Genomic DNA, 54,261 nt, shown 5'->3' on the forward strand with positions numbered 1-54,261 from the left:
ATCCACATGGGCATCACCGCCGAGAACGTGGCCGCGCGCTACGGCATCACGCGCGAGCAGATGGACGAACTGGCCGTGACCAGCCAGCAGCGCGCCGCGGCCGCCATTGCCGCCGGCCGCTTCAAGGATCAGATCGTTGCGGTCGAGGTGAAGACGCGCAAGGGCGTCGTGCTGTTCGACACCGACGAACATGTGCGCGCCGACACCACCGCCGACACGCTGGCGAAGATGAAGCCAGCGTTCAAGAAAGACGGCCTCGTGACCGCCGGCAACGCCTCGGGCATCAACGACGGTGCTGCCGCCGTGGTGCTGGCCAGCGGCGAGAGCGTGAAGGCCCGCGGCCTGAAGCCGCTGGCGCGCCTGGTGGGCTATGCGCACGCCGGTGTGGAGCCCGCGTACATGGGCATCGGCCCGGTGCCGGCCACGCGCAAGGTGCTGGAGCGCACCGGGCTGAATGTGAGCGACTTCGACGTGATCGAGTCGAACGAAGCCTTCGCGGCGCAGGCCTGCGCGGTCATCAAGGAGCTGGGCTTCGACCCGGCCAAGGTGAACCCGAACGGCTCGGGTATTTCTCTGGGCCATCCGGTGGGTGCGACGGGCGCGATCATCACCACCAAGGCAATTGCCGAGCTGCACCGCACCGGCGGCCGCTATGCGCTGGTGACGATGTGCATCGGCGGCGGCCAGGGCATTGCCGCCGTGTTCGAGCGCGTCTGAACGCGCTTGCGCCTGTTCAGGGCACACTTGCGGGCATGCTGCGCCCACCTCTGCTGATCGATCCCGACGAAGTCGAGATCAGTGCCATCCGGGCGCAGGGGGCGGGCGGCCAGAACGTCAACAAGGTGTCGAGCGCGGTGCACCTGCGCTACGACATCCCCGCAAGCTCGTTGCCCGCCGACGTGAAGGAACGGCTGCTCGCCTTGCGCGACAGCCGCATCACGCAGGAAGGCGTGCTGGTGCTCAAGGCGCAGCAGCACCGCACGCAGGAAATGAACCGCGCCGACGCGCTCGCGCGGCTGCAGGCGGTGGTCGACAGCGTGGCGACGCCGCCGCGCGTGCGCCGCGCCACCAAGCCGACCTACGGGTCGAAGCAGCGCCGGCTCGAGGGCAAGAGCCAGCGTTCGCAGACCAAGAGCCTGCGCGGGCGGGTTCAGGACTGAGCCGCGGCCGTCGCGGTGGCGGCGGCGCTGTCTCGCTGCTGCAATGCCGCGTCGAAGCGTTCGAGCCGCGCCTGCGCGAAGGCCGGGCGCTGCTGGATGCGCGCCCACCAGCCGACCACGCGGGCGCAGCGAGTGGTCGACAGCGCATCGGGTGCCAGCTCGGCAATGCGCGCCACGAAGGGCACGGCGGCAATGTCGGCCAGCGAGTAGCCCGCGCCGACCAGCCAGTCGCCGCCTTCCAGCATCGCTTCCATCTTGTCGAGCAGCGCCAGCAGCTTGTCTAGCGCCGCGGCCTTTTCCTCGGCGGTGTAGGGCTGCCGCGCAATGCGCAGCCAGGCCTCGCGGCGCTCGGCCGTGGGAATGCGCGACAGCTTGTCCTGCAGCTGTGCGTCGCTCCACTGGCTCGCGCCGGGCTGCAGCGCGATGCTCCAGTTCAGCACCAGCAGGTGGGGCAGCGATTTTTCGTCGGTCCAGCGCACGAAGTTGCGCATCACGGCGCGCTCGTACGCATCGGCGGGCCGCAGCGAGGGCAGCGGATGCAGGTCGTCGAGGTACTCGCAGATGGTCGAGCTTTCGTACAGCGAGTGGCCGTCGTCCAGCCGCAGCGCGGGCACCACGCCGTTCGGGTTCATCGCCAGGTAGGCGGGCGAATGGTGTTCCTGGCGGCCCATGTCGATCGGAATGCTCTCGTAGGGCAGGCCTTTTTCGGCCAGGCACAGGCGCACGCGGCGCGACGCGCTGGACAGCCAGCCGTGATAGAGCTTCATGGGCGGTTCCTTCTGAAGAACGGGAAAGAGTGCGGGGGTCAGGGCACGAGCACGACGGCGCCCGTGGTGGCGCGGTTCTCGAGGTCCTCGTGGGCGCGGCGCACGTCGGCCAGCGCATAGCGGTGGCCCACCGCCAGCTTCACCTGGCCGCCGAGCACCACGTCGAACAGCGCCGCCGCGCCGCGCCGCAGGTCGGCCGGGTCGGCGATGAAGGTGCGCAGCGTGGGCCGAGACACGCTCAGCGACTTCGCATGCAGCCGCTGCAGGTCGAAGGCCTCGACGTCGCCCGAGGCGGTGCCGTAGTTGATGGCCATGCCCAGCGGGCGCAGGCAGTCGAGCGAGGGCAGGAACACGTCCTTGCCGACCGCGTCGTACACCACCGACACACCCTTGCCGCCGGTGAATTCCAGCGTGCGCGCGACGAAGTCTTCGGTTCGGTAGTTCACCACGTGATGGCAGCCGTGCGCGCGTGCCACGTCCATCTTGGCCTCGGAGCCGACGGTGCCGATGACGGTGGCGCCGAGCGCGCGCGCCCATTGCGACAGGATCACGCCCATGCCGCCGGCCGCCGCATGCACCAGCACCGCCTCGCCGGGCTTCACCGCATGGAGCCGGCGCAGCAGGTACTCGGCGGTGAGGCCGCGCAGCAGCGTGGCACCCGCCACCTCTTCGGAGATGCCAGGGGGCAGGGGCACGACGCGCTGGGCCGGCACGTTGCGCACCGCCTGGTAGGCGCCGGGATGGAAGTACGCCACCGACTGCCCCGCGTGAAGGGGCGCCTGGACACCCGGCCCCACGGCATCGATGACGCCCGCGCCCTGCGCGCCCAGCACCACCGGAAAGACTGTTGCCGCATGCGGCCCGTGCGAGCCGCGGCGCTGGTAGATGTCGGCAAAGTTCAGGCCGATGGCCGATTGCCGTATGCGCACCTCGCCCGGCCCCGGCTCGCCGACCTCGACCTCGGTGCGTTCGAGCACTTCGGGGCCGCCGTGGGCCCGGATGCGGATGGCTTGGGTGCGCATGGTCAGGCCTTGCTGGTGGATTTCTTCTTGCCCGCCGCGCGCTGCGTCACGGCCAGCGCGTCGGCCGCCACCTCCGGCGTGGCGACGGGCGCGGCCACCGGCACGCCGTGCGGCATGCTGGCAATGGCGTCCGCGTACACGTTGCCGCCGCTGGAGATGTGGCCGGTCATGGCGCGGCAGGCCGCGTCCTCGTCGCCGTTGAGGATGGCCTCGAGCACCTGCTTGTGCTCCACCAGCGAGTTGCGGATGCGCCCGGGCCGGTCGAACAGCGTGCGCTGCGGATGCCGCATGCGCAGCCGCATGGCGCGCAGCTGCCGGGCCAGCACCTCGTTGAGGCTGCCGTCGTAAATGATCTCGTGGAAGCTGCGGTTGGCAATGCCGTAGAGCTCGGCGTCGCCCTTGGCGGCGGCGTCGCGGCAGTCCTGGTCGGCCTGCTCCAGCAGGCGGCGCTGCACCGCGGGCATGCGCCGCGCCGAGAGGCGCGCGGCCAGGCCTTCGAGCTCCATGAGTATCTCGAGCATGGCCACGTACTCGGGCAGCGACAGGCTCGCCACCACCGCGCCCTGGCGCGGCACGGTGGTCACCAGGCCGGCCGACATGAGCTGCAGCAGGGCCTCGCGCGCCGGGGTGCGCGACACCTCGAAACGGTCCATGAGCTCCTGCTCGTCGATGCGGGAGCCGGCGGTCAGGTGGCCGGAAGTGATTTCCGCCTCGAGGGCGGCGCGGATCTTTTCGCTGAGATTGATGCGTTGCGATGGGGGCATTGAGACGTCTCCGATGCGCTGGATTCTAGACATCATCGTGCACGCACACGGTTTATAAAAATACGTACAAACGAGATATGTATTTTTATAGGCGACGTGAATACACTGAAAAAGAGCCGGCGCATTCCTCCTCAGATCCGGCCATGGAGACACTCATGCCACTGAACAGACGCCATTTCCACGCCCTGGCCGGCGCGGCCGCCGCTGCCGCCTCCGCACCCTGGCTGGGTGCCCAGGCCCAGGCTCAGGCCCCGTCCCAACCTTCGCTCGACGCGCTGCACGAGGCCGCGAAGAAGGAGGGCGAGCTCACCTGGTACATCGTGTACCTGCCCTCCGAAGACGCCGAGCTGATGTCGCGCACCTTCACCGCGCGCTACCCCGGCGTGAAGGTGAACGTGGTGCGCACCACCGCGCAGGTCGCGTTCCAGCGCCTCAACCAGGACCTGAAGGCGAAGACGGCCAACTGCGACGTGTTCTCCTCGACCGACATCGCGCACTACCTCGACCTGAAGCAGCGCAAGCTGCTCATGAAGTACCTGCCCGCGGCCTCCGCCGGCATGGACAAGCGGCTGCAGAACCTCGACCCCGACGGCTACTACCACGTGGCCAGCGTCGCGATGGTCGGCCTGATCTACAACACCGCCAAGGTGAAGCCGGCCGACGCGCCGAAGAGCTGGAACGACCTGGTCGACCCGAAGTGGCGCGGCCTGGCCTCGGTCGGCCACCCGGGCTTCAGCGGCTTCGTGGGCGTGTGGGCGATCGAGATGCGCAAGCTCTACGGCGACGGCTGGTTCAAGAAGCTCGCGGCCAACAAGCCGCAGGTGGGCCGCTCGATCATCGACACCGTGACCACCGTCACCTCGGGCGAGCGCTCGATCGGCGCGGGGCCGATCAACCTCGCGGCCATGGTTGCCGACAAGGGCAACCCGATCGCCATCGTCGCGCCCAAGGAAGGGCCGGTGCTCATGCTGTCGCCCTCGGCCATCATGGCCAACGCGCCGCACCCCAACGCCTCGAAACTCTTCATGGAATGGCTGCTCGGCAGCGAAGACGTCGACAAGCTTTCCGTCGAGCGCTTCGGCGTGCCCAAGCGCGCGGGCGCCAGGCCGCGGCCCGGCGTGCTGGGCCTGGACGACAGCAAGACCGCGTTGCGCCCCGACCCCAAGGAGTCGGTGGACGGCGTGCCCGAAGTCATCGACCTGTGGCGCGATGCTTTCGGCGTCTGAAGCGGCCATGCCGCAACCCGCGCGCGCGGCCGTGCCTTCGCGCCTGGCCGACCCGGCGCTGTGGCTGTTCGGCGTGCTCATCGTGGTGCTGGTGCTGCTGGTGGCCAACCCGATCCTGCGGCTGGTGTGGGACAGCTTCACCGCCTCCGACGGCAGCGCCACGCTGCGCAACTACGCGAGCGCGCTCGGGCGCGCCCGCAACATCCAGGCGCTGCTGAATTCGCTCTACCTCGGCGGCGCGGTGACGGTGCTGGCGCTGGCGCTCGGCGTGCCGCTGGCGCTTGCCGTGTCGCGCACCAACATGCCGTGCCGCAACCTCACGCACATGGGCGTGCTGGCCGCTTTCGTCATGCCCAACTTCCTGGGCGCCATCGCGTGGATCCTGCTGGCCGGGCCGAACGCCGGCTGGCTCAACCGGCTGTGGCTGGCGGTCTTCGGCGGCTTGGGTGGGGAACGCGGGCCGTTCAACATCTTCAGCTTCTGGGGGCTGGCCTTCGTCATTGCGCTGTACACCTTCCCGCTGATCTACGTGTTCACCAAGTCGGCGCTCGACCTGATCTCCACCGAGCTGGAAGACGCGGCCTCGATCCACGGCGCGGGCAAGCTGCGCACGCTCACGCGGGTGACGCTGCCGCTGGTGATGCCGTCGATCGTGGGCGCGGCGATCCTGATCTTCCTGGAGTCGGTGGCGCTGTACGGCACGCCGGCGCTCATTGCCATTCCGGCGGGCATCAACCTCGCGACCACGCAGATCGTGTCGTTCTTCGAATACCCGCTGCGGGTGGAGCAGGCGGCGGCGTTCTCCATGCCGATCCTGGTGCTCACGGTGGCGATGCTCTGGGTGCAGCGCAGGCTGCTGTCGCGCAAGGGCTTCGTCTCGGTGTCGGGCAAGGGCGGCGAGCGCAGGCCCTTCGACATCGGCATGTGGAAGTGGCCGCTGCTGGCGTACGCCGCGCTGGTGTCGCTGCTCACGGTGGTGATGCCGCTGGCCATCCTGGTGCTGGCGTCGCTGTCCAAGGCCTGGGGCAAGGGCGTTGCGAGCGGCAACCTCACGCTGGCGAACTACCACGACATTTTCTTCCAGCAGCTGACGGTGCGCGAGGCCCTCGTGAACACAGTACTGTATTCGGGCGCCACCGCGCTGGTCTGCGTGCTCATGGGGCTGTGCGTGGCCTATGCGGTGCAGCGGCGCATCACGCCGTGGCCGGGCGTGGTGCAGTTCCTGTCGCTCGCGCCGGTGGCGGTGCCGGGGCTGATCCTGGCCATCGGCCTGTATGCGGCGTATGCGGGGCCGCCGTTCTCGCTGTACGGCACGGGCGCGCTGATCGTGGTGGCCTTCACCACGCGCTTCCTGCCGATTGCCGTGACGGCCTGCGCGGCGGCGGTGCGCTCGCTCAACCCCGAGCTCGAGGAGGCGGTGCGCGTGCTGGGCGGCGGGCGCATCACCGTGCTGGCGCGCGTGGTGTTCCCGCTGCTGAAGACCACGCTGGTGGGCGTGTTCATCCTGGTGTTCGTGATCTGCACCAAGGAGCTGTCGACGGCGGTGTTTCTCACCGGCCCGGCCTCGCGCGTGGTGTCGGTCCTCACGCTCGACCTGAGCGAGCAGGGCAACTACGAGACCCTGGCCGCGATGGGCGTGGTGCTGGTGGTGATCACCACGCTCGTGGTGGCGGCGGGCATGCGCGTCGCCGGGCGCGACTTCATGCTGCGGCGGCCCTGACGCAAGACGCACGGAACAAGAAGGAACCCCCATGTCCAAGCTTCAACTCAAGAACATCCACAAGAACTACGGCACCACGGCGGTGGTGAACGACCTGAGCCTCGAGCTGCGCCAGGGCGAGCTGGTCACGCTGCTCGGCCCCTCGGGCTGCGGCAAGACCACCACGCTGCGCATGATCGCGGGCTTCATCGAGCTCACGGCCGGTGCCATTGCCATGAACGGCCAGGAGATATCGGGCGCGGGGCGCACGGTGCCGCCCGAGCACCGCGGCATGTCGATGATCTTCCAGAGCTACGCGATCTGGCCGAACATGACCGTGGCCCAGAACGTGGGCTTCGGCCTCGATGTGCGGCGCACGCCGGCCGCGCAGGCGAAGCGCCGCGTGCACGAGATGCTGGAGGTGGTGCACCTGCAGCACCTGGCGCACCGCTACCCGGCGGAGCTCTCCGGCGGGCAGCAGCAGCGCGTGGCGCTGGCACGCGCCATGGTCGTGCGGCCCGAGGTGCTGCTGCTCGACGAGCCGCTGTCCAACCTCGACGCCAACCTGCGCGAGGAAATGGCCAACGAGATCCGCCGCCTGCACGACGAGTTCCGCTTCACCACCGTGTACGTCACGCACGACCAGTCGGAGGCCATGACCATCTCCGACCGCATCGCGGTGCTCAACCTCGGCCGGCTCGAGCAGATCGACACGCCCTGGAACCTCTACAACCGCCCGCACACGCCGTTCGTGGCGGGCTTCATCGGCCGCACCAACCTCGTGAGCGCGAGCCTGCGCGCGGGCCGCATCACGCTGGACGGGTTGCAGGGCGAAGTGCCGGTGGAGCAGGCCGCCGATGCCGCCGCCACCGGTGATGCGCGCGACCGCGCCGACGCGCGCGTGTCGATCCGGCCGCAGTCGCTGTACCTCGGCGAAGGTGCGCCGGTGGCGCCGGGCGCGCTGCCGATGGGGCCGGTGTCGGTGGTGTCGCGCACCTACCTCGGCGAGTACTGGGACTACGTGGTGCAGCCGCTGGGCGGCGGCGAAACGCTCAAGGTGCACGCGCCGCCGTCGAGCGTGCTGGAGATCGGCCACCAGTCGCAGCTGTCGGTGGACCCGCGCGGCGTGGCCGTGGTGAGCTGATGCGAACAAGAGAAACGGAGACGACGACATGCAACAACACCAGAATTTTCTACACCGTCGCAGCCTGCTCGGCGCCGCGGCGGCAACGGGCGCACTGTGGTGCGCCAGGGGAGCAAGTGCCATGACCGAGAGCGAGATTTTTCCCGTCGTCGAGACCGCCAACGGCCGCCTGCGCGGCCTCATGTCGGGCGGCATCGCGGTGTTCAAGGGCGTGCACTACGGTGCCGATACCGCGGGCGCCAACCGCTTCATGCCGCCCGCGCCGGTGGCGCGCTGGGCCGGCGTGCGCGACGCCACGGCCTACGGCAACTACGCGCCGCAGATGCCGGCCGACCGCCGGCGCGCCTATGCCGACCTGATCATGTACGACCTGCAGCCCGGCGGCATGGGCGAAGACTGCCTGGTGATGAACATCTGGACGCCCTCGGCTTCGGCCAGCAGCGGCCATGCCGCCAGGCGGCCGGTGATGGTGCACCTGCACGGCGGTGGCTACTACGCGGGCTCGGGCAACTCCGCGCAGTTCGACGGCGAGATGCTGGCGCGCTTCGGCGACGCGGTGGTGGTCACGCTCAACCACCGGCTCGGTTCGTTCGGCTTCCTCGACCTGTCGGAGCTCGGCGGCGCGCGCCATGCGCAGTCGGGCGCGGTGGGCATGCTCGACATCGTGGCCGCGCTCGGCTGGATCAAGGAGAACATCGCGGCCTTCGGCGGCGATGCGTCGCGCGTGCTGGTGTTCGGCCAGTCGGGCGGCGGCCTGAAGACCAGCACGCTGATGGCGATGCCTTCGGCGCGCGGCCTGTTCCACCGCGCCGGCGTGATGAGCGGCTCGGCCCTGCGCGTGACGCCGCAGGACGCCTCGCGCAGGGCGGCCAGCGAATTCGTGGCCGCGCTCGGCATCGGCAAGGACCCGCTGCGCCAGCTGCAGTCGCTTCCGATGCACACGCTGCTGGCCGCGCAGGTGACGATGGAGGAGGCCGACCGCGCCAAGGGCGAGGCGCCGCGCTCGTTCTCGCCCGTGCTCGACGGCACGGCCATTGCACGCCATCCCTTCGACCCCGACGCGCCGGCGCTCTCGGCCGAGGTGCCGATGATCGTGGGCACCGTGCTGGACGAGCGCGCCTACCGCATGGTCAATTTCAACCTCGACGAAGCGGGGCTGCTCAGGTTCGTGGAGGCCCGCGCGGGCGGCGATGCGCGCAAGGTGCTCGCGATGTACCGCGACGAAGACCCGGCCGCGTCGCCCTACGTGCTGCAGGCGCGCATCGACACCGACATGAGCTTTCGCCGCGCCGCGCAGGTGCAGGCAGGGCGCAAGGCGGCCGCCGGTGCGGCGCCGGCCTACGCCTACCTGTGGAAGATCGCCAGCCCGGCCTATGGCGGGCGCTACGGCGCGCCGCACGGCACCGACATCGGGCCGAGCCTGCACGACATCCGCAACGGGCTGAACGGCCCGAGCGCGGAAAACGTGCGGCTGGCCGACCAGCTGGCCGGCGCCTGGGTGGCGTTTGCCGCCACCGGCGACCCGAACAACGCGCGAACACCGCGCTGGCCCGCGTACTCGGTGGCGCAGCGCGGCACGCTCGTCTTCGAGGGCAACAGCAGCCGCACGGGCGCGCAGGACGATCCGCGCAAGGCGTTTCGCGAGTACTGGGGGGCGCACTGATGAATGCCTTCACCGACCACACGAACCACGTGGACCACGCCAACCGTGGAGTGCCCGCCGCGATGCCCGATGCCCCCCGCGCCGAACTGCCGCTGTCCCGCTACAAGGTGCTCGACCTGAGCATCGCGCGCGCCGGCCCCACCGCCGTGCGGCTGCTGGCCGACTGGGGCGCCGACGTCACGCGCGTCGACCCGCCGTCGGACCGCGGCTCCGTCACCGGCCGCCGGCGCGGCTCCGACGAGCAGAACCTGCACCGCAACAAGCGCAGCGTGTGCCTGGACCTCAAGAAGCCGCAGGGCGCCGAGGTGCTGCGCCGGCTCATCGCGCGCAGCGACGTGGTGGTCGAGAACTTCCGCGCCGACGTGAAAGAGCGCCTGGGCCTGACCTACGAGCAGCTGCGGCGCCTGAACCCGCGCATCATCCTGGCGAGCATCTCGGGCTTCGGGCAGGACGGCCCGTACAGCGACCGGCCCGGCGTCGACCAGATCGTGCAGGGCATGTGCGGGCTGAGCTCGGTCACCGGCGAGCCGGGGCGCGGGCCGGTGCGCGTGGGCATCGCCATCTCGGACACCACGGCGGGCATGTTCCTGGGGCAGGGCATCCTGCTGGCGCTGCTGCACCGCGAGCACACGGGCGAGGGCCAATGGGTGCACACCTCGCTGCTGGAGAGCATGCTCAACAAGCTCGACTTCCAGGCCGCGCGCTACACGGTCGACGGCGAGGTGGCCGCGCAGCAGGGCAACTCGCACCCCACGCTCGCGCCCATGGGCACCTACCGCGCGCGCGACGGCATGATCAACATCGCGGCCAGCACCGACCGCATGTGGGCCGGCTTCTGCGAGGCGCTGGACGGAGGCTCGCTGCTCGCCCACCCCGACTACCGCGAGCCTGCCTCGCGCTTCGCGCACCGCGTGCAGCTCGACGCCGACATCAACGCGCTGACCTCGCGCTTCGACACCGCCGAGCTGGTGGCGCGGCTCAACCCGGCGGGCGTGCCCTGCGGGCCGATCTACGACATCGGGCAGGCCTTCGAGGACCCGCAGGTCAGGCACCTGCGCATGACGCGCCCGGCCACGCACCCCGCGCTGGGCGAGCTGGCGCTGCTGCGTTCGCCGATCAACCTGTCGGCCTTCGCGCATCCCGAGCACTTTCACCACGCGGGCCCCGACCCGGGCGAGCAGTGCGACGCCTTGCTGGGCGAACTGGGCTACGACGCGGGCGCCATCGAGGCGATGCATGCCGCGGGGGCCGTGGCATGAGCGCGCGCATTGCACGCCGCCTGGCGCTGGCCACGCCGAAGATCGTGGCCGAGGTGGAAGACGGCGTGGGCTGGCTCACCTTCAACAACCCCGAGCGCCGCAACGCGGTGTCGCTGGAGATGTGGAAGGGCCTGGGCGATGCGGCGCAGGCCTTCGAGGCCGACCCCGAGGTGCGCGTCGTGGTGATGCGCGGGGCGGGCGGCAAGTCGTTCGCGGCGGGTGCCGACATCTCCGAGTTCGAGCAGTTCCGCGCCAATGCCGAGCAGAAGGAAGCCTACGGCAGGATCGCCGCGCGCGGCCAGCAGGGGCTCGCGCAGCTGAGCAAGCCGCTGGTCGCGATGATCGAAGGCTTCTGCATCGGCGGCGGGCTCGCGTTGGCGCTGACGGCGGACATCCGCTTTGCCACCGCCGGCTCGCGCTTCGGCATTCCGGCGGCCAGGCTGGGACTGGGCTACGAGTACGCGGGCATCGCGGCGCTGGCGCGGCTGGTGGGGCCGTCGGCCGCGAAGGACATTCTTTTCAGCGCGCGCTTCCTCGCGACGGACGAGGCGCTGCGCATCGGCCTGGTGAACACCGTGGTGGACGAGGGGCGGCTGGCCGAGACGGTGCGCATGTACGCGCTCGGCATCGCCGCCAACGCGCCGCTCACGGTGCACGCCGCCAAGGCGGCGGTGCGCGTGTTCGAAAGCTACTCGGCCACGCCCGAGGCCGACGCCATCGCGCCGCTGGTCGACCGCTGCTTCGACAGCGACGACTACCGCGAGGGCCGCCGCGCCTTCATGGACAAGCGCACCCCGGTTTTCAAAGGACGTTGAGCATGGACATTCCCGAACTGACGATCGACGGCGCGGTGGCGCGCATCACGCTGCGGCGCCCCGGGCAGGCCAACCGCCTGGAGCCCGACGACCTCGCGGCCATTGCGGCGCACATCGAGACGGTGAATGCACGGCCCGAGGTGCTGGTGCTCGTGCTGCAGGCGCAGGGCAAGTACTTCAGCAGCGGCTACGACATCGGGCGCATCGGCGCGTCGCGCCACGTGGCCTTCGACGAGGTGGTGAACGCGATGGAAGACGCGCGGCCCGTGACGCTGGCCCTGCTGCAGGGCAGCGTCTACGGCGGCGCGACCGACTTCGCGCTGGCCTGCGACTTCCGCCTTGGCGCGCAGGGCATCGACATGTTCATGCCGGCCGCGCGGCTGGGCCTGCACTTCTACCAGCGCGGGCTGGAGCGCTACGTGAGCCGGCTCGGGCTGGACAACGCCAAGCGGCTGTTCCTGACGGCCGAGCGCATCGACGCACAGGAGATGAAGGCCATCGGCTTCCTCACCCACCTGGTGCCCGCGACGGAACTGGCCGCGGCGGCGCAAGGGCTGGCCGGCACGCTCGCGGCCATGGCGCCCATTGCATTGATCGGCATGAAGAAGCACCTGAACCGCATCGCGCGCGGCACGCTCGACGAAGGCGAGTTGCGCGGCGACATGGTGCGCGCCGCCGAATCGGCCGACCTGCGCGAAGGACAGCGCGCGTGGGCCGAGAAGCGGCCGCCGCGCTTCACGGGCACCTGAGCCGCTCAGGGTGCCGAGCGCACCCCGTGTTCAGTGGCTTCCGGTGGCTTTCAGGGGCTGGCCGGCGTGGCGAGCGGGGCGATGCCCGCACCGCCGCGCAAGCGCCGAACCTGCAGCCCCACGCCCACCAGGTACAGCACGAACAGCACGCCCGTGATCGCCTTGAGCGCGGGCGCGTCCGGGCTCGACAACACCGGCGCGCCCAGCGGCAGGCGCGTCAGCGTCTCGGTGAAAGCCGGGATCCAGTGGAAGAGGAAGCTGGCCGAGAACGCGATGGCCTCGACGTAGCGCGCGGACTTGCCGAAGAGCGCGCCGCGGCCCGCCAACGCACCCACCGCGAGCGCCACCAGCGTGATGATGCCCAGCGCATGCGGCTTGCCGAAGCCGCCGTGCTGGAAGATGCCGAAGCCGGTGAGGCAGGTGAGCACGGTGGTCCAGACGAACACCCGGCCGAGGCCGGAGCGCATCGTGATCTCTTTGTAGCGGAGCAGGGCCCAGAGCCCCGCTGCGACTGCGACCAGGCTGATCGCCGTGTGAACCGTGCCGAGGGACGTGAGTCCCAGCCATCCAGTGGGTGCCATGCGGAGCTCCTCGTGTCGTGGTGCGGCATTCTGGCGCGTTGCAATGAATTTGTGTGATCTGGGAGGAAATGAGTGCCAAAGACCCTGCTTTACAGGCTTGACACATGCGCCAAGCACAATCGGGGTCATGAGAAGGTTCTTTTCGCGTGTCCTGCTGTCCGCGCTTTTCCTGGCACCGGCCGCGGCACTCCTGGGCGGCTGCGGGCCCGAATCGGCGCACGGCGCGAGCGCATCGGCAACCGGCGCGGCGGCCGAGCTCAAGTGGGAAGAGCTGATTCCCAAGAGCTGGGACCCGACCAGGCGCTACCGCAACATCAGCCTGGAGGCGCTGCGCGACAACGATCCGCGCGCGATCCAGATGCTCGACGAGATGCGCGCCGTCTGGGACAACGCGCCGGTGAACGTGGCGCTCGACGGCAAGCCTGGCAAGCTCGCGGGCTTCGTGGTGCCGCTGGACGCCACGCAGGACGGCATTCGCGAGTTCCTGCTGGTGCCGTACTTCGGCGCCTGCATCCACACCCCGCCGCCGCCCGCCAACCAGATCGTGCACGTGATCGCGCCCGCGCCCGTCAAGGGCCTGCATGCGATGGACACGGTGTACGTGAGCGGCACGCTGAAGGCGGCGCGCTACGCGTCGGCGGACATGGGCGTGAGCGGCTACGAGATCGCCTCGGCCGCGGTCGAGCGCTTCACGCCGAAGCAGCCGCAGTAGATCCAGATCGAAGCAGGCGCTGAGCGGGCCGCCGCTCAGGTCATGCGCTGCGAGAGAAAGTCCAGGAACGAAGTGATGCGCGCCGACAGCTGCGTGTTGCGGTAGTACACCGCGTTGACGGGCTGGCGCACGTCCGCCGTCTCCTTGGCCAGCACCTGCACCAGCGCGCCGCTTGCGCGGTCGGCGATCGTCATGAAGTCCGACAGGCACACGATGCCCACGCCGGCCAGCGCCAGCTGGCGCAGCGTCTCGCCGCTGGAGGCCATCACCGCGGGCGCGATGGTCCATTCGTCGCCGTGCACGCCGCGCAGCGGCCAGCGGTTGAGCGACTCGGGCTGGGTGAAGCCCAGCAGCGCATGCCCGGCCAGGTCTTCCACCTTGCGCGGCTTGCCGTGCGCCTCGAGGTAGGCGGGGCTGGCCAGCACGCGCAAGCGGTGCGTGCCGAGCGGGCGCGCATGCAGCGTGGAGTCGCGCAGCGGGCCGATGCGAATGGCGATGTCGGTGCGCCGCTCCAGCAGGTCGATGGGCAGGTCGTCGGTGTCCAGTTCGAGGTCGATCTGCGGACAGAGCCGCCGGAACTCCGGCACCAGCGGCACGATGGCGTGCAGCATGAAAGGCGAGGCCGCGTTCACGCGCAGCCGGCCGGCCGGCTGCTGGCGGCGCGCGGCCATCTGCTCCTCGGCGTCGTCGATGGCGTCGAGGATGGCGCGCGTGCGCTGCAGGAAGGCGGCGCCTTCCTCGGTGAGCTCGAGCCGGCGCGTGGTGCGGCGCAGCAGCGTGGTGTCCAGCTTCTGCTCGAGCCGGCTGAGCGCGCGGCTGATGCCCGAGACGGTCTGCGCGAGCTGCGCCGATGCGGCCGTGATCGAGCCCGTGTCCACCACCGTGCGAAAGGCGACCAGTTCTTCGATGGTGGTTTTCATCGGGCGGCGGGGGCTCGGGCGGGGATCAGACGGCGGTGGGCTCGTTCACCGGCACGTCGATGCGCGGCATCAGCGCGGCCAGCGCCTCGCCGTCGGTGCGGTAGCTGAAGAGCATCGGCCCCGGCGCCAGCAGGCCCGCGCGTTCCAGCACCTGCAGGGCGGGCAGCTTGAGGCCGCTCAGGTGCAGGCGCACGCCCTTGGCTTCCATCATCCGGCGGATCGAGCCGAACACCTCGGCGCCGGTGATGTCGATGCGGTTGATGGGCTGCGCGAACAGGCACACGTCGGTGAGCTCGGGCCGCTCGGCCAGCGCCACGGTGAGCGCGCGCTCGAGCGTGGAGGCCGAGGCGAAGTCGAGCTCGGCGTCCATGCGCAGCGCATAGAGCTGCGGCGCCAGCGGCGGCAGCTTCCACAGGTTGCGGTCGCGCAGGCTGCCGTCGGGGTGCAGGCCCACTTCGATGATGCGCGGGTGCAGGTGGCGGTACATGTAGTGCGCCATGCTGGCCAGCAGGCCGCCCAGCACGCCCCAGTAGATGCTGGGCGCCGTTGCGATGGTCAGCACGAAGGTGCCGAAGGCGATGCCGGCCTCGATGCGCGACACGCGCCACAGCGCCTTGAAGCTCGCCGGCTTCACCAGCCCCAGGATGGCCGTGACCACCACCGCCGCCAGCACCGCCTGCGGCACGTGGTACAGCAGCGGCATGAGCCACAGCAGCGCGCCGGCCACCACCACCACGCTGAAGAGCGTGGCCCAGCCGGTCTGCGCGCCCGCATACAGCGTGATGGCCGAGCGCGAGAACGACGAGCTGGTGGGAAAGGCGCCCGTGAAGCCCGAGGCCAGCTTGGCCAGGCCCTGGCCGATCAGGTCCTGGTTTTCGTTCCACAGCGTGCCGGCGCGCGCGTTGTCGACCTTGGCGCTCGACGCGGTTTCCAGGAAGCTCACCAGCGTGATCATCAGCGCCGGCAGCACCAGCGCGCTGAAGGTGCCCAGCGGCAGCAGGCCGGGCCAGTAGAACGAGGGCAGGCCCGAAGGCAGGCTGCCCACCACCGCGCCGCCGCGCAGCGCGTAGTCGACCCCCCAGCTGATGGCGGCCGCGCCGGCCACCAGCGCCATGGTGGTCGGAAAGCGCGGCAGCATGCGCTTGCCGAGCCACAGCACCGCGATGCTGCCCAGCCCGAAGGCGATGGCCACGAGGTCGGGCAGCGGCCCGCCCTGCAGCACCTGAGGAATGGTGCGGCCCGTGAAGCCCAGCAGCGCGGGCAGCTGCGAAATGGCGATCAGCACCGCCGCGCCCTGCGTGAAGCCGATGAGCACCGGCGAGTTGACCAGCCGCAGCAGCCAGCCGAAGCGCCCCGCGCCCAGCACGATCTGGATGGTGCCGGACATCAGCGTGAGCCACACCGCCATGGCCACCCACTCGTCGCTGCCGGCCACCGCCAGCGGCGCGAGCGAGGCGCCGACCAGCAGGCTGGTGAGCGCCGTGGGCCCGACCGACAGCCGCTGCGACGAGCTGAACATCACCGCGATGAGCGCCGGGAACAGCGCCGCGTACACGCCCGTCACCAGCGGCATGCCGGCCAGCGCGGCATACGCCACGCCTTGCGGGATGACCATCAGCGCCACGGTGATGCCGGCCATCGCCTCGTTGCGCAGCAGCGCGGCGGAAGGGCGCGGCCAGGCGAGGCAGGGAACCCAGCGCGCGAGGCGCTGGCGAAGGGAGGGAGAGGGGACAGCCGGGGTCATGGACGTTTGCGGGCGCACGAAAGTGCACGAAGGGGCGTACGAAGGCGCGCGAAAAAATGGCGGCAGGCCCGTGCGCTGTGCGCCGCGCGGGGAACGGGCGAGCCGCCTGCAGGGATCAGATCAGCGAAGTGGCGTTCTTCAGCACGTAGTCGCAGGCCTTGGTCTTGACCTTGGAGGACAGCAGCTTGAAGTTCAGCGTCTGGCCGTCGCCGCCCTTGAGCAGGCCCTTGGCGCCGCTGTTGAAGCCGGTTTCCTGCGGCTTCTGGCCGGTGATCTTGGCGAGCAGCTTGTCTTTCACCGAGGCCGCGTCGCCGCCCAGGTAGTTGTTCTTCACGCAGTACTGCAGCACGCCGGCCGCGTTGCCCATGGTGCTGGAGCCGATGGCGGGCATCTTGAAGCCGAGGTTGCCGAGCGCGGAGGCGGCACCGCCGCCTTGCGCGCCCTGCGTGGATTGCGCGTTGGCGCCGGCGGCTTCGCCGGCCTTTTCCTTCAGCTGGTCGAGCAGGTTGTTGGCCTGCGCCGAGGCGCCCGCGGCGAGCAGGGCGAGGGCAATGAGGGTGGAGCGAGCATGCATGGTGGTCTCCTGTGGGAAGCGGCCACCAGCATAACGGACGCGGCAGGGGGCGAAGACCGCCCGGACTGCCTGTTTGTCCGCCTTGCCCTCCTGTTTCTTACCTGGTGCGCGCGGGGCGCTTCTCCAGCAGCGGCGTGCTCGTGCCCTGCACGCCCACCAGGCCCAGCACCGTCACCAGCGAGTTCTGCGCGCCCTTCCAGCCGTCGGTCACGTCGATCCATTCGCTCAGTGCATGGAAGCCGCCGGTCTTGCCGCCGCCGCCGATGATGATGGCCGGGATGCCCAGCGACATGGGCACGTTGGCGTCGGTGCTGGCGCCGGTCAGCAGCGTCTTGTGGCCGAAGGCCGTGTTCGAGCGCGTGGCGGCCTCGACGATCACCGTGTCCGACTGCGTGCGGCCACCCGGGCGGTCGCCGATGAGCTTGGTGCTCACGCTCAGCGTGGTCACGCCCCAGCGCTTGTTCTCCTCGACCACGGCTTCGTCGATGGCGGCCAGGATCTTCTTTTCGGTTTCGAGCAGCGGCGCCATTTCGTCGGAGCGGATGTCCACCGCCATGCGCGCGTCGGGCGCGATGGTGTTCACCGAGGTGCCGCCGCCCACGGTGCCGACCGTGAAGGTGGTCTTGGGGAAGGTCGGCGTGCGCACGTCGGCGATCTTGGCGATGGCGCGGCCCATGCCGTGGATGGCGCTGGGCACCTGGCCGAAGGCGCCGAAGCTGTGGCCGCCGGGGCCCTTGAAGGTCACTTCGTAGCGGTGCGAGCCGGTGCCCAGCATCAGCACCGTGCCTTCGGGCGCGGGCTCCAGGCCGACCATGCCGTCGATGTCGAGGTTGTCGCGGAAGATGGCCTTGATGCCGCGCAGGTTGCCGAGTTCTTCCTCGCCCACGTTGCCCACGAACAGCAGGTCGCCCACGGTCTGCACCTTGTTGTCGTTCAGTACCTTGAGCCACGACAGCAGCACCGACAGGCCGCGCGTGTCGTCGGAGATGCCCGGCGCATGGAGCTTGCCGTCGCGCTCCTTCACCTTCACGTCGGTGCCGGCGGGGAACACGGTGTCCAGGTGGGCGGAGATGAGCAGCTTCGGCCCGTTGCCCGTGCCCTTGCGCAGGCCCACCACGTTGCCTTCGGCATCGATCTTCGCGTCGGTCAGGCCCAGCGCCTTCATGCGCGCGAGGAAGGCTTCGGCGCGTTTCTGTTCCTTGAAGGGAGGGGCCTCGATCTCGGTGAGCATCTTCAGGTCTTCGACCGAGCGGTCGTGGTCGGCCTTGACTGCGTCCAGCAGTTTCTGGATGGCGGGCGAGGCCATCAGCTGGGTGTAGGCCTTGTCGACGTCGGGGCGCACCTGCGCGGGCGTGGCCGCGACGGCGCCGGTCTGGGCATGGGCGAGGCCGGCCGCGGCGGATGCGATGGCCAGCACGAGCGGGGCGAGGCGAAGGGACCGCAGAGGGCGAAGGGGCGCTGGACGAGACATGGTGGGCAGGAGTCCTGGGAAGTGAGACAAAAAACGGGCAAGGGGGCGCGCCGCCGGCGCGGCGTCGTCAGCAATTCTTGCGAGTGTGCTAGGCGCCTGCTCTGGTTTAATCTTAGGCGTCGTCAGTTTTTCTAACGACGCGCCCGCTTCATCTGCTTCACCTGCTTCACCCGCTTCAATCCACCCTCGTCAATCTTCCATGGTCACCATGCGCCGCCACATCCCCAGCACCCGCGCGCTGCTGATCTTCGACGCGGTCGCGCGCCACCACGGCGTGGGCAAGGCCGCGGAGGAGCTGTGCCTCACGCACAGCGCGGTGAGCCAGCAGCTGCGGCTGCTCGAATCGCAGATCGGCGTGCGGCTGGTGCAGCGCACCGCGCGCGGCAGCGAGCTCACCGAGGCCGGGCGGCGCTACCACGGGCAGATTGCCGGTGACCTGCTGCGCCTGCAGAACCACACGCTCGAAGCCATGGCGCAGCGCACCGACGGCCTGCGCCTGCTGGTGGGCGCGGTGCCGGTGCTGGCCGAAGGCTGGCTCACGCCGCGGTTGCCGGAATTCATTGCGCAGCACCCGGGCTGCAGCCTGCACCTGCAGGTGTTCCCGACCGGCCTCTACATGGACGACGTGCCTTTCGACGTGGGCGTGCAGTACGACGACGCGGTGTGGCCCGGTGCCAACGCGCAGCCGCTGATGGGCGAGTCGTGCGTGGCCGTGTGCTCGCCGAAGGCGAAGGGCCGCGCGGCCATGGCGCGCGGCGACTTCCGGGCCGCGCCGCTGCTGCAGCTGCGCACGCGCATGGGCGCGTGGGAAGAGTGGTTTGCCCAGACGGCGCATGCGCGCGCGCCGGACAACCTGGTGGCGGGCCACCGCTTCGACCTGTTCTCGTCGCTGGTTGCGGCGGTGCGCGCCGACCTGGGCGTGGGGCTGGTGCCCGAGTACTTCGTCGAGCGCGAACTGCGCACGGGCGAACTGGTGCTGGCCTGTCCGCACCGGGCGCCATCGAGCCGGGGCTACAGCGTGTTCGTGGCGCCCAGTCGCACGGACGATGCGCTGGTGAGCGCCTTCGTGGTGTGGCTGCGCGCGGCGGCGGCCGGGCCGCAGGGCTAGGCCGCGCGGCGGAACAGCAGCACGGAGTTCGTGCCGCCGAAGGCGAATGAGTTGCTGATGGCGGCTTCGAGCGACGGCGCCGCGGTGTCGCCGGGCGCCACCAGGTTCAGCGGGCACGCCGCATCGGCCTGCGCGCAGTGGGCGTTCGGCGGCAGTTGCCGGTTGTGCAGCGCCAGCACGGTGATGAGCGCCTCGATGGCACCCGCCGCACCCAGCATGTGGCCGTGCAGGGCCTTGGTCGAGCTGACGCGCAGCGCGTCGAAGTCGCCGCCCCACACGTCGGCCAGCGCGTTGCGCTCGACCACGTCGCCGATGCGCGTGGCCGTGCCGTGCGCGTTGCAGTAGCCCACGTCGCGCGGCTGCAGGCCGGCCAGGCGCAAGGCGGTGCGCAGGGCGCGGGCCTGGCCCGGGGCGTCGGGTTTGGTGAGGTGGGTGGCGTCGCTGCTCAGGCCCCAGCCGGCCAGCGTGGCGTAGCTGCGGGCGCCGCGCGCGCGGGCGCGCTCGGCCGATTCGAGAATCAGGAAGGCCGCGCCTTCGCCGAGCGCGAAGCCGCTGCGGTCGGCCGCGAAGGGCCGCACCGCGCTGCCGGCTTCACCGGGCTGGAAGGTGGCCAGCGTCTGCATGGCCTGCCAGGCCACGACCACGCCGGGCACGATCAGCGCTTCGCTGCCGCCGGCAATGGCGATGTCGACCTCGCCGCGCTGCACCGCCTTGGCCGCTTCGGCGATCGCCGCGGACGACGAGGCGCAGGCCACGGAGTAGGTGAGCACGGGGCCCTGCACGCCCTGGCGCATGGCCACGTGGGCGGCCGGTGCGTTGGGCATGAAGGCCGGAATGGTGAGCGGCGACACGCGGCCGTTGCCGCGGTAGGCGGCCTCCAGCGCCGCCGCGCCGCCCATGCCGCAACCGGCGAAGACGCCGATGCGCTCGGGGTCGGCACTGCCGGCGGCCAGGCCCGCGTCGCGCATCGCCAGGTCGGCGGCGGCCACGGCCAGCTGGCTCACGCGGTCGACGCCGGCGAGCTGCAGCTTGGTGAACCAGCGCGTCTCGTCGAAGGCGACGGTGGCCGCGGCGGCAGGCTTGGGCAGGTCGGGAAAGACGGGCTGGATGGCCGAGCGGCCTTGCAACAGGGCCTCGAACAGGGCGCCGGGCTCGTCGCCGTGCGGCGCCACGACGCCCAGACCGGTGACGGCGACCTGGTGGTTCACGCTGTCTTCGCGGCCCGGACCTTGTCGACCAGCAGCGCGAGTTCGGCCAGGGTGTCGATGTTCGCGTCTTCGTCGGGCATGGTGATGCCGAAATGGTCTTCGATGGCGAAGAGAAACTCGGCGAGGGCGAGCGAGTCGAGCCCGCCGGTTTCCCTCATCGATGCCTGAGGGTCGAGCTTCGACGGTTCGATGCCGTACTTCTCGTGGATCAGGTCCTGCAATTCCTTCAGCGAACTCATCGTGCAATGCCTGTCGTCGTCATGTGCCGCTGATCGATCGCCACCCGTTCAGGGTGTGCCGTTGAATCGATCCCTTCCTCGTCGGCCAGTGGTGATTGTGATCAATGATTGCCGATGATATCCGCTCTCACCCGAGGGACATCCCTTGGCGGCGCTTTCCCGGCCGCCAGCGCAGCGAGGGCAACGCAAAGGCCAGGCCCAGCAGCGCGCCGGCCACCACGTCGAGCACCACATGCTGCTTCACGGCCAGTGTCGAATAGGCGATGGCGGCGAACCACGCCCAGTTCAGCACGCGCCACATGGCCGGCGTGCGCGCCTCGCGCAGCAGGTGCTCGACGCGGACGGCGGTGAAGATGGCCACGGCCACGTGCATCGACGGGCAGGCATTGCCCGCCGCGTCCACGCCCTGCAGCATCGCGAAGCCCGGATAGCCCGAGACGTCGATCGACAGCGGCGGTATCTGCGTCGGCCAGAAATAGAAGAGACCCAGGCCGGTGATGCACAGCCCCCCGATCCACAGCCCGTAGACCACCAGTTCCTTGAAGGTCAGCTGCAGCCCCGGCGCCACGCCCACGTACACCCACAGCGACAGGTAGGCGCCGAGCGTGTAGGGCTGGAACGGAATCAGGTGGTCCAGCGCCGTGAGCGGCATCACCGCGACCGGGAACGCCGGGTTGCGCAGCAGGTGGAAGTAGCCGATGAAGAAGAGCCACGTGAAGACCGTGGTGCCCACCGCCTTCAGCAGGAAATGGCGGCGCATGCGCAGCCAGATGTCGGCGGTCCACGTCGAAGGCCGGGCCTCCGGCGCCATGTGCAGGGGAATCTGTGAGTGCATGGTGTCGAGCGCGATCTTGCCAGAGCGGCGTGGCGCGCCGTCCAGTGCGCCGTCCGATGCGACGTGGGCGCCCCTGTGAACGCCCCGCCGCTTCAGGCGGTGGCGGCGCGCTTGCGGTGCTGGAACGAGGTCGGCGAGCGGCCCGTGGCCGCCTTGAACATGGCGCAGAAGGCGCTGTCGGTGGCGTAGCCGCTGGCCGCCGCCACCTGGCTCACCGCCATGCCGCGCGCCAGCAGCGGCAGCGCATGCGCCATCACGGCCTGCTGGCGCCATTGCTGCCAGCTCATGCCGAGCTGGTCGCGAAACAGGCGCGCCACCGTGCGCTCGCTGGCGCCGATGGTGGCCGCGCGTTCGGCCAGCGTGGCGCGGTCGGCCGGGTTGCGCAGCAGCGCCTCGCACAGCTGGCGCAGGCGCTTGTCGGTGGGCAGCGGCACGTCGATGCGGATCTGCGTGGCGCGCTCCACCTCGTCGACCAGCAGCGGCGCGATCATGCGTTCGCGCTGCGGCGCGTGCGGGTCGGCCGGCGGCAGGCCGTCGGGCGTGGTGTCGAGCGCGAGCATGAGCGCGCGCAGCAGCGGGCTGATCTCCAGCACCTCGCATTTTTCCCAGGTCGGCGCGATCCAGGCGTGCAGGTACACGGTGCGCAGCTCGGCGTCCTCGATCAGCGTGATGCTGTGCGGCATGTTGGCCGGCACCCAGAGCGCGCGCGAGGGCGGCACGATGTAGCTGCCGTCCTGCGTGCTCAGGCGGATCACGCCGCGGGTCGAAAAGGTGAGCTGCGGCCACGGGTGCTGGTGCAGCTCGACCAGCGTGTCGGCGCTCAGGAAGTGCTCCTTGGCGCGCAGCGGGCGCACCGCGTCGGGGGCGTAGAGGTGGGGCGTGAGCGGGCCGACGCTGTTCGCGGGGGCGGTGGCCACGCCGCGTGGCCTGGCGTGCTCCGCGGAGGCAGCCGCCGCGGTGGTCGCTGCGTTCGCAAGGTTCGCGGGGATCGTGGGGTTCGCGGAGGAGGTTGAGGCGGCGCTTGGCATGGTTTCGACAAATGTTGTCGCTGTATCGCCATTCTGCCGCGTCCCCGGCGCATAGCATCGCTGCCTGCCCCGGTTTTTTGTAGCAATCCATGTCCTCCACCTCCTCGACAGCCTCCTCGACCGCCGTTCCTCCCACCACCTTGCGCACCGACGCCAAGCTGATCGGGCTGGTCGGCCTGGCCCATGCGGTCAGCCATTTCAGCCAGCTCATCCTGGCGCCGCTGTTCCCCTGGCTCAAGGACGCGTTCAACGTGAGCTACGTCGAGCTGGGCGCGGTGCTCACGGTGTTCTTCGTGGTCTCGTGCATCGTGCAGGCGGCCTCGGGCTTCATCGTCGACAAGCTGGGCCCGCGCCCGGTGCTGTTCGTGGGGCTCGGCGCGCTGGGCCTCGCGGCCTTCGGCTATGCCGCGGCGCAGAGCTACTGGATGCTGCTGGCGTGCGCGGTGGTCGGCGGCATCGGCAACGGCGTGTTCCACCCGGTGGACTACACGCTGTTCAACCGCAAGGTGGCGCCCACGCGCCTGGGCCATGCCTACAGCGTGCACGGCATCACCGGCAGCCTGGGCTGGGCGCTGGCGCCGGCCTTCGTGGTGCCGATTGCCATCGCCTTCTCGTGGCGCGTGGCCCTGGCCTCGGCCGGCGCGGTGGCCATCGTGGTGCTGCTGGTGCTGTGGGTCTACCGCAGCGTGCTGTCGCTCGACGCGGCGGCGGTGCACAAGGCCACGGGGCAGGGCGCGGCCGCGCAGGCCGGCGGCGACTTCGACTTCCTGCGCATCCCGGCCGTGTGGATGTGCTTCGGTTTCTTCTTCTTCTATGCCGCCGTGATCAGCGTGGTGCAGACCTTCGCGCCGGTGGCCGCGGGCCATCTGCATGCGGTGCCGGTCGCGCTGGTGGCGGTGTGCCTCACGGTCTACATGGTGGCCAGCGCGGTCGGCATGGTGTTCGGCGGCTTCCTGGCGTCGGACCCGTCGCGCTGCGAGCGCATCGTGGGCGCGGGCTTCGGCGTGGCGGCCACGCTGGCGCTGGTGCTGGCCTTTGCGGACTTCCCGCCGATCGTGGTGCCGGTGCTGTTCGGCGCCATGGGCTTCGTCTCCGGCGTGGCCGGTCCGTCGCGCGACCTGCTGGTGAAGAAGTCGACCCCGCCCAACGCCACCGGTCGCGTGTACGGCGTGGTCTACGCCGGGCTCGACATCGGCCAGGCCGTGGCACCGCTGGTGTTCGGCCGGCTGATGGACCACGGCCAGTACACCAGCGTGATCGTCGGCCTGGCGCTGGTGCAGGGCGTGCTGATTGCCAGCGCCTTCAATGTGCGCCGCGTGCGCCGCACGGCGCTGGTGCCGGCCTCGGCCTGAGACTGTTTCCCGCAGGGCGGCCGATATCATCGGCCGCATGCAAGCCTTGTATGTCTACGTGATCCTCGGCGCGGTGCTGGCGGGGTTCGTGCAAGGCCTCTCGGGCTTCGCGTTCGGCCTGGTGGCCATGTCGGTCTGGGCCTGGACGCTGGAGCCGCAACTGGCCGCGGTGCTCGCGCTGTTCGGCGCGCTGACGGGGCAGGTGATTGCCGCGCTCACGGTTCGGCGCTCTTTCGACAAAAGCCTGCTCTGGCCCTTCGTGCTCGGCGGCCTGGTGGGCGTGCCGTTCGGCGTCTGGCTGCTGCCGCACCTCGACCTCGTGCTTTTCAAGCTGTGCCTGGGCGTGCTGCTGGTGCTGTGGTGCCCGGCGATGCTGCTGTCGCAGCACCTGCCCAAGGTGGCGTTCGGCGGCCGCGTGGCCGACGGCGTGGCCGGTGCGATCGGCGGCGCGATGGCCGGCATCGGCGGCTTCTCGGGGACCATTCCCACGCTCTGGTGCACCTTGCGCGGTTTCCAGCGCGACACGCAGCGCGCGGTGATCCAGAACTTCAATCTCTCGATGCTGATGGTGGCGTTCGCGATCCACCTGGCCAGCGGCAGCATCTCGCGCTCGACCGTGCCGCTGCTCGGGCTCGTGGCGCTGGCCGTCGCGGTGCCGGTGCTGCTCGGCGCGCGCCTGTACATCGGCATCAGCGAGGCGGCGTTCCGCAAGCTGGTGCTGAGCCTGCTGACCGCCTCGGGCCTGGCGATGCTGGCGTCGGCGGTGCCGGCGCTGTTGCAGCGCGGCTGACTGCAACGGATCGCGATCGATCGCAATCGGTCGCACCCCGCCGGGAACCTTTGCCGGCACCGGTCTTCCAAGCCGGGGCCGGGCGAGTTGCCCGCCTTGTTTTTTTGATTGCGGAGCGTCCCCCCGAAATGCGCCTTTGAGCCTCTCCTGATTCGCTGCGATGCAAGCCTTCTTGCATCGCTCCACAACGAACTCATCGGAGGGCCGCGCATGGCTCATCGCAAACGCATCGCGCGTCCGGCTGCAGGCCCGGACGCTTCCTTCTCTTCTTCCGCCCAAGGTTTCGCGCTCCGCCACGTGGGCCTCGTGCTGCCCGACGGCCGCGTGCTGTTCGACGACATCGACCAGACCTTCCCGCCTGGCCGCATCGGCCTCGTGGGGAACAACGGCGCGGGCAAGTCGCGGCTCATGGCGCTGCTGGCGGGCCATGCCTGGCCCAGCGCCGGCGTGGTGCTGCGGCCGGCGCGGCTGGCGCATGTGCCGCAGCACATCGCAACGGCACCAGGTGCCAGCGTGGCCGATCTGGCCGGCCTCGCGCAGCCACTGGCCGCGCTCGCGCGCATCGAGGCCGGCAGCACGGCACCGTCCGATTTCGACGCCGCGGAAGGCCACTGGGACCTGCCGGCCCGCCTTGCCGCGGCGCTCGAAGCCGCCGGCCTCGCACTCGCGCCGCATCGGCCGGCCGATGGCCTGAGCGGTGGCGAGCGCACGCGCGTGGCGCTGCTCGGCGCATTCCTTTCAGGCGCCGACGCCTTGCTGCTCGACGAGCCCACCAACCACCTCGACGCCGGTGCGCGGCGCTGGCTGCGCGAGCAGCTTGCCGCGTGGCGCGGCACGGCCGTTGTCGCGAGCCACGACCGCGAACTGCTGGAGGGCATGGACCGCATCGCCGAGATCACGCCCGACGGCCGCCTGCGCACTTGCACCGGCGGCTGGACTGTCTACAGCGCATGGCGCGAGCGCGAAGCGGCCGCCGCGCAGGCCCGGCTCGACCATGCACGCACCGAGCGCGCCGCCGCCTTGCGCGAACTGCGCAAGCAGCACGACGCCCAACAGCGCCGTGCCGCACGCGGTGCGAGCTGGGCGCGCGAAGCCAACCTGGCGGCGATCCACGTGGGCCGTCTCAAGGACAACGCACAGGCCCATGCGGGCCGCGAGAGCGAGCGCCAGCGCGACCAGCGCGAGTCGCTGGACAGCGCGGTGCGCGAGGCCGCGGCGCAGGTGAGGGCGGCGCCCGCGGTGGCGCTCGCGCTGCCGGCGTCGGGCGTTCCCGCCGGGCGCCGCGTGCTGCGGCTCGAAGAAGCGGTGCCCGCGCTGCCGCCCGATGCGCGGCCGCTCACGCTGTGCCTGCACGGCCCTGTGCGCGTCGGCATCACCGGCCCCAACGGCTGCGGCAAGACCAGCCTGCTGCGCATGCTCGCGGGCCGCCTGGCGCCGGCGAGCGGCCTTTGCGATGCGCCGCTGCGCTCCGCGTGGCTCGACCAGGGCCACGGCGCCGGCGCCGGCGACGCACTGCCGTCGGCGCTCTGCGTGCTGCAGCAGCTGCATGCCCTGCGTTCGCCGCTGCCCGATGGCGACCTGCGCACCCGGCTCGCGCTGCTGGGCCTGGGCGCACACACCGTGTGCCGCCCGGCTTCCGGGCTCAGCGGCGGCGAGCGTTTGAAGGCGGCGCTCGCCTGCGCGCTGTGGGGCGGTCAGCCGGCGGAGATGCTGCTGCTCGACGAGCCGACCAACCACCTCGACGTGGCTTCGGTGCTGGCGCTGGAGCAGGCGTTGCGCGGGTTCCCGGGGGTGATCGTCGTGGTGTCGCACGACCCGCGGTTCCTGTCGGCGCTGGCGCTCACGCACCGGCTCGAGGCGCAGGGCAAGGGCTGGGTGTTGCGCGACGTGCGGCGGTGACGCGGTGCCGCGTTGCGACGGTGCCTACCGCGGCAGCGCCAGTGCGAACGGCAGGCTCACCACGCCGAGCAGCGTCGACAGCGTCACCAGTCCCGCCACGTACGGTCCGTTGTAGCCCATGCGCGCGGCCAGCACGTAGGCGCTGGAGGCTGTGGGCACCGCGGAGAAGGCCATCAGCACCGCGGCCTGCGTGGCGTCGAGGCGCAGCGCGTGCACCAGGCCCCACGCGACCAGCGGCAGGAACAGGTGCCGTATCGACAGCACGGAGACGGCCAGCACCTTGCCCGTGCCCAGCGTCGAGAACTTCATGCCCGCGCCGGCCGCGAGCAGCCCCAGCGCGAGCGACGCCGCGCCGATGCGCGTGAGCGTGGGGGTGGCCCAGTTGGGCACCGTGAAGCCCAGCACGTTGGCCAGCAGGCCGGCCAAGGTGGCGACGATCAGCGGGTTGCGCACCAGCTGGCGCACGAAGCCGGTCTGCGCATGGCGCGTCATCGGCCACACGGCCGCGATGTTGAAGATGGGCACGCACACGCCGATCAGCACGGCGATGAGCAGCAGGCCTTCGGAGCCCGCGAGCCGCTCGGCCAGCGCCAGGCAGATGAACGAGTTGAAGCGGAACGCCACTTGCGTGCTGGCCGCATGGTCGCGCCGGTCGATGTGGGACCCGAGACCCGGAACATAGGGCAGCGCGTAGGCCATGGCAATGCCGCAAGCGCCGACGCACAGGCCCGCGGTCAGCAGGTTCGACGTGGCACCGAAGTCGAGCGGGCTGCGCACGATCGAGTGAAACAGCAGGACAGGAAAAAGAAAGTAGTAAACCAGGCTCTCGACCTGGTCCCACACGCGGCGGTCGAGGGCGGTGTAGCGGCACAGGAGCCAGCCGATGGCGATGAGGGAAAAGTCGGGGAAGAGCAGCTGGGCGTAGTTCACCGCTTCGAGGATAAACCCGCCCGACCATGGGTAATCCACAGCACGGAAACGAGCCTCCAGCCGCTAGCATCCGGGCTTCGTTTTTTTCGACAACAGTACAAGGAGTAATCGATGCAACGTCGTCAATGGAGCACGCTGGTGGGAGCTGCGGCACTGGCCGCGGTGGCGGGCCAGAGCTTTGCACAGGGCTATCCGAACAAGCCCGTGGAACTGAGCGTGCCGTTCGCACCGGGTGGCACGACCGACATCGTGGCGCGCGTGATTTCCGACCCGCTGGGCAAGGTGCTCGGCCAGCCGGTGGTGGTGATCAACCGCGCCGGTGGCGGCGGCATCGTGGGCGCGGCCGAAACCGCTCGCGCCACGCCAGACGGCTACAAGCTGGGCATTGCCACCGTGTCGAGCACGGCGGCCAACCCGGCCATCAACCCGAAGACGCCGTACGACCCGATCAACGACTTCACGCCGATCATCAACATCGCGGCCACGCCGAACATCATTGCGGTGAATCCGAGCTTCCCGGCGAAGAACTACGCCGAGTTCGTGGCCGAGCTGAAGAAGAACCCCGGCAAGTACTCGTACGCCTCCTCGGGCACGGGCGGCATCGGCCACCTGCTGATGGAGCTGTACAAGAGCCTGACCAACACCTTCGTCACGCACATCCCGTACCGCGGCGCGGGTCCGGCGCTGAACGACGTGGTGGCCGGCCAGGTGCCGATCATGTTCGACAACATCCCCTCGGCCATGCCCTTCATCACCAGCGGCCGGCTGATCCCGATCGTGGTGTCGGCGCCCCAGCGCCTGGCCGCGCTGCCCAACGTGCCGACCTTCAAGGAAGTGGGCCTGGAGCCGGTGAACCGCATGGCCTACTACGGCATCCTCGGCCCCAAGGGCCTGCCGAAGGAAGTGGTCGAGAAGATCAGCGCCGGCGTGAAGAAGGCCGTGGAAGAACCGGCGGTGCGCAAGCGCATCGAGGACACCGGCTCGCTCATCGTGGCCAACACGCCCGAGCAGTTCAGCGCGCAGATCAAGGCCGAGTTCGAGGTCTACAAGGGCGTCGTGAAGAAGCAGAACCTGAAGCTCGACTGAGCCCGCCGCGCCGGCCCGGGATTCTTCCCGGCCCCCCGGAAGCCGCCCGCATGCCGGGCGGCTTTTTTCTTTTCGGGCCCATTCTTTTGTTATCTTGCACGGCATGACAGAGGCCGCCACGCAGACACCCGACATCGACGACTTCATCGACGCCCTCTGGCTCGAGGACGGCCTGTCGAAGAACACCCTGGCCGCCTACCGCCGCGACCTCGCGCTGTTCGCGCAGTGGCTGCGCGAGCAGCGCGACGGCGCCGCGCTGGCCTCGGCGCGCGAGACCGACGTGCAGGCCTACATGGGCGCGCGCCTGTCGACCAAGGGCAAGGCCACCTCGGCGAACCGCCGGCTCACCGTGTTCAAGCGCTACTTTCGCTGGGCGCTGCGCGAGCGGCGCATCGTGGCCGACCCGACCATCCGGCTCATGCCCGCGCGGCAGATGCCGCGCGCCATCAAGACGCTGTCGGAAAAGCAGGTCGACGACCTGCTCGGCGCGCCCGACGTGCAGACGCCGCTGGGCCTGCGCGACCGCGCGATGCTGGAGCTGATGTACGCGAGCGGCCTGCGCGTGAGCGAACTGGTGGCGCTCAAGGCCATCGACCTGAGCCTCAACGACGGCGTGCTGCGCGTGCTCGGCAAGGGCAACAAGGAGCGGCTGGTGCCGTTCGGCGGCGAGGCGCGGCGCTGGATCGAGCGCTACATCGACGACGCGCGCCCCGACATCCTCGGCGGCCAGCAGACGCCCGACCTGTTCGTGACCGCGCGCGGCGCGGGCATGACGCGCGTGATGTTCTGGATCATCGTGAAGAAGCACGCGGCCACCGCCGGCATCCACGTGCCGCTGTCGCCGCACACGCTGCGCCACGCCTTCGCCACGCACCTGCTGAACCACGGCGTGGACCTGCGCGCGGTGCAGCTGCTGCTGGGGCATGCCGACATCTCGACCACCACCATCTACACGCACGTGGCGCGCGAGCGCCTGAAGCAGTTGCATGCCAGGCACCACCCGCGCGGGTGAGCCGCGAGCACCCTTGCACCTCGACCGGGGCGACCGGGGCGACCGGGGCGACCGGATCGGCTGTGCCGGCTGGAGCCTGCCGCGCGCGCAGTGGCGCGAGTTCCCCGCCGAAGGCTCGCACCTCGCGCGCTATGCGCAGGTCTTCGATGCCGTCGAGATCGACACCTCGTTCTACCGCCCGCACCGGCGCGAGACCTACGAGCGGTGGGCGGCCAGCACGCCCGCCGCATTTCGCTTCGCCGTCAAGCTGCCGCAGGCCGTCACGCATGAACGGCGGCTGGTCGATGCAATGGCGCCGTTCGAGGACTTCCTTGCGCAGGCCGGCGGGCTCGGCGACAGGCTCGGTGTGCTGGTCGTGCAGTTGCCGCCCAGCCTCGCGTTCGACGCCGCCGTGGTCCGCCGCTTCCTTGCGGCGATGCGGCGCCGGCATGCGGGCGCGGTGGTGCTCGAGCCGCGCCATCGCAGCTGGTTCACGCCGCAGGCCGACGCGCTGCTCGCGGGCTTCGAGGTGGCGCGCGTGCTGGCCGACCCGGTGCTGTTCGACCAAGCCGCTGCGCCCGGCGGCTGGCCGGGCCTGGTCTATCTGCGGCTGCACGGCTCGCCGCGGCGCTACTGGTCGGCCTACGGCGACGCGCTGCTCGCACGGCTCGCGCAGCGGCTGCGGCTTGCGACGGAAGAGGGCGCGCGGTGCTGGTGCATCTTCGACAACACGGCGGGCGGCGAGGCGGTCGGCAATGCGTTGACGCTGCGGCGTCTCCTGCAGAATCGTCGACCGATCCGAGGAGACACAACATGACCATGACCATGAATTTCAGATTCGACAAGCTTTGCACCGGCCTTGCGCTGGCCGCCGCCACCGGCCTTGCCGCGGCCCAGGGCTTCCCCAGCGCCAAGCCCATTCGCCTGATCGTCGGCTATCCGCCCGGCGGCGGCATCGACTTTGCGGCGCGCACGGTGCAGGTGCCGCTGCAGGAGGCGCTCAAGCAGCAATTGGTGGTCGACTACAAGCCCGGCGCGAGCGGCATGATCGCCGCCACCGAACTCACGCGCCAGCCGGCCGACGGCTACACGCTGCTGCTGGCCAACACCGGCCCGTTCGCCATTGCGCCGTACCTGCAGAGCAAGCCGCCGTACGACCCGATCAGGCAGTTCACGTACATCGGCCAGATCAGCCAGGGCAGCTACATCGCGGTGACGCGGCCCGACCATCCGGCCAGGAACCTCAAGGAGTTCGTGGCCTGGGCCAAGGGGCAGCCGGGCAAGGTCAACTTTGCGTCGGGCGGCAACGGCACCTCGACGCACCTGAACGGCGAGCTCATGAACCAGGTGACGGGCCTGGACATGACACACGTGCCCTACAAGGGCAGCGCGCCCGCGGTGCAGGACCTGCTGGGCGGGCAGACGCAGATCCTCATCGACGCGGGCAGCGTGCTGCTGCCGCAGGTGAAGGGCGGCAAGCTGAAGGCGCTGGCCGTCACCGGCCCTGTGCGCGACCCGCAGCTGCCCGACGTGCCGACCGTGAAGGAGCTGGGCCTTGCGGGCATGGAGGCGGTCGGCTTCCAGGGGCTGGTGGGCCCGGCCAACATGCCGAAGGACGTGGTCGACAAGCTGTCGGGCGAGCTGGCCAAGGCGCTGGCGCAGCCCGACATCAAGGCCAAGTTCGCCACCGCGGGCGCCGAGGTGCATCCGCTCGGCCCTGCGGAGTTCGCGGCCTTCGTCAAGGCGGACAATGAGAAATGGTCCAGGCTGATTCGCGAGCGCAAGCTGCAGCTGGACTGATGCCAACCACGTAACCGATCACATGAATTTCCTAGCTTCCTCGAAGCCCTCGCGCCGCACGGCGACCCGACTCCTGGCCGCCGCGGCCCTGTGCGCCGCTTCCGGCGCACACGCGCAGGCCGTTCCCAAGACCGTGCGCCTCATCGTCGCGTACCCGGCCGGCGGCGTCAGCGACGTGGTCGCGCGCGCGCTCGGCGACCGCCTGGCCGCGCAGATGGGCACCACGGTGATCGTGGACAACCGCGCGGGCGCCAGCGGCGCCATCGGCATGGACGCCGTGGCCAAGGCCGCGCCCGACGGGGCCACGCTGGGCTTCTCGGCCATCAGCCCGCTGGTGCTGAGCCCGCACCTCGGCAAGCTGCCCTTCGACCCGTTGAAGGACGTGGTGCCGGTGGCCAGCGTGATGTATTCGCCGGTGCTGCTGATCGCCACGCCGGCCAGCAAGGCGAAGGACTTCCGCGCGCTGATCGACGACGCCAAGGCGCACCCGGGCGCGGTGCGCTGGGCCACGTCGGGCTCGGCGTCGCTGGGCCACATCGTGCTGGAGCAGCTGCATGCGGCGGCCGGCGTCGACATCACGCACGTGCCCTACAAGGGCGGCGGCCAGCAGCTGAACGACGCCATCGGCGGGCAGTTCGAAATCTTGTCGACCAACGCGAGCCCGACGCTGTCGTCGCACATCCAGTCGGGCAAGCTGCGCCCGCTGGCCGTGGGCGCACCGGCGCGGCTGGAGAGCCTGCCGCAGGTGCCCACGCTGGGCGAGCTGGGCTACAAGGCGGCCAACATCAACTCGCTGTTCGGCGTGTTCGCGCCGGCCGCCACGCCGCCCGCGCTGGTCGCCAGGTACAACGCCGAGATCAACAAGGCGCTGGCCAGCCCCGAACTGCGCGCCAAGCTCACGGCCACCGACAACGTGCCGACCGGCGGCAGCTCGCAAGCCTTCGCCAAGGAAATCGCCAGCGAGTTCGAGAGCAACGGCCGCATCGTCAAGGCGGCGGGCATCAAGGCCGATTGAGCCTGCGGGGTCGACTGAGCGTGCTGACGCCCGGGTGACCCTGGCGCTTGTGGTTTGATTTCCCCTACCTTATAGTAGGTAGATGACAGCCACTTCCACCGCCACCGCCCTTGCCACGGGCAGCACCCGCGAGCAGATCCTCGCGGCGGCGCGCGGGTTCATCGAAACGCGCTCCTACCTGGGCTTCAGCTTCCAGGACGTGGCCGATGCGGTGGGGGTTCGCAAGGCCAGCCTGTACCACCACTTTGCGAGCAAGGAAGCGCTGGGCATCGCCGTGATTCGCGGCGCCACGCAAGGCTTCAAGGACTGGGACGCGGCACGTGCGCGCGAGCCGAAGGACGCGCTCGAATCGTATTTCCGCATGTACCGCAACACGCTGAAGGCCGGCTCGGGCATGTGCCCGGCGGGCGCGCTGGCACCGGGCTGGGACGTCATCAACGACGAGTTGCGCCAGGCCGTGCAGGAGTTGCGCAACACGCAGGTCACATGGCTCACCGGTGTGCTGGGGGCGCTCGTGCCCGTGCGGGAGAAGGGCAAGAAGGGCCCTTCGGTCGCGTCGCTGGCCGCCTATGTGTTCACGGTCTGCCAGGGTGCGCTGTTGTCGGCGCGCATGACAGGGCGCGTCGACGACTTCGACGACGCCATCGCGCAACTCAGGAGTTCACTGCCCGGCTGACCGCCGGGCCTGATGCGGGCACGTTCAGGCGTGCCTATTTTTTGACCTCATAGCCTACCGATTGGATGGTAGGTTTAGTCTGTTGGAGCACCCTCATGAAAGCCGTCATTTCCGCCTACGCCCGTTCCCCGTTCCACTTCGCGAAGAAAGGGGCCCTTGCCGAAGTGCGCCCCGACACGCTCGCCGCAGGCGTGGTGCGCGGGCTGCTGCAGCGCACCGACCTCGACCCCGCGCTGCTCGAAGACATCATCCTGGGCTGCGCCTATCCCGAGGCCTCGCAGGGCAACAACCTCGCGCGCATCGTCGGGCTGCTGGCCGGCCTGCCGCACGAGGTGGGCGGCATGACGGTGAACCGCTTCTGCGGCTCGTCGATGCAGGCCGTGCACATCGCCGCCGCGCAGATCGAGGCCGGCATGGGCGAAGCCTTCCTGTGCGTGGGCGTGGAGTCGATGACGATGGTGCCGCAGGGCGGCTTCAACTTCTCGCCCAACCCCGAGCTGCTGGAAACCACCGACGCCTACATCTCGATGGGCGAGACGGCCGAGAACGTGGCGCAGCGCTGGAACGTGAGCCGCGCCGACCAGGAGGCGCTGGCCGTGGAATCGCACCGCAAGGCGGCCGAGGCGCGCGCGCAGGGCCGGCTGGCCGGCGAGATCGTGCCGGTGCGCCTGGCCTCGGGCGACATCGTCGATGCCGACGGCTGCATCCGCCCGACCACCTCGGCCGAGGCGCTGGCCAACCTGAAGCCCGCGTTCCGCCCCGACGGCGTGGTCACGGCCGGTACCGCGTCGCCGCTGACCGACGGCGCGGCCGTGGTGCTGGTCACCAGCGACGCCTTCGCCGCGAAGCATGGCCTGAAGGCGCTGGCGCGCATCAAGTCGTTCGCGACCGTGGGCGTCGACCCGGCCATCATGGGCATCGGCCCGATTCCCGCGACCCGCAAGGCGCTGGCGCGCGCCTGCCTGAGCGCGGCCGACCTCGACGTGATCGAGATCAACGAGGCCTTCTCGTCGCAGGCGCTGGCCTGCATCCGCGACCTGGGGCTGGACCCCGCCAAGGTCAACCTCGACGGCGGCGGCCTGGCCATCGGCCACCCGCTGGGCGCCACCGGTGCGCGCATCACCGGCAAGGCGGCGTCGCTGCTGGCGCGCGAGAACGGCCGCTACGCGCTGGCCACGCAATGCATCGGCGGTGGGCAGGGCATTGCGACCATCCTCGAGCGCGTCTGATCGCCCGAGAATGAGGCTCGTCACAACAAGGAGACTTCCATGGCCAAGCTGTACCTCGAAGACCTGAAGGTCGGCGACCGTTTCCAGAGCGCGGAACACACGCTCGACGCGGCGCAGATCAAGGCCTTTGCGCAGCAGTTCGACCCGCAGCCGTTCCACACCGACGAGGAGGCCGCGAAGAGCACCTTCTTCGCCGGGCTGGCCGCGAGCGGCTGGCACACGGCCGCGCTCACCATGAAGCTGCTGGTGGAGAGCGGCATTCCGCTGGCCGACGGCATCATCGGTTCGGGTGGCGAGCTGCAATGGCCCAAGCCGACGCGGCCCGGCGACGTGCTGCATGTGGTCAGCGAGGTGATCGACATCGCGCCTTCGCGTTCCAAGCCCGGCCGCGCGATGGTGACCATGCGCTGCCAGACGCGCAACCAGCGCGGCGAGGTGCTCCAGTACTTCACGCCGAAGCTGGTGGTGCACGCGCGGCCTGCGCAGGCTGTGTAGTCCTGCACGGCCCCTTGCACGCGCCGGCGCCATTGGGCGCGTTCAGCGCTTGTCCTGGGCCGCCTGGTTGGCTTGCGAGGTCGCCACCAGCTGGCGCAGCTCCTCGTCGCTGAAGCCGGCCCGCCCGCGCGCCTCGAGGTTGAACGGCGGCTTGTGGCGCGGCGCGTCGTAGCGCGCCACCAGCGCGGGGTAGGTCGCCTCGGCGTCGAGGCCCGCGCCGTCGCACAGCCAGCGGTACCAGTGGTTGCCGATGGCCACGTGGCCGACCTCGTCGCGCAGGATGATGTCGAGGATCTCGACCGCGCGCAGCGCGTCGGGCGTGTTCACGCGCTTGAGCTTGGCCTGGATGAGCGGCGTGGCGTCGAGCCCGCGCGCTTCCAGCGTGCGCGGCACCAGCGCCATGCGGGCGAGCACGTCGTCCTTCGTTTTCTCGCACATGTTCCACAGCCCGTCGTGGCCGGGGAAGTCGCCGTAGCGGTAGCCCATGCCCTGCAGGTGCGTGTGCAGCAGCGTGAAGTGCAGCGCCTCTTCGTCGGCCACGCGCAGCCAGTCGCGGTAGTAGGCCTCGGGCATGCCGTCGTAGCGCCACACGGCGTCCAGCGCGAGGTTGATCGCGTTGAACTCGATGTGGCAGATCGAATGGATCAGCGCGGCGCGGCCTTCGGGGGTGAAAGGCGAGCGCTTCTGCACCGCCGTGGCGGCCACGCGCGCGGGCTTTTCCGGGCGGCCGGGCACGCCGGTGTCGTCGCCGGGCGTGCGAATGGCGCCCGTTGCTATGGAATCGGTAGCGCCTTGCGCAGCAGCGGCGCGCGTGGCGGCTACTTTCTCGTCTGGATCTGTCAGGCGCAGCGCGGCCAGCGCGCTCAATCGGGGGTGCATCCCTACAATTCTAGTTTTGACCTTCTTTGACATTTCCGGAGACAAGAACAATGGCGCTCTACGAACTCGACGGTGTGGCCCCTCAACTGGGCGAAGGTGCATGGGTGGCCGACAGCGCGCAGGTCATGGGCAACGTCAAGCTGGCGGAGAACGCCAGCGTGTGGTTCGGCGCCGTGCTGCGCGGGGACACCGAGACGCTGAGCATCGGGCGCAACAGCAACATCCAGGACCTGTCGGTGCTGCACGCCGACGTCGGCTGCCCGCTGACCATCGGCGAGAACGTCACCGTGGGCCACCAGGTGATGCTGCACGGCTGCACCGTGGGCGACAACTCGCTGATCGGCATCCAGGCGGTGGTCTTGAATAACGCGAAGATCGGCCGCAACTCGATCGTTGGCGCTGGCAGCGTCGTGACCGAGGGCAAGGAGTTTCCCGACAATTCCCTCATCATCGGCTCGCCGGCCAAGGTGGTTCGCACGCTCGACGATGCGGCCGCCGCCCGGTTGCGCCAGAGCGCCGAGCACTATGTAGAGAACGCCCATCGCTTCGCGAAGGGTCTCAGGAAGATCGCCTGACCCCCCGGGTCGCAGGCACACAGAGAAAGAAAACGTTTTGAGCGAGCTGCACAAATTCCTGTTCGATGGCCTGCCGGTGCGCGGCATGATCGTGCGCCTGACGGATGCGTGGCAGGAGATTCTTGCGCGGCGCGCCTCCAACACCTCCACCGGCCCGTACCCGCCGCCGGTGGCCGAGCTGCTCGGCGAGATGACGGCCGCGGCCACGCTGATGCAGGCCAACATCAAGTTCAACGGCGCGCTGATCCTGCAGATCTTCGGCGACGGCCCCGTGAAGGTGGCCGTGGCCGAGGCCAAGCCCGACCTGAGCCTGCGCGCCACCGCCAAGGTGATCGGCGACCTGCCGGCCGATGCGCGGCTGCCCGACATGGTCAACGTGAACAACAAGGGCCGCTGCGCGATCACGCTCGACCCGAAGGACAAGCTGCCGGGCGCCACGCCGTACCAGGGCGTGGTTCCGCTGTTCGGTGACGACGGCGAGAAGCTGGGCAAGCTCAGCGACGTGCTGCAGCACTACATGCTGCAAAGCGAACAGCTCGACACCACGCTGGTGCTGGCGGCCGACGACAAGGTGGCCGCGGGCCTGCTGATCCAGCGCCTGCCGGTGAAGGGCGAGGGCAACCTCGAAGGCACCGCCGACAGGGACCACGACCAGGCCAACGAAGACCAGATCGGCCGCAACGAGGACTACAACCGCATCTCCATCCTCGCGTCGAGCCTGACGCGCGACGAGTTGCTCACGCTGGACATCGAGACCATTCTTCGCCGCCTGTTCTGGGAAGAAAAGCTGCTGCGCTTCGAACCGCAGGCCGGCCCGCAGGGCCCGCACTTCGCCTGCACCTGCGGGCGCGAGCGCGTGGCGCAGATGATCCGCGGGCTGGGCGTGGAAGAGGCCGAGAGCATCCTCGCCGAGCGCGGCGACATCGAGGTGGGCTGCGACTTCTGCGGCAAGCAGTACCGCTTCGACGCGGTCGATGCGGCGCAACTCTTCAAGCCGCTGGGCGACCAGATTCCGGGCAGCCCGGTCGTCCAGTAACCAGGCTGGCGTTGCGGGCCTGTGGGCCTTGTGGGCCCGCATGTTCCGGCGCTTGCGGCGCCTCCCTCGTTTCTAGCGCGCCGCGTCGTCGAAGCCGCTGAACGCGATGTCCGGCGCGCTGGTGTTGTGCTTGGACGGCAGGCTGCGCCCGAAGCGCACCTGCGTGGCCTGCAGCGTCTTCACCTCGGGCAAGGGCAGCACCTGCGGCGCGGCTTGCGGCGTGGCCTGCCAGCGCACCTCGCTCACGTCGGCGTTGTCGGGCGTCACGTACATCGAGCGCAGCACCGCGAAGGGCTGCGCGCTGGCGGTGGGCTTGGACAGCGTCACGTCGAGCGCGGTGCGCGTGCGGCTGATCTCGTTGACCCGCGCCACCGCGCTGCCGCCGTCGGTGAAGCGCACATGGATGGCCAGCGGACGCGGCACGATGCGGATCGACGCGATGTTCACCACCGGCCGCGCGGCCGCCTCGACCGGTCCGAGCAGGAACGACGAGCCGTACACGCCGTCGCCGAAGCGCGCGTCGGGCAGCGGCTTGAGGCGCCAGTAGCCGTCCGACGGATAGAGCACGATGGCCTCGAGCGCCTTGCCGTTCTCCTTCTTGAACACCTGCAGCAGGTGAAAGCCGCTGTCCTTGCGCTTGCCCACCTGCACCGGCACGCGCTGCGCGCGCCAGAAGGTCGGCAGCGTCATGCCGACGATGCGCCACTGGGCGTTGTCCATCAGCACCACGGTGCGCTTACGAAAGCGGTGCGCGGGGTCGGTCGGGTGCGCGCCGCCGTCGAAGTTGCAGCCCGAGAAGTCGGGCTTGGTGACGTCGTTGCCGATCTTGTCGAGGTAGTCGGGCTGCAGCGCCTCGATGCGCATGTGGCGGATGCCGTCGCCGCGCAGCGTCAGCGAGACGTTGTCTTCCTCGGCGCAGGCGGTGGTGGTGGTGCCGTTCTCGACGGTGGCGGCCACCGGGGCCGCGAAGGCGGGCGCGGCCAGCAGCAAGGCGGTGGCGGCGGCAAGGGTGGCGAAGCCGGTGGGAAGCAGTGCGGCGGTCGGCAGGGGCATCGGGTCTCCGGTGAGGGGAAGCGACGGGGCGCGGCCGGACTTCAGTCGCGGCGCGCGATCAGATCGCTGAAGAGCTTATGTTCGCATTCCGGGTCGGAACACTTCTCGCAAGGCCATGACCATGAGACGGGCTTCGATTCGGACCCGCTTCGTGAGCCCGACGCACGCGCGCGGCCCTCGTTGCCCGCGATGGAATTGATGGCGTTCCACGCATTGGCCAGCCGCTCGCCGCCGCTGCCGTGCACCACGGCGTACGACAGCCTGGCGCCGGTGAGCGCGGCGCGCACCAGCGTGTCGGTCGGCTGGCGCGCATGCGGGCCGTCGCGCATGTCGTCGGCCACCCAGGGCAGGTCGAGCGCGGTGAGCAGCGTGATGGCGTAGCGCCGTTGCGCGGCAAGGGCGGCCTCGTGGAGCGAGGTGTCGGCGAACAGCTGCTCGCTGTAGACCGCCGTCATGAGCGCGGTGGTGTCGGCCACCACCACGCCCGAGGCCGCGGCGGCAGCGATGCGGCGCGTCTGCTCGTCGGCGATGGCTTGCTGTTCGTCGGGGCGCGGCGTGCGGCCTTCGCGCTCGCACCATTCGCGCAGGTACTCGCTCACCAGCGTGGTCGGCGTGCCGCGGTCCTGCAGGCGCTGCGCGATGGCGCGCGCGAGCTCGGTCTTGCCGGTGCTCTCGGCGCCCACGAGCGCAATCACGCAGCCGGCGGGCAGGCTGGGCGTCATGCGTGCGCCGCCTTCGTTGCCGTGCCTGGCAAGCGCTGGCGCCACGCCAGGTAGCCCGCCACGCTGAGCACCGCGAACACCGTGTACAGGCCCACGGTGAGCCACAGGCCCTTGTGGATGAAGAGACCCACGCTCACCACGTTCACCGCCAGCCAGATCAGCCAGTTCTCGATGAACTTGCGCCCGAGCAGGAACTGCCCGACCAGGCTCAGCCCGGTGGCGAAGCCGTCCCACCAGGGCACGTCGGTGTCGGTGAAGCGGCGCAGGAAGAGGGCGACCGCCGGCCATGCGAAGGCGCAGGCGGCCAGCGTGAGGGCAACGCCGCGCGGCGAGAGCCGGCTGACCTGCAAGGCGCTGCCGTCGGCGCGGTGGCCGCGCAGCCATTGCGCCCAGCCCCACAGGGCGACGAAAGCGAAGAAGACCTGGAGCGAGGCGTCGCCGTAGATGCGGGCCTTGGCGAACACCGCCATGTAGAGCAGCGAGCTGACGATGGCCAGCGGCCATCCCCAGTGGATCTCGCGCATGTTGCAGCCGACCATGGCCAGTGCCAACAGCGCGGCGACCAGCTCGAGCCAGCTGACGGGAGAGCCCCACAGCAGGAATGCGGGGGCCGAGAGAAGCTCGGTCATCAGCGGGCGCGGTCGTGAAGAAGGGGAGTCAGTGAGCGATCTGTACGAACACTTCGTTCGGCTTGACCATGCCGAGTTCCGCCCGCGCGCGTTCCTCGACCATCTCGAGGCCGTCCTTGAGGTCGTTGACCTCCGAGGTCAGGCGCTCGTTGTTCAGCGCGGCCTTGGCATTAGCGTCCTTCTGGTCGGCCAGCTTGGTGCGCAGCTGCGCCACGTCGCGCACGCTGCCGCGCCCGTTCCACAGCTGCCACTGCAGGACGGCCAGCAGGAGCAGCAGGATGATCGGTGGAACGAGGCGGGCGCGCATGACGCGGTCGGACGCAGCGCGTTTACTTCAGGTTGTAGAACGCGCCGCGGCCGGGGTACACGGCGATGTCGCCGAGGTCTTCTTCGATGCGCAGCAGCTGGTTGTACTTGGCGATGCGGTCCGAACGCGACAGCGAGCCGGTCTTGATCTGGCCGGCGTTGGTGCCCACGGCGATGTCGGCGATGGTGCTGTCCTCGGTTTCGCCCGAACGGTGCGAAATGACGGCGGTGTAGCCCGCGCGCTTGGCCATCTCGATGGCGGCGAAGGTCTCGGTCAGCGTGCCGATCTGATTGATCTTGATCAGGATCGAGTTGGCGATGCCCTTGTCGATGCCCTCTTGCAGGATTTTGGTGTTGGTGACGAACAGGTCGTCGCCCACCAGCTGCACGCGCTTGCCCAGGCGTTCGGTCAGGTGCTTCCAGCCGTCCCAGTCGCCTTCGTGCATGCCGTCTTCGATGCTGATGATCGGGTACTTGTCGACCCAGTTCGCGAGCATGTCGGTCCAGCTTTCGGCCGTGAGCGACAGGTTCTCGCCAGACAGCACGTACTTGCCGTCCTTGTAGAACTCGCTGGCCGCGCAATCGAGGCCCAGGGCGATCTGCTCGCCGGCGGTGTAGCCGGCCTTGTCGATGGCTTCCAGGATCAGCAGGATGGCCGCTTCATGGCTCTCCACGCTGGGAGCGAAGCCGCCTTCGTCGCCCACCGCCGTGCTGATGCCGCGGTCGCCCAGGATCTTCTTGAGTGCATGGAACACTTCGGCGCCGTAGCGCACGGCCTCGCGGAAGCTCTTGGCGCCCACGGGGATGATCATGAACTCCTGCAGGTCCAGGCTGTTGTTGGCGTGCGCGCCGCCGTTGATGACGTTCATCATCGGCACCGGCAGCTGCATGCCGCCCATGCCGCCGAAGTAGCGGTACAGCGGCAGGCCCGACTCTTCGGCCGCGGCGCGGGCCACGGCCATCGACACGGCGAGGGTGGCGTTGGCGCCCAGGCGGGCCTTGTTGTCGGTGCCGTCCAGGTCGATCATCGTGCGATCGAGGAAGGCCTGTTCGCTGGCGTCCAGGCCCAGCACGGCTTCCGAGATCTCGGTGTTGATGTTCTCCACGGCCTTGAGCACGCCCTTGCCGAGGTAGCGGCTCTTGTCGCCGTCGCGCAGCTCGATGGCTTCGCGCGAACCGGTCGACGCGCCCGAGGGCACGGCTGCGCGGCCCATGGTGCCCGACTCGAGCAGCACGTCGCATTCGACGGTGGGGTTGCCTCGGCTGTCGAGAATTTCGCGGCCGACGATGTCAACGATTGCACTCATCTTTTGTCTTTCTCTTTCTGTTCTCTTGGGCGGATAAATTGGGTCGCGGGAATCAGAGACCTTCGACCGCGATCATGTTCATGACGGCGGCGCCGGCACGCGCTTCGCGTGCCTTGAGGTACTCGGGCGTGTCGTAGAAGGCCTTGGCCTTCTCGAAGCTGGCGAATTTGAGCACGACGATGCGGGTGGGCTTCCAGTCGCCTTCCAGCGGCTGCACTTCGCCGCCGCGCACGCACACCTCGGCGCCGTGCGCCTGCATGGCAGCGCTCGACCACTTCTTGTATTCCTCGTACTGCGTCGGGTTGGTCACCTCGACGTGGGCGATGACGTAGCCGCTGCTCATGCCACGGCCTTCAACGACTTGTTGGTGCTGCCGGCGCCCTTGTCCTTGTGCTCGAGCGCCGCCTTGATGAAGGCGTTGAAGAGCGGGTGGCCGCCCCACGGGGTCGACTTGAACTCGGGGTGGAACTGCACGCCCATGAACCAGGGGTGCACGTCCTGCGGCAGCTCGACGATTTCGGTCAGGTGCTCGCGCTGCGTGAGCGCGGAGATCACGAGGCCGGCGTTGCGCAGCTCGTCCAGGTAGTTGACGTTGGCTTCATAGCGGTGGCGATGGCGCTCGGTGACCACGTCGCCGTAGATGCTGTGGGCCAGCGTGCCGGGCGTCACGTCGGAGCTCTGCGCGCCCAGGCGCATGGTGCCGCCGAGGTCGGACTTCTCGTCGCGCGTCTTCACGGTGCCGTCGCGGTCCTTCCACTCGGTGATCAGCGCGATCACGGGGGTGGGCGTCTCGGGGTCGAACTCGGTGCTGTTGGCGTTCTTCAGGCCGGCCACGTGGCGCGCGTACTCGATGGTGGCGACCTGCATGCCCAGGCAGATGCCCAGGTAGGGCACCTTGCCTTCGCGGGCGAAGCGCGCGGCCGAGATCTTGCCCTCGACACCGCGCTGGCCGAAGCCGCCGGGCACCAGGATGGCGTCGTACTTGGCCAGGCGCGAGACGTCCTGTGCGTTGATGGTCTCGGAGTCGATGTAGTCGATCTTCACGCGGGCATGGTTCTTCATGCCGGCGTGGCGCAGGGCTTCGTTCAGCGACTTGTAGCTGTCCGACAGGTCGACGTACTTGCCGACCATGGCGATCGACACTTCCTTTTGCGGATGCTCGACCTCGTAGACTAGGTCGTCCCAGCGCTGCAACTTGGCGGGCGGGGTGTTGATGCGCAGCTTGTCGCAGATCAGGCCGTCCAGGCCCTGTTCGTGCAGCATGCGGGGCACCTTGTAGATGGTGTCCACGTCCCACATGGAGATCACGCCCCATTCGGGCACGTTCGAGAACAGCGAGATCTTGGCGCGCTCGTCGTCGGGAATCGGGCGGTCGGCGCGGCACAGGAGCACGTCGGCCTGGATGCCGATGGCGCGCAGTTCCTTGGCGGTGTGCTGGGTGGGCTTGGTCTTGAGCTCGCCGGCGGCGGCGATCCAGGGCACGTAGCTCAGGTGCACGAAGGCCGAGTTGTTCGGGCCGTTGCGCAGGCTCATCTGGCGCACGGCCTCGAGGAAGGGCAGCGATTCGATGTCGCCCACGGTGCCGCCGATCTCGACGATGGCCACGTCGACCTCGTGCGAGGTGCCGATGCCGGCGCCGCGCTTGATGTATTCCTGGATCTCGTTGGTGATGTGCGGGATCACCTGCACCGTCTTGCCGAGGTAGTCGCCGCGGCGCTCCTTCTCGAGCACGGTCTTGTAGATCTGGCCGGTCGTGAAGTTGTTGGCCTTGCGCATGCGCGTGTTGATGAAGCGCTCGTAGTGGCCGAGGTCGAGGTCGGTCTCTGCGCCGTCATCGGTGACGAACACTTCCCCATGCTGGAAGGGCGACATCGTGCCGGGGTCGACATTGATGTACGGATCGAGCTTGATGAGGGTGACTTGGAGGCCGCGCGATTCGAGGATCGCGGCGAGCGAGGCGGAGGCGATTCCCTTGCCAAGGGAAGATACGACACCACCGGTGACGAAGACAAATTTGGTCATGCCAGTTCCGGACGCTGTGAATCCGGGCAGTGGGAAATTACGATTATAGGTGCGCCCTTTGCGGCACTTTGCGCCAAGGGCTTGTTGCCATTTGTTCGATGGCCTATGAGCAACAATACGGCCCATGCAAGATCTCGCCGGCAAACACATCGTTCTCGGTCTCACGGGCGGCATCGCCTGCTACAAGTCGGCCGAGCTGTGCCGCCTGTTCGTCAAGGCCGGCGCGACCGTCCAGGTCGTGATGACCGAGGCGGCGGAGCAGTTCATCACGCCCGTGACCATGCAGGCGCTGTCGGGGCGCACCGTCTACACCTCGCAGTGGGACACGCGCGAGCCCAACAACATGCCGCACATCAATCTGAGCCGCGAGGCCGATGCCATCGTGCTGGCGCCGTGCAGCGCCGACTTCATCGCGCGGCTGGTGCAGGGCCGCTCCGACGACCTGCTGAGCCTGATGTGCCTGGCCCGCCCGATGGATCGCATTCCGCTGCTGATCGCGCCCGCCATGAACCGCGAGATGTGGGCCCATCCCGCCACCCAGCGCAACCTGATGCAGGTGTCGGCCGACGGCGCCACCGTGCTGGGCGTGGGCAGCGGCTGGCAGGCCTGCGGCGAGACCGGCGACGGGCGCATGCTCGAACCGGCGCAGTTGCTCGAGGACATCACGGCGTTCTTCAGCCCCAAGCTGCTGGCGGGGCACAAGGTGCTGGTCACGGCCGGCCCGACCTTCGAGGCGCTCGACCCGATCCGCGGCATCACCAACCATTCGTCGGGAAAGATGGGCTTCGCCATTGCCCGCGCGGCCCGCGAGGCGGGCGCCGAGGTCACGCTGGTGGCCGGCCCGGTGCACCTGCCGACGCCGCGCGGCGTCACGCGGGTGGACGTGCTGTCGGCGCAGGACATGCTCGAGGCGACCACCCGTGCGGCCGAGTACGCTAGCATTTTTGTAGCAACGGCTGCGGTGGCCGACTGGCGCCCGGCGACGCAGAGCGACCAGAAGATCAAGAAGGACGGCAGCGGCAAGACGCCGGTGCTCGAGTTCGTCGAGAACGCCGACATCCTGCTGACCGTGGCGCGCAGCGAACGCGCCCAGTCCAGGAAGCTTTTCTGCGTGGGGTTCGCCGCCGAGAGCGAGAACCTCGTCGAGCACGCCAAGGCCAAGCGCCAGCGCAAGGGCATTCCGCTGCTGGTCGGCAACATCGGCCCGCTGGCCTTCGGGCAGGACGACAACGCGCTGCTGCTGGTGGACACCCACGGCGTGCGCGAGCTTCCCCGCGCACCCAAGCTCACGCTGGCGCGCGAGCTCATGACCGAAATCGCCGCACGACTTCCCGACTGGAGGGTCTGATGAACCTGAATCCCCAATGGAACACGCCGCCGAACGGCGACTTCGCCCGCTACGTCGAGCGGCTGTCGGCGCAAGCCGCGCTGCCCAAGCGGGCCGCGCGAGAGGGTGAGCCCGGGCTCGACGTGGGCATGACTCCCTCGCCCGGCCAGCAGGGGCCCGTGACGGCCGCCATGCAGCGCGCCGAGCAGCCGGGCATTCCCGGCATGCTCGGCTCGCCCAACGGCGAAGTGCCCAGGCGCGAACCCGGCTCCTTCGACCCCGCGCTGCTCAAGGTGCTGGGCGTCGTCGGCGCGCTGGTGTTCCTCGTGCTGTGGGCGGCCGGCGTGCCTTTCGGCGTGCTGGTGCTGCTGGCGGGCGTGACCCTCTGGCTCGGCAGGAAATTGAAGGGCGTGAAGCTTACCCCCGGCGTCGCCAAGTGGCAGCAGGTGCTCGAGGAAGCGGCACGCAAGCAAAGAGAACAGCAACACAAGCAAGGCAGCAAGTAAGTGAAAGTCGACGTCCGTATCCTCGATCCGCGCATGGTGGATCAATTGCCCGCGTATGCCACCCCCGGAAGCGCCGGCCTCGACCTGCGGGCGTGCCTGGACGCCCCCATCACGCTCGAGCCCAACGGCTGGCAGCTGGTGGGCACGGGCATCGCGATCCACCTGGGCGACCCGGCCTACGCCGCGATGATCCTTCCGCGCTCGGGCCTGGGCCACAAGCACGGCATCGTGCTGGGCAACCTGGTGGGCCTGATCGACAGCGACTACCAGGGCGAGCTGAAGATCAGCGCCTGGAACCGCAGCGACACCCCCTTCGTGCTGAACCCGATGGAGCGGCTGGCCCAGCTGGTGATCGTGCCGGTGGTGCAGGCGCAGTTTCGCGTGGTCACAGAATTTGCACCCACGCAACGCGGCGAGGGCGGCTACGGCTCCACGGGCAAGCATTGAAGCTCGAGGCCGCGCGATCCGGTCTGGTCCGCCTGGTTAGCTCGGTCCGCCCGGTTCCTTAAGGCCACCTGAGTTTCCGAGCGGTAAAGACCGGAACTGCGGCGGCACGCGGCGCTCGAAGGTTTCAGTGTGTGTTTTGCGTCATCGCGGCAAGGGCTGCGGCGTTAGTCACACGCAGGTGCATTCTTCGTGCACCGTTCTATCCGAGGAGCCTCTCAACATGAAGATTTCAATGCGCTTCGTTTCCGTCACCGCTTCCGTGCTGGCCGTGGCCACGCTCACGGCGTGCGTGGCACCGGCGCCGGTCTACCAGACCTCGCGCTATCCGTACCAGGCGCCCCCGCAGGCCATTCAGTACCAGGAAGCTTCCTACGTCGAATACGGCCACGTGGCCAACATCGAGGTGTTGCGCAGCGAAACCGCGGGCACCGGCACGAGCGGCGGCGGTGCCGTCGCCGGCGGCGTCATCGGCGGCGTGGTGGGCAACCAGTTCGGCCGGGGCAACGGCCGCGCCGCAGCCACCGCGCTGGGCATCGTGGGCGGTGCCCTGCTGGGCAACACCATCGAGGCACAGCAGAACGGCCCGCGTGCCTATGAAACCTACCGGGTGTCGGTGCAGACCGACCGTGGCGGCTACCGCGCGTTCGACGTGCAGAGCCCCGGCGACCTGCGCATCGGCGACCGCGTGCGCATCGACAACGGCCAGATCTCGCGCATGTAGCCGCAGCCCCTCGCGGGGAAGCGAGAAAGAAAAAGCCGGGCAATGCCCGGCTTTTTCATTGGCGCCCGCAGATGGTGTCGTCAGTGCAGCGTCTGGTTGCCCGGCGCCATTGGTGCCACCTTGAAGAAGCCCGTGCCCGCCGAGCCGCGGCCCACTTCTTCCTCCGTGGCTTCGCGCACCGAGCGCACCGTGATGTCGAGCCGGATCGCGATGCCCGCGAGCGGATGGTTGCCGTCGAGCACCAGGTGGTCGGGGTAGACCTCGGCCACCGTGTAGATCGTGTCCCGCGGGATCGCCTCGTTCACGCCCTTGGGCAGGGCGGAGCCGTCGAAGGTCATGCCTTCTTCTGTGCCTTCGGGGAAGAGCGAGCGCGGCTCGAGAAACAGCAACTGGTCGTTGAAGTCGCCGAAGCCCTGCTCGGGTTCGACCTGCAGCTGCACCCGTGCGCCGGGCTCATGGCCCTGCAGGGCGGCCTCGATCACGTCGAAGAGATCGTCGCCGCCGACCAGGAATTCAACCGGTTCGTCGAGCACGTCCAGCACGTCGCCGAGCGTGTCTTTCATTGTCCAGGTCAAGCCGACCACGCATTGTTCAGAGATTTCCATTGCAGAATTCTCCCATGGAGATTACACAACCGCTGCCGTTGCTCGGCGGCCTGAGCGCCGCGCAGTTCATGCGGCGGTACTGGCAGAAGAAACCCTTACTCGTCCGTCAGGCGATACCCGACATGGTGCCACCGATCGAGCGCGGCGAGTTGTTCGCGCTGGCCGAACGCGAGGACGTCGAGTCGCGGCTGATCCGGCATGGCAAGTCCGGCTGGTCCCTGAAGCACGGCCCGCTGGCCCGCCGGGCCCTGCCACCTCTGAAGCAGGCCGCCTGGACGCTGCTGGTGCAGGGCGTCGACCTGCACCATGACGGCATCCACGAACTGCTGCGCCAGTTCCGCTTCCTGCCCGACGCGCGCCTGGACGACCTGATGATCAGCTACGCGAGCGACACCGGCGGCGTGGGCGCGCATTTCGACAGTTACGACGTGTTTCTGCTGCAGGCGCACGGCCGCCGCCGCTGGTCCATCGGCAAGCAGAGCGACCTGCGGCTGCAGCCCGGCGTGCCGCTGAAGATCCTCGAGAACTTCGAGCCCGAGCAGACCTTCGTGCTCGAGCCCGGCGACATGCTCTACCTGCCGCCGCGCTACGCGCACGACGGCGTGGCCGTGGGCGACGACTGCATGACGTATTCCATCGGCCTGCGTTCGTCGGCACTGGGCGAGCTGGGCGCCGACCTGCTCGCGCGCATGTCGCAGGCCTACGCGGAAGACCTCGAGGACGCCGGCCCCGCCGAGCTCGCGCGCTACCGCGACCCGTCGCAGCCGGCCGTCGATGCGCCGGCCCGCATGCCCGCCGCGCTGCAGGGCTTCGCGCGCAAGGCCGTGGAGGCCGCGCTGCGCGACGCCGATGCGGTCGACCGCGCGCTCGGTGAATCGCTCACCGAGCCCAAGGCCAACGTGTGGTTCGGCGAGGGCGGCGAGATGCCCGAGGCACCGCGGCGCGCGGCGCTCGACCGCCGCACGCGCATGCTCTACGACGATCGCCACATCTACATCAACGGCGAGAGCTTTCGCGCCGGCGGCGCCGATGCCACGCTGATGCGCAAGCTGGCCGACCAGCGCGCGCTGGGTGCGCGCGAACTCGCGCGCGCGAGCGAAGGCGCGCTCGCGTTGCTCGACGAGTGGTGCGAGGCAGGGTGGCTCCATGCCGAATGAAGACCCGGCGGCGGCGTTGAGCGAAGGGCGCTTCGACGGCCGCGAGGCCTTCGACACGGTCCTTCGCGGCGCGCTGTCGGCCGCGGCACAGCAAGGCTGGAAGGAGATCGTCTTCAGCGACCCCGACTTCGCCGACTGGCCGCTGGGCGAGCGCGCCAGCATCGAGGCCCTGCAGGCCTGGTCGGCGAGCGGTCGGCGCCTGGTGCTGCTGGCGCAGCGCTTCGACGTGCTCGAGCGCGCGCATGCGCGCTTCGTGCCCTGGCGGCGCATGTGGGACCACATCATCGAATGCCGCGCCACCGGCAAGGCCCCGGGCGCCGAAGTGCCCAGCGCCATCTGGACGCCCACATGGTTCGTGCATCGCATCGACCCCGAGCGCAGCCGGGGCGTGAGCGGCACCGACGCCGCATCGCGCCGCGCGTTGCGCGAGACCATCGACGAGTGCTGGCGCCTCGCGCGGCCCGCCTTTCCCGCATCGACGCTCGGCTTGTAAGCCAATGCCGCGAATGCGGCCCTCAGACACATTCGCTCCGGAATGCAGGTCTAGAATTTTTTCGTTCCAGACCTTCATTGCCAAAGGAGATTCCATGAAGAAGTCAACGTCCGTCCTGGTTGCCTCGCTGATTGCCGCTGCCGCGCTCGTCGCCTGCGGAAAGAAGGAGGACGCCGCGCCGGCGGTTGTGACGCCGCCTCCTGCGCCCGTGACCGAACCCGCACCGGCGCCTGCCGCACCGGCCGCCGCGCCTTCCGCCGACTCGGGCGCGATGGCACCGGCGCCAGGCGCTTCGTCGGCACTCGATGCCGCGAACGCAGCCACCGAGGCCGCGAAGAAGAACGAAGCGCCCAAGCAGTAAGAGCTGCCAGGCATCCGCCATGAAGAAAGCCGCCATGAGGCGGCTTTTTTTCGTGGCATCGGGCCCGCTGTTTCAGTCGGCTCGACTCACACGTCGAGCCAGGGTGAGCCCTCGGCCGCGGTGGCGGTGAGCATCTCGGCCTCTTCGCCGCCCAATGCCTCGGCCATCATCCGGCGCACGATCTCGGGCCGGTTGTTCTGTTCGCTCAGGTGCGCCGCGACCACGTGCCGCAAACCGTCGTGCAACACGGCGCGCGCGATCTCCGCCGCGGCCGTGTTCGACAGGTGCCCGTAGTTGCCGCCCACGCGATGCTTCAGGAAGGCAGGGTAGGCCGAGTTGGCCAGCAGGTCGCTGTCGTGGTTGAACTCGAGCAGCAGCGCGTGCACGCCGCTCAGGCGGGCCAGCACATGGGCCGTGGCATGCCCGAGGTCGGTGAGCACGCCGAGCGTGCGATTGCCGTCGGTGCAACGCAGCTGCAAGGGCTCGCGCGCGTCATGCGGCACGGTGAAGGGCTGCACGCCGATGTCGCCGACCGCAAACTCCGCATCGTCGCGCGCCAGGTTCAGCATGCCTTCGAAATCGCGCCCGCCCGTGGCGAGCCACGTGCCTTCGCTCATCCAGACGGGAATGCGGTTGCGGCGAGCGAGCGAATGGGCACAGCCGATGTGGTCGCCATGCTCGTGGGTCACGAAGACCGCATCGATGTCGCCGGCGACCAGGCCCGCTTGTGCGAGCCGCAGGTCGAGTTGCTTGAGGCCGAAGCCGCAGTCGACCAGAAGGCGGGAGGTGCGGCCGGCGCTGGTCGCTTCGACCAGCGCGGCATTGCCCGTGCTGCCGCTGCCGAGGCTTCGGAAGCGGAGCATGCGGGTTACTTCAGGTCGTCTGCGATGACCTTGACGATGCGCTCGGCGTTGGCCGATGCGACCGGTGCGCCGGCATCGTTGAGCACCGACACCGTCGAGGCTTCGCCCTGGCTCTTGACCGAGATGCGGAACTTGATCGGTGCTTCGTCCTTGGGCGAGCCGCTGAACAGCTTGCCGAAGAAGCCGGGCTCCTTCTTGTCGGGGTTCGGCGTCACGTAGCGCACGTAGTACACGCCAGCGCTGCGGTCGCGGTCTTCCACGGTGAAGCCGGTGCGGTCGAGCGCCAGGCCGACGCGGCGCCATGCGCGGTCGAAGCCTTCGCTGATCTGCACGACCGGCTGGCCGCCGACGTTGGCGACAGTGGCGGTCCTGGTCGGGGCGGTGGTGGCCGCCAGGATCTTCGACTGCTCCTGCGACACGCCGAGCTTGACCATCAGGCGGCGCAGGAATTCGGTCTCGAGTTCAGGGTCGCTCGGACGCGGCTGCCACACGGTCTGGTCCTGGCGCGAGTTGTTGTAGACCTCCTGCATGCCGCGGTGGCTCACGAAGATCTCGGTGCCGGTGGGCGTGCGTTCCAGGCGGGTGCGGAAGCGGTCGAGTTCGCCGGTCGAGTAGACCGAGTCGACCAGCTTGCCCAGCGTGCCGCGGATGATGTCCTGCGGCAGCTTGGCGCGGTTCTCGGCCCAGTCGGTTTCCATGATGCCCAGGTTGCGCTGCTCGGTGGTCAGCAGGAAACCGCTTTCCTGCCAGAAGTCCTTCACCGGGTCCCAGAGCTGGTCGGGCGAGCGGTTGATGACGATCCAGCGCTGCGTGCCCGAGCGCTCCATGCGCACGTCGCCGAGGGTGCTCACGGCAGTGGGCACGCCCGGTGCGTTGGCCACGCCGGCCTGGTAGGCGTTGGCGGTCACGGCGCCGCCGGGGACGGCGTAGCGGTTGTCGCGCGACAGCTGGGACAGGTCAGGCGGGACCTCGAGCGTCGGGGCCTTGCCGGCGCTCTTGTAGTCGATCTTGTCGCTCTCGAGGACGGAGCAGGCGGCGAGGCTGGCAACGAGGGCCAGCAGTGCAAGTCGCGAAAGGTTCTTCAACGTCTTCTTCCTTGTTGGAATGGTTCGGTCAATCTAGGGGCCGCAGTGCCCGCCCTCTCTGAGCACGGTTCGGGCAAAAGGTTGCTTAACCTTGCTGCGGCCAGGGAAAAGGCAGGTCCGGAACGGGTGCGGAAGCGCTCAACCCTTGAGCAGGCCGGTGGCGCGCAGGGCGCCCTCGACCGCGGGGCGGCTCGCTTCGCCGAGTTCGGTGAGCGGCAGGCGCAGGGTGCCACCGCACAGGCCGAGTCGCGCCATGGCCCACTTCAGCGGGATCGGGTTGGGCTCGACGAACAGGTTCCGGTGCAGCGGCATGAGCTCGAACTGGATCTCCATGGCCCGCTTGACGTCGCCCGCCAGCGCGGCCACGCACAGTTCGTGCATTTTGCGCGGCGCGATATTGGCCGTGACGCTGATGTTGCCCTGGCCGCCGCAGAGCATGAGCGCGACCGCGGTCGGGTCGTCGCCGGAGTAGACGGCAAAGTTCTTCGGCACGTCGCGAATGAGCCACTGGGCCCGCTCGATGTTGCCGGTGGCTTCCTTGATGCCGATGATGCCGGGCACCTGCGTGAGGCGCAGCACGGTGTCGTGCGCCATATCGGCCACGGTGCGACCGGGCACGTTGTACAGCACGATGGGCAGGTCGCCCACGGCCTCGGCGATGGCCTTGAAGTGCTGGTACTGGCCTTCTTGCGTCGGCTTGTTGTAGTAGGGCACGACCTGGAGCTGCGAGTCGGCGCCCACGCCCTTGGCGAACTTGGCGAGCTCGATGGCTTCCTTGGTCGAGTTCGCGCCGCAGCCGGCCATCACGGGCACGCGGCCCTTGGCTTGCTCGACGGATACGCGGATGATTTCGCAGTGCTCTTCGACGTCGACCGTCGGCGATTCGCCGGTGGTCCCGACCACGCCGAGGCAGTCGGTGCCTTCGTCGATGTGCCAGTCGATGAGACGCCGCAGGGCGGGGTAGTCGACACTGCCGTCGTCATGCATCGGCGTGACGAGCGCGACGATGCTGCCTGTCAGTTGCTCCAAGGGGGAATCTCTTTGTCGGTGGACGAAAGCGCCGATTCTACTTACTCCGGGGCCCCGCCAGACAGCCGCCCCGGCCCCCTCAGTTTCCCTTAAGGAGGTGGCGGGGCGCCGCCGCGGCGGCTTCCAGGGCGGGCCGCACGGCCGCAATGCGCTGCACGAAGCGGGCCGGTTCGGCCATGAACCCGTCCTCGTAGGCCACCGCGCGCAAGCCCGCACAGGCCGCGAGCAACTCGCCGGGCTGCAGCAGGAAATCGGGCCGCGAGGGCTTGCCGACGCTCTCGTTGCCCGCTGCGAAGGTCTCGTAGAGCAGCACGCCGCCGGGCGCCACGGCGGCCACGATGTCGGCCATGCGCGCGCGCCAGAGGTAGTTGGTGACGACCACCGCGCCGAAGACCTGTCCGGCGAAGGGCCAGGCGCCCGACTCGATGTCCGCCTCGACGGTGCGCCCGAAGGCCCCCGCCGTCGCCAGCGCCTCGGCCGAGCGGTCGACCCCGGTCACCGCGTGCCCCCGGCCGGCGAACCACCGCATGTGGCGCCCGGCGCCGCAGGCCACGTCGAGCACGGTGGCCTCGGGCGCCAGCAGGTGTGACCAGCGGACCACCCATTCGGAGGGCGCGGACAGGCCGTGGACCGGCGCAAGCTCTTTCATTTCAATCGGACCTTCAGGCTTCAGGGGTTCAGGGGTTCAGGGGTTCAGGGATTCAGGGATTCAGGGGTTCAGGGATTCAGAAACACGACCAGATCTGGTCGACCAGCGTCACCAGGAACGCCGGGTGCACGTACATCGCGAACACGCCGCCCAGCACCGCCGCCGCGGCGGCAAGCCAGCCGGCGTGGACGATGTGCTGGCGCCGTTGCGGTGTCATGGGCCGGTTGTAGCGCAATCAGCCCGCCGCGCCCAGCGGCTGCGGTGCGCGCGCAATGGCGTTTTCCTTCACCGGCAGGTTGATCAGCGCCGCGAACACGCCCAGCGCGATCGAGATGTACCAGACGATGTCGTAGCTGCCCGTGGTGTCGTACAGGTAGCCGCCCAGCCACACGCCCAGGAACGAGCCCACCTGGTGGCTCAGAAACACGAAGCCGCTGAGCATCGACAGATGCGCCACGCCGAAGATGCCCGCCACGATGGCGTTGGTGGCCGGCACCGTCGACAGCCACAGGAAGCCCATGGCGGCGGAGAACACGTACACGCTCGTCGGCGAGAGCGGCGCCAGCAGGAACAGCGCGATCGACACCGCCCGCGCGAAGTAGATCGCCGCGAGGATCTTCCGCTTGGCCAGCTTCTGCCCCAGCAGCCCGACCGTGTACGTGCCGAACACGTTGAACAGGCCGATCAGCGCCAGCGCGTAGCCCGCCACCTCGGCCGGCAGCGCGCGGTCGCGCAGGTAGGTCGGCATGTGGATGCCGATGAAGGCGAGCTGGAAGCCGCAGACGAAGTAGCCCGCCATCAGCAGCCCGAAGCTCGGGTAGCGAAACGCCTCGCCCACAGCCTGCAGCACCGACTGCTCGCGGTGCCCGGCCAGCGCCGCGGTCTTGGGTTCGCGCAGCCCGAAGGCCAGCGGAATGATCACCAGCACCAGCACCGCCACCACCGCCAGCGCGCTCTGCCAACCCATGCTCCCGATCAGTCGGCCTTCGATGGGCGCCATCAGGAACTGCCCGAACGAGCCGGCCGCGGCGGCCACGCCCATCGCCCACGAGCGCCGCTCGGCCGGAATCTGCCGCCCGATCACGCCGTAGATCACCGCGTAGGTCGAGCCCGCCTGCGCCGCACCGATCAGCACGCCGGCGCTCAGCGTGAACAGCAGCGGCGTCGGCGAATGCGCCATGCCGAACAGCCCCAGCGCATAGAGCACCGAGCCGCCGATCAGCACCCGGAACGCGCCGAAGCGGTCGGCCAGCATGCCCGCGAACACGCCGAAGATGCCCCAGGAGAGGTTCTGCACGGCCAGCGCGAACGAGAAGGTCTGGCGGCTCCAGTCCTGCGCCTGCGTGATGGGCTGCAGCCAGAGGCCGAAGCCGTGGCGGATGCCCATGGAGAGCGTGACGATCATCGCCCCGCACAACAGGACTTGCTTGATCGAAAGAGTGGAGGCGGGGGCTTGCATGGCGTCGAATGTAGCGACTTGCATGCCGCGGCAGGCGTGCGGATGGCCAAAGCCATTGATGATTTCTGGGCGGCATTTC

Annotated in this window: 59 protein-coding genes; 31 read left to right on the forward strand and 28 right to left on the reverse strand. The window is 69.5% G+C overall.

Going from position 1 to position 54,261, the window contains the following annotated elements; all coding sequences use genetic code 11:
• A partial coding sequence (locus tag BM004_RS18915) for an acetyl-CoA C-acyltransferase (RefSeq protein ID WP_143120470.1) occupies positions 1-717 on the forward strand: 717 nt, incomplete at its 5' end.
• A 35-nt stretch (positions 718-752) separates the two neighbouring features.
• On the forward strand, positions 753-1,160 hold the full coding sequence (arfB, locus tag BM004_RS18920) for an alternative ribosome rescue aminoacyl-tRNA hydrolase ArfB (protein ID WP_093215762.1): 408 nt from the start codon (positions 753-755) through the stop codon (positions 1,158-1,160).
• Here the strand turns inward: arfB and BM004_RS18925 are convergent.
• Genes BM004_RS18925 through BM004_RS18935 form a run of 3 tightly spaced genes read right to left on the reverse strand, consistent with a single transcriptional unit; the run spans position 1,151 to position 3,713 of the window.
• On the reverse strand, positions 1,151-1,927 hold the full coding sequence (locus tag BM004_RS18925; RefSeq protein ID WP_093215765.1) for a glutathione S-transferase family protein: 777 nt from the start codon (positions 1,925-1,927) through the stop codon (positions 1,151-1,153). The genes arfB and BM004_RS18925 overlap by 10 nt on opposite strands.
• Before the next feature lie 38 nt (positions 1,928-1,965).
• The gene (locus BM004_RS18930; protein WP_093215766.1) at positions 1,966-2,949 is read right to left on the reverse strand and encodes a quinone oxidoreductase family protein; all 984 of its coding nucleotides are present in this window, start codon (positions 2,947-2,949) and stop codon (positions 1,966-1,968) included.
• A 2-nt stretch (positions 2,950-2,951) separates the two neighbouring features.
• Positions 2,952-3,713: a GntR family transcriptional regulator gene (locus BM004_RS18935; RefSeq protein WP_093129576.1), complete on the reverse strand. Its 762-nt coding sequence runs from the start codon at positions 3,711-3,713 to the stop codon at positions 2,952-2,954.
• A 155-nt stretch (positions 3,714-3,868) separates the two neighbouring features.
• Here BM004_RS18935 and BM004_RS18940 point away from each other — a divergent pair, with 155 nt between their 5' ends.
• The 7 genes from BM004_RS18940 to BM004_RS18970 all read left to right on the forward strand — a co-directional run bounded on the left by BM004_RS18940 (position 3,869) and on the right by BM004_RS18970 (position 12,268).
• Positions 3,869-4,939, forward strand: coding sequence for an ABC transporter substrate-binding protein (locus BM004_RS18940; protein WP_093129577.1), 1,071 nt, complete (start codon positions 3,869-3,871; stop codon positions 4,937-4,939).
• A 7-nt stretch (positions 4,940-4,946) separates the two neighbouring features.
• Entirely contained in the window at positions 4,947-6,659 is a 1,713-nt protein-coding gene (locus tag BM004_RS18945; RefSeq protein ID WP_256219952.1) for an ABC transporter permease, read from the forward strand.
• A 31-nt stretch (positions 6,660-6,690) separates the two neighbouring features.
• Positions 6,691-7,782, forward strand: coding sequence for an ABC transporter ATP-binding protein (locus tag BM004_RS18950; protein WP_093129579.1), 1,092 nt, complete (start codon positions 6,691-6,693; stop codon positions 7,780-7,782).
• Positions 7,783-7,903: 121 nt separating this feature from the next.
• Positions 7,904-9,445 (forward strand): carboxylesterase/lipase family protein, encoded by a 1,542-nt coding sequence (locus BM004_RS18955; RefSeq protein ID WP_256219953.1) that lies wholly within the window; start codon positions 7,904-7,906, stop codon positions 9,443-9,445.
• A 62-nt stretch (positions 9,446-9,507) separates the two neighbouring features.
• Positions 9,508-10,704: a CaiB/BaiF CoA transferase family protein gene (locus BM004_RS18960; protein ID WP_093129930.1), complete on the forward strand. Its 1,197-nt coding sequence runs from the start codon at positions 9,508-9,510 to the stop codon at positions 10,702-10,704.
• Entirely contained in the window at positions 10,701-11,519 is an 819-nt protein-coding gene (locus BM004_RS18965; protein ID WP_093215771.1) for an enoyl-CoA hydratase, read from the forward strand. The genes BM004_RS18960 and BM004_RS18965 overlap by 4 nt, the downstream gene beginning before the upstream one ends.
• Positions 11,520-11,521: 2 nt before the next feature.
• Positions 11,522-12,268 carry an enoyl-CoA hydratase/isomerase family protein gene (locus tag BM004_RS18970; RefSeq protein ID WP_093215774.1) on the forward strand — a complete coding sequence of 249 codons (747 nt, stop codon included), beginning with the start codon at positions 11,522-11,524 and terminating at the stop codon, positions 12,266-12,268.
• A gap of 50 nt (positions 12,269-12,318) precedes the next feature.
• Here BM004_RS18970 and BM004_RS18975 read toward each other — a convergent pair whose 3' ends face one another.
• Entirely contained in the window at positions 12,319-12,849 is a 531-nt protein-coding gene (locus tag BM004_RS18975) for a DUF2306 domain-containing protein (protein ID WP_093129583.1), read from the reverse strand.
• A 127-nt stretch (positions 12,850-12,976) separates the two neighbouring features.
• Between BM004_RS18975 and BM004_RS18980 the strand changes: the two genes are divergently transcribed.
• Positions 12,977-13,561 (forward strand): DUF3299 domain-containing protein, encoded by a 585-nt coding sequence (locus BM004_RS18980; protein WP_177206537.1) that lies wholly within the window; start codon positions 12,977-12,979, stop codon positions 13,559-13,561.
• A 35-nt stretch (positions 13,562-13,596) separates the two neighbouring features.
• On the opposite strand, the gene BM004_RS18985 is transcribed toward BM004_RS18980, so the two are convergent.
• The 4 genes from BM004_RS18985 to BM004_RS19000 all read right to left on the reverse strand — a co-directional run bounded on the left by BM004_RS18985 (position 13,597) and on the right by BM004_RS19000 (position 18,270).
• On the reverse strand, positions 13,597-14,481 hold the full coding sequence (locus tag BM004_RS18985) for a LysR substrate-binding domain-containing protein (protein WP_093215777.1): 885 nt from the start codon (positions 14,479-14,481) through the stop codon (positions 13,597-13,599).
• Positions 14,482-14,506: 25 nt separating this feature from the next.
• Entirely contained in the window at positions 14,507-16,225 is a 1,719-nt protein-coding gene (locus BM004_RS18990) for a SulP family inorganic anion transporter (RefSeq protein ID WP_093215779.1), read from the reverse strand.
• A 115-nt stretch (positions 16,226-16,340) separates the two neighbouring features.
• Positions 16,341-16,799: a DUF2501 domain-containing protein gene (locus BM004_RS18995; protein ID WP_093129586.1), complete on the reverse strand. Its 459-nt coding sequence runs from the start codon at positions 16,797-16,799 to the stop codon at positions 16,341-16,343.
• Positions 16,800-16,896: 97 nt separating this feature from the next.
• Positions 16,897-18,270, reverse strand: a complete 1,374-nt coding sequence (locus BM004_RS19000; protein ID WP_093215782.1) for a M20/M25/M40 family metallo-hydrolase — start codon at positions 18,268-18,270, stop codon at positions 16,897-16,899.
• Between the two features lie 208 nt (positions 18,271-18,478).
• Here BM004_RS19000 and BM004_RS19005 point away from each other — a divergent pair, with 208 nt between their 5' ends.
• A complete protein-coding gene (locus BM004_RS19005; protein ID WP_093129932.1) occupies positions 18,479-19,378 on the forward strand; it encodes a LysR substrate-binding domain-containing protein in 900 nt (299 codons plus the stop codon).
• Here the strand turns inward: BM004_RS19005 and BM004_RS19010 are convergent.
• The 4 genes from BM004_RS19010 to BM004_RS19025 form a co-directional block, all read right to left on the reverse strand.
• Complete coding sequence (locus BM004_RS19010; protein WP_093215784.1) at positions 19,375-20,586, reverse strand: beta-ketoacyl-[acyl-carrier-protein] synthase family protein; 1,212 nt, start codon at positions 20,584-20,586, stop codon at positions 19,375-19,377. The genes BM004_RS19005 and BM004_RS19010 overlap by 4 nt on opposite strands.
• Positions 20,583-20,825, reverse strand: coding sequence for an acyl carrier protein (locus BM004_RS19015; RefSeq protein ID WP_093129589.1), 243 nt, complete (start codon positions 20,823-20,825; stop codon positions 20,583-20,585). The genes BM004_RS19010 and BM004_RS19015 overlap by 4 nt, the downstream gene beginning before the upstream one ends.
• A 127-nt stretch (positions 20,826-20,952) precedes the next feature.
• Positions 20,953-21,660: a phosphatase PAP2 family protein gene (locus tag BM004_RS19020; protein WP_256219954.1), complete on the reverse strand. Its 708-nt coding sequence runs from the start codon at positions 21,658-21,660 to the stop codon at positions 20,953-20,955.
• A gap of 92 nt (positions 21,661-21,752) precedes the next feature.
• Complete coding sequence (locus tag BM004_RS19025; RefSeq protein ID WP_093129591.1) at positions 21,753-22,577, reverse strand: AraC family transcriptional regulator; 825 nt, start codon at positions 22,575-22,577, stop codon at positions 21,753-21,755.
• Positions 22,578-22,777: 200 nt separating this feature from the next.
• Between BM004_RS19025 and BM004_RS19030 the strand changes: the two genes are divergently transcribed.
• The 3 genes from BM004_RS19030 (at position 22,778) to BM004_RS19040 (ending at position 26,729) form a co-directional block, all read left to right on the forward strand.
• Positions 22,778-24,040 (forward strand): MFS transporter, encoded by a 1,263-nt coding sequence (locus BM004_RS19030; RefSeq protein WP_093215791.1) that lies wholly within the window; start codon positions 22,778-22,780, stop codon positions 24,038-24,040.
• Positions 24,041-24,077: 37 nt separating this feature from the next.
• Entirely contained in the window at positions 24,078-24,830 is a 753-nt protein-coding gene (locus tag BM004_RS19035; RefSeq protein ID WP_093215794.1) for a sulfite exporter TauE/SafE family protein, read from the forward strand.
• Positions 24,831-25,040: 210 nt separating this feature from the next.
• The gene (locus BM004_RS19040; RefSeq protein ID WP_093215797.1) at positions 25,041-26,729 is read left to right on the forward strand and encodes an ABC-F family ATP-binding cassette domain-containing protein; all 1,689 of its coding nucleotides are present in this window, start codon (positions 25,041-25,043) and stop codon (positions 26,727-26,729) included.
• A 24-nt stretch (positions 26,730-26,753) separates the two neighbouring features.
• Here the strand turns inward: BM004_RS19040 and BM004_RS19045 are convergent, their stop codons facing one another.
• Positions 26,754-27,671: an AEC family transporter gene (locus BM004_RS19045; RefSeq protein WP_177206551.1), complete on the reverse strand. Its 918-nt coding sequence runs from the start codon at positions 27,669-27,671 to the stop codon at positions 26,754-26,756.
• A 99-nt stretch (positions 27,672-27,770) separates the two neighbouring features.
• Here BM004_RS19045 and BM004_RS19050 point away from each other — a divergent pair, with 99 nt between their 5' ends.
• From BM004_RS19050 to BM004_RS19085, 8 genes are all read left to right on the forward strand, one after another.
• On the forward strand, positions 27,771-28,745 hold the full coding sequence (locus BM004_RS19050) for a tripartite tricarboxylate transporter substrate binding protein BugE (protein ID WP_093129596.1): 975 nt from the start codon (positions 27,771-27,773) through the stop codon (positions 28,743-28,745).
• Positions 28,746-28,848: 103 nt separating this feature from the next.
• The gene (gene xerD, locus BM004_RS19055; protein ID WP_093129597.1) at positions 28,849-29,757 is read left to right on the forward strand and encodes a site-specific tyrosine recombinase XerD; all 909 of its coding nucleotides are present in this window, start codon (positions 28,849-28,851) and stop codon (positions 29,755-29,757) included.
• The gene (locus BM004_RS19060; RefSeq protein ID WP_093215802.1) at positions 29,732-30,553 is read left to right on the forward strand and encodes a DUF72 domain-containing protein; all 822 of its coding nucleotides are present in this window, start codon (positions 29,732-29,734) and stop codon (positions 30,551-30,553) included. The genes xerD and BM004_RS19060 overlap by 26 nt, the downstream gene beginning before the upstream one ends.
• Positions 30,554-30,561: 8 nt before the next feature.
• Complete coding sequence (locus tag BM004_RS19065; protein ID WP_093216326.1) at positions 30,562-31,536, forward strand: Bug family tripartite tricarboxylate transporter substrate binding protein; 975 nt, start codon at positions 30,562-30,564, stop codon at positions 31,534-31,536.
• A 22-nt stretch (positions 31,537-31,558) separates the two neighbouring features.
• The gene (locus BM004_RS19070) at positions 31,559-32,551 is read left to right on the forward strand and encodes a Bug family tripartite tricarboxylate transporter substrate binding protein (RefSeq protein WP_093215805.1); all 993 of its coding nucleotides are present in this window, start codon (positions 31,559-31,561) and stop codon (positions 32,549-32,551) included.
• Positions 32,552-32,633: 82 nt separating this feature from the next.
• Positions 32,634-33,227, forward strand: coding sequence for a TetR/AcrR family transcriptional regulator (locus tag BM004_RS19075; protein WP_093215807.1), 594 nt, complete (start codon positions 32,634-32,636; stop codon positions 33,225-33,227).
• Positions 33,228-33,322: 95 nt separating this feature from the next.
• Entirely contained in the window at positions 33,323-34,456 is a 1,134-nt protein-coding gene (locus tag BM004_RS19080; protein WP_093215810.1) for a thiolase family protein, read from the forward strand.
• Positions 34,457-34,495: 39 nt separating this feature from the next.
• Entirely contained in the window at positions 34,496-34,951 is a 456-nt protein-coding gene (locus BM004_RS19085; protein WP_093129602.1) for a MaoC family dehydratase, read from the forward strand.
• A gap of 42 nt (positions 34,952-34,993) precedes the next feature.
• Here the strand turns inward: BM004_RS19085 and BM004_RS19090 are convergent, their stop codons facing one another.
• Positions 34,994-35,830, reverse strand: a complete 837-nt coding sequence (locus BM004_RS19090) for a ferritin-like domain-containing protein (RefSeq protein ID WP_093215813.1) — start codon at positions 35,828-35,830, stop codon at positions 34,994-34,996.
• A 50-nt stretch (positions 35,831-35,880) separates the two neighbouring features.
• On the opposite strand from BM004_RS19090, the gene BM004_RS19095 reads away from it, so the two are divergent.
• Complete coding sequence (locus BM004_RS19095; RefSeq protein WP_093129604.1) at positions 35,881-36,405, forward strand: gamma carbonic anhydrase family protein; 525 nt, start codon at positions 35,881-35,883, stop codon at positions 36,403-36,405.
• A gap of 37 nt (positions 36,406-36,442) precedes the next feature.
• Positions 36,443-37,441, forward strand: a complete 999-nt coding sequence (locus BM004_RS19100) for an Hsp33 family molecular chaperone HslO (protein WP_093215815.1) — start codon at positions 36,443-36,445, stop codon at positions 37,439-37,441.
• A gap of 72 nt (positions 37,442-37,513) precedes the next feature.
• On the opposite strand, the gene BM004_RS19105 is transcribed toward BM004_RS19100, so the two are convergent.
• The 7 genes from BM004_RS19105 to BM004_RS19135 are packed head-to-tail and all read right to left on the reverse strand — an operon-like array spanning position 37,514 to position 43,480.
• On the reverse strand, positions 37,514-38,494 hold the full coding sequence (locus BM004_RS19105; RefSeq protein WP_093215818.1) for a hypothetical protein: 981 nt from the start codon (positions 38,492-38,494) through the stop codon (positions 37,514-37,516).
• A gap of 41 nt (positions 38,495-38,535) precedes the next feature.
• Positions 38,536-39,216, reverse strand: coding sequence for an AAA family ATPase (locus BM004_RS19110; protein WP_093129607.1), 681 nt, complete (start codon positions 39,214-39,216; stop codon positions 38,536-38,538).
• On the reverse strand, positions 39,213-39,845 hold the full coding sequence (pnuC, locus tag BM004_RS19115; protein WP_093215820.1) for a nicotinamide riboside transporter PnuC: 633 nt from the start codon (positions 39,843-39,845) through the stop codon (positions 39,213-39,215). Before pnuC ends, BM004_RS19110 begins: the two co-directional genes overlap by 4 nt.
• A 28-nt stretch (positions 39,846-39,873) precedes the next feature.
• Positions 39,874-40,152 (reverse strand): cell division protein FtsB, encoded by a 279-nt coding sequence (gene ftsB, locus BM004_RS19120; protein WP_093129609.1) that lies wholly within the window; start codon positions 40,150-40,152, stop codon positions 39,874-39,876.
• 22 nt (positions 40,153-40,174) lie between these two features.
• Entirely contained in the window at positions 40,175-41,458 is a 1,284-nt protein-coding gene (gene eno / locus BM004_RS19125; protein WP_093129610.1) for a phosphopyruvate hydratase, read from the reverse strand.
• A 52-nt stretch (positions 41,459-41,510) separates the two neighbouring features.
• On the reverse strand, positions 41,511-41,801 hold the full coding sequence (locus BM004_RS19130; RefSeq protein ID WP_093129611.1) for a DUF1330 domain-containing protein: 291 nt from the start codon (positions 41,799-41,801) through the stop codon (positions 41,511-41,513).
• Positions 41,798-43,480: a CTP synthase gene (locus BM004_RS19135; protein ID WP_093129612.1), complete on the reverse strand. Its 1,683-nt coding sequence runs from the start codon at positions 43,478-43,480 to the stop codon at positions 41,798-41,800. Before BM004_RS19135 ends, BM004_RS19130 begins: the two co-directional genes overlap by 4 nt.
• Before the next feature lie 124 nt (positions 43,481-43,604).
• On the opposite strand from BM004_RS19135, the gene coaBC reads away from it, so the two are divergent.
• The 4 genes from coaBC to BM004_RS19155 all read left to right on the forward strand — a co-directional run bounded on the left by coaBC (position 43,605) and on the right by BM004_RS19155 (position 46,481).
• Positions 43,605-44,828 (forward strand): bifunctional phosphopantothenoylcysteine decarboxylase/phosphopantothenate--cysteine ligase CoaBC, encoded by a 1,224-nt coding sequence (gene coaBC / locus BM004_RS19140; protein ID WP_093215823.1) that lies wholly within the window; start codon positions 43,605-43,607, stop codon positions 44,826-44,828.
• Positions 44,828-45,313, forward strand: a complete 486-nt coding sequence (locus BM004_RS19145; RefSeq protein ID WP_256219955.1) for a hypothetical protein — start codon at positions 44,828-44,830, stop codon at positions 45,311-45,313. The genes coaBC and BM004_RS19145 overlap by 1 nt, the downstream gene beginning before the upstream one ends.
• Positions 45,314-45,760 carry a dUTP diphosphatase gene (gene dut, locus BM004_RS19150; RefSeq protein ID WP_093129614.1) on the forward strand — a complete coding sequence of 149 codons (447 nt, stop codon included), beginning with the start codon at positions 45,314-45,316 and terminating at the stop codon, positions 45,758-45,760.
• A 220-nt stretch (positions 45,761-45,980) separates the two neighbouring features.
• On the forward strand, positions 45,981-46,481 hold the full coding sequence (locus tag BM004_RS19155) for an outer membrane lipoprotein (protein WP_093129615.1): 501 nt from the start codon (positions 45,981-45,983) through the stop codon (positions 46,479-46,481).
• A gap of 80 nt (positions 46,482-46,561) precedes the next feature.
• Here the strand turns inward: BM004_RS19155 and BM004_RS19160 are convergent, their stop codons facing one another.
• Positions 46,562-47,086 carry an FKBP-type peptidyl-prolyl cis-trans isomerase gene (locus BM004_RS19160; RefSeq protein WP_093129616.1) on the reverse strand — a complete coding sequence of 175 codons (525 nt, stop codon included), beginning with the start codon at positions 47,084-47,086 and terminating at the stop codon, positions 46,562-46,564.
• A gap of 14 nt (positions 47,087-47,100) precedes the next feature.
• Here BM004_RS19160 and BM004_RS19165 point away from each other — a divergent pair, with 14 nt between their 5' ends.
• The 3 genes from BM004_RS19165 to BM004_RS19175 all read left to right on the forward strand — a co-directional run bounded on the left by BM004_RS19165 (position 47,101) and on the right by BM004_RS19175 (position 49,097).
• Positions 47,101-48,243 carry a JmjC domain-containing protein gene (locus tag BM004_RS19165; protein WP_093215825.1) on the forward strand — a complete coding sequence of 381 codons (1,143 nt, stop codon included), beginning with the start codon at positions 47,101-47,103 and terminating at the stop codon, positions 48,241-48,243.
• Complete coding sequence (locus BM004_RS19170; RefSeq protein ID WP_093215828.1) at positions 48,233-48,736, forward strand: hypothetical protein; 504 nt, start codon at positions 48,233-48,235, stop codon at positions 48,734-48,736. Before BM004_RS19165 ends, BM004_RS19170 begins: the two co-directional genes overlap by 11 nt.
• Positions 48,737-48,830: 94 nt before the next feature.
• On the forward strand, positions 48,831-49,097 hold the full coding sequence (locus BM004_RS19175; RefSeq protein WP_093129619.1) for a hypothetical protein: 267 nt from the start codon (positions 48,831-48,833) through the stop codon (positions 49,095-49,097).
• Positions 49,098-49,183: 86 nt separating this feature from the next.
• On the opposite strand, the gene BM004_RS19180 is transcribed toward BM004_RS19175, so the two are convergent.
• The 6 genes from BM004_RS19180 to BM004_RS19200 all read right to left on the reverse strand — a co-directional run bounded on the left by BM004_RS19180 (position 49,184) and on the right by BM004_RS19200 (position 54,182).
• On the reverse strand, positions 49,184-49,960 hold the full coding sequence (locus BM004_RS19180; RefSeq protein WP_093215830.1) for an MBL fold metallo-hydrolase: 777 nt from the start codon (positions 49,958-49,960) through the stop codon (positions 49,184-49,186).
• Between the two features lie 5 nt (positions 49,961-49,965).
• Positions 49,966-51,045: an outer membrane protein assembly factor BamC gene (gene bamC / locus BM004_RS19185; protein WP_093129621.1), complete on the reverse strand. Its 1,080-nt coding sequence runs from the start codon at positions 51,043-51,045 to the stop codon at positions 49,966-49,968.
• Between the two features lie 138 nt (positions 51,046-51,183).
• On the reverse strand, positions 51,184-52,110 hold the full coding sequence (dapA, locus tag BM004_RS19190) for a 4-hydroxy-tetrahydrodipicolinate synthase (protein ID WP_371270109.1): 927 nt from the start codon (positions 52,108-52,110) through the stop codon (positions 51,184-51,186).
• A gap of 43 nt (positions 52,111-52,153) precedes the next feature.
• A complete protein-coding gene (locus tag BM004_RS19195) occupies positions 52,154-52,723 on the reverse strand; it encodes a class I SAM-dependent methyltransferase (protein ID WP_093215833.1) in 570 nt (189 codons plus the stop codon).
• 76 nt (positions 52,724-52,799) lie between these two features.
• Entirely contained in the window at positions 52,800-52,940 is a 141-nt protein-coding gene (locus BM004_RS41465; protein ID WP_177206538.1) for a hypothetical protein, read from the reverse strand.
• 18 nt (positions 52,941-52,958) lie between these two features.
• On the reverse strand, positions 52,959-54,182 hold the full coding sequence (locus BM004_RS19200; protein ID WP_093215835.1) for an MFS transporter: 1,224 nt from the start codon (positions 54,180-54,182) through the stop codon (positions 52,959-52,961).
• Positions 54,183-54,261: the final 79 nt, after the last annotated feature.

The sequence above is a fragment of the Variovorax sp. OK212 genome (assembly GCF_900112425.1).
Lineage (GTDB): Bacteria > Pseudomonadota > Gammaproteobacteria > Burkholderiales > Burkholderiaceae_C > Variovorax.

Coding starts and splice junctions, on each gene's coding strand:
- BM004_RS19005 (WP_093129932.1), top strand. CDS start 18,479: ATGCGCCGCCACATCCCCAGCACCCGCGCGCTGCTGATCTTCGACGCG.
- BM004_RS19160 (WP_093129616.1), bottom strand. CDS start 47,086: ATGGAAATCTCTGAACAATGCGTGGTCGGCTTGACCTGGACAATGAAA.
- BM004_RS19050 (WP_093129596.1), top strand. CDS start 27,771: ATGCAACGTCGTCAATGGAGCACGCTGGTGGGAGCTGCGGCACTGGCC.
- BM004_RS19105 (WP_093215818.1), bottom strand. CDS start 38,494: ATGCCCCTGCCGACCGCCGCACTGCTTCCCACCGGCTTCGCCACCCTT.
- ftsB (WP_093129609.1), bottom strand. CDS start 40,152: ATGCGCGCCCGCCTCGTTCCACCGATCATCCTGCTGCTCCTGCTGGCC.
- BM004_RS18940 (WP_093129577.1), top strand. CDS start 3,869: ATGCCACTGAACAGACGCCATTTCCACGCCCTGGCCGGCGCGGCCGCC.
- BM004_RS19075 (WP_093215807.1), top strand. CDS start 32,634: ATGACAGCCACTTCCACCGCCACCGCCCTTGCCACGGGCAGCACCCGC.
- BM004_RS19135 (WP_093129612.1), bottom strand. CDS start 43,480: ATGACCAAATTTGTCTTCGTCACCGGTGGTGTCGTATCTTCCCTTGGC.
- BM004_RS18965 (WP_093215771.1), top strand. CDS start 10,701: ATGAGCGCGCGCATTGCACGCCGCCTGGCGCTGGCCACGCCGAAGATC.
- eno (WP_093129610.1), bottom strand. CDS start 41,458: ATGAGTGCAATCGTTGACATCGTCGGCCGCGAAATTCTCGACAGCCGA.
- BM004_RS19170 (WP_093215828.1), top strand. CDS start 48,233: ATGCCGAATGAAGACCCGGCGGCGGCGTTGAGCGAAGGGCGCTTCGAC.
- arfB (WP_093215762.1), top strand. CDS start 753: ATGCTGCGCCCACCTCTGCTGATCGATCCCGACGAAGTCGAGATCAGT.
- BM004_RS18985 (WP_093215777.1), bottom strand. CDS start 14,481: ATGAAAACCACCATCGAAGAACTGGTCGCCTTTCGCACGGTGGTGGAC.
- BM004_RS18935 (WP_093129576.1), bottom strand. CDS start 3,713: ATGCCCCCATCGCAACGCATCAATCTCAGCGAAAAGATCCGCGCCGCC.
- BM004_RS19175 (WP_093129619.1), top strand. CDS start 48,831: ATGAAGAAGTCAACGTCCGTCCTGGTTGCCTCGCTGATTGCCGCTGCC.
- BM004_RS19155 (WP_093129615.1), top strand. CDS start 45,981: ATGAAGATTTCAATGCGCTTCGTTTCCGTCACCGCTTCCGTGCTGGCC.
- coaBC (WP_093215823.1), top strand. CDS start 43,605: ATGCAAGATCTCGCCGGCAAACACATCGTTCTCGGTCTCACGGGCGGC.
- BM004_RS18975 (WP_093129583.1), bottom strand. CDS start 12,849: ATGGCACCCACTGGATGGCTGGGACTCACGTCCCTCGGCACGGTTCAC.
- BM004_RS19145 (WP_256219955.1), top strand. CDS start 44,828: ATGAACCTGAATCCCCAATGGAACACGCCGCCGAACGGCGACTTCGCC.
- BM004_RS18925 (WP_093215765.1), bottom strand. CDS start 1,927: ATGAAGCTCTATCACGGCTGGCTGTCCAGCGCGTCGCGCCGCGTGCGC.
- xerD (WP_093129597.1), top strand. CDS start 28,849: ATGACAGAGGCCGCCACGCAGACACCCGACATCGACGACTTCATCGAC.
- BM004_RS18930 (WP_093215766.1), bottom strand. CDS start 2,949: ATGCGCACCCAAGCCATCCGCATCCGGGCCCACGGCGGCCCCGAAGTG.
- BM004_RS18955 (WP_256219953.1), top strand. CDS start 7,904: ATGACCGAGAGCGAGATTTTTCCCGTCGTCGAGACCGCCAACGGCCGC.
- BM004_RS19195 (WP_093215833.1), bottom strand. CDS start 52,723: ATGAAAGAGCTTGCGCCGGTCCACGGCCTGTCCGCGCCCTCCGAATGG.
- BM004_RS18970 (WP_093215774.1), top strand. CDS start 11,522: ATGGACATTCCCGAACTGACGATCGACGGCGCGGTGGCGCGCATCACG.
- BM004_RS19200 (WP_093215835.1), bottom strand. CDS start 54,182: ATGCAAGCCCCCGCCTCCACTCTTTCGATCAAGCAAGTCCTGTTGTGC.
- BM004_RS19020 (WP_256219954.1), bottom strand. CDS start 21,660: ATGCACTCACAGATTCCCCTGCACATGGCGCCGGAGGCCCGGCCTTCG.
- BM004_RS18990 (WP_093215779.1), bottom strand. CDS start 16,225: ATGACCCCGGCTGTCCCCTCTCCCTCCCTTCGCCAGCGCCTCGCGCGC.
- BM004_RS18995 (WP_093129586.1), bottom strand. CDS start 16,799: ATGCATGCTCGCTCCACCCTCATTGCCCTCGCCCTGCTCGCCGCGGGC.
- BM004_RS19095 (WP_093129604.1), top strand. CDS start 35,881: ATGGCGCTCTACGAACTCGACGGTGTGGCCCCTCAACTGGGCGAAGGT.
- BM004_RS19180 (WP_093215830.1), bottom strand. CDS start 49,960: ATGCTCCGCTTCCGAAGCCTCGGCAGCGGCAGCACGGGCAATGCCGCG.
- BM004_RS19110 (WP_093129607.1), bottom strand. CDS start 39,216: ATGACGCCCAGCCTGCCCGCCGGCTGCGTGATTGCGCTCGTGGGCGCC.
- BM004_RS18945 (WP_256219952.1), top strand. CDS start 4,947: ATGCCGCAACCCGCGCGCGCGGCCGTGCCTTCGCGCCTGGCCGACCCG.
- pnuC (WP_093215820.1), bottom strand. CDS start 39,845: ATGACCGAGCTTCTCTCGGCCCCCGCATTCCTGCTGTGGGGCTCTCCC.
- BM004_RS19130 (WP_093129611.1), bottom strand. CDS start 41,801: ATGAGCAGCGGCTACGTCATCGCCCACGTCGAGGTGACCAACCCGACG.
- BM004_RS19090 (WP_093215813.1), bottom strand. CDS start 35,830: ATGCACCCCCGATTGAGCGCGCTGGCCGCGCTGCGCCTGACAGATCCA.
- BM004_RS19030 (WP_093215791.1), top strand. CDS start 22,778: ATGTCCTCCACCTCCTCGACAGCCTCCTCGACCGCCGTTCCTCCCACC.
- BM004_RS19085 (WP_093129602.1), top strand. CDS start 34,496: ATGGCCAAGCTGTACCTCGAAGACCTGAAGGTCGGCGACCGTTTCCAG.
- BM004_RS41465 (WP_177206538.1), bottom strand. CDS start 52,940: ATGACACCGCAACGGCGCCAGCACATCGTCCACGCCGGCTGGCTTGCC.
- BM004_RS19080 (WP_093215810.1), top strand. CDS start 33,323: ATGAAAGCCGTCATTTCCGCCTACGCCCGTTCCCCGTTCCACTTCGCG.
- BM004_RS19065 (WP_093216326.1), top strand. CDS start 30,562: ATGAATTTCAGATTCGACAAGCTTTGCACCGGCCTTGCGCTGGCCGCC.
- BM004_RS18980 (WP_177206537.1), top strand. CDS start 12,977: ATGAGAAGGTTCTTTTCGCGTGTCCTGCTGTCCGCGCTTTTCCTGGCA.
- BM004_RS18960 (WP_093129930.1), top strand. CDS start 9,508: ATGCCCGATGCCCCCCGCGCCGAACTGCCGCTGTCCCGCTACAAGGTG.
- BM004_RS19035 (WP_093215794.1), top strand. CDS start 24,078: ATGCAAGCCTTGTATGTCTACGTGATCCTCGGCGCGGTGCTGGCGGGG.
- BM004_RS19040 (WP_093215797.1), top strand. CDS start 25,041: ATGGCTCATCGCAAACGCATCGCGCGTCCGGCTGCAGGCCCGGACGCT.
- BM004_RS19060 (WP_093215802.1), top strand. CDS start 29,732: ATGCCAGGCACCACCCGCGCGGGTGAGCCGCGAGCACCCTTGCACCTC.
- BM004_RS19015 (WP_093129589.1), bottom strand. CDS start 20,825: ATGAGTTCGCTGAAGGAATTGCAGGACCTGATCCACGAGAAGTACGGC.
- BM004_RS19000 (WP_093215782.1), bottom strand. CDS start 18,270: ATGTCTCGTCCAGCGCCCCTTCGCCCTCTGCGGTCCCTTCGCCTCGCC.
- BM004_RS18950 (WP_093129579.1), top strand. CDS start 6,691: ATGTCCAAGCTTCAACTCAAGAACATCCACAAGAACTACGGCACCACG.
- BM004_RS19070 (WP_093215805.1), top strand. CDS start 31,559: ATGAATTTCCTAGCTTCCTCGAAGCCCTCGCGCCGCACGGCGACCCGA.
- BM004_RS19165 (WP_093215825.1), top strand. CDS start 47,101: ATGGAGATTACACAACCGCTGCCGTTGCTCGGCGGCCTGAGCGCCGCG.